60 protein-coding genes (2 of these 60 only partly in view) are annotated in these 57,671 nt (G+C 30.6%); 20 read left to right on the top strand and 40 right to left on the bottom strand.

Going from position 1 to position 57,671, the window contains the following annotated elements:
* The 9 genes in view from AC5SLT_RS01520 to AC5SLT_RS01480 are tightly spaced (at most 60 nt apart) and all read left to right on the top strand, a layout consistent with a single transcriptional unit that may run on beyond the window.
* Positions 1-356, top strand: the end of a protein-coding gene (locus AC5SLT_RS01520; protein WP_494592209.1) for an ammonium transporter. It extends 1,045 nt beyond the left edge of the window; only the last 356 of its 1,401 coding nucleotides appear in the window; the start codon falls outside the window, past its left edge; it ends in the stop codon at positions 354-356.
* A gap of 11 nt (positions 357-367) precedes the next feature.
* Positions 368-592 (top strand): hypothetical protein, encoded by a 225-nt coding sequence (locus tag AC5SLT_RS01515; protein ID WP_006997976.1) that lies wholly within the window; start codon positions 368-370, stop codon positions 590-592.
* 60 nt (positions 593-652) lie between these two features.
* Positions 653-805: a hypothetical protein gene (locus tag AC5SLT_RS01510; RefSeq protein ID WP_271499107.1), complete on the top strand. Its 153-nt coding sequence runs from the start codon at positions 653-655 to the stop codon at positions 803-805.
* 12 nt (positions 806-817) lie between these two features.
* Positions 818-1,696: a class II glutamine amidotransferase gene (locus tag AC5SLT_RS01505; RefSeq protein ID WP_271499110.1), complete on the top strand. Its 879-nt coding sequence runs from the start codon at positions 818-820 to the stop codon at positions 1,694-1,696.
* Between the two features lie 3 nt (positions 1,697-1,699).
* Complete coding sequence (locus tag AC5SLT_RS01500; RefSeq protein WP_011282299.1) at positions 1,700-2,380, top strand: GltB/FmdC/FwdC-like GXGXG domain-containing protein; 681 nt, start codon at positions 1,700-1,702, stop codon at positions 2,378-2,380.
* A gap of 2 nt (positions 2,381-2,382) precedes the next feature.
* Positions 2,383-3,699: an FMN-binding glutamate synthase family protein gene (locus tag AC5SLT_RS01495; RefSeq protein WP_006997972.1), complete on the top strand. Its 1,317-nt coding sequence runs from the start codon at positions 2,383-2,385 to the stop codon at positions 3,697-3,699.
* Between the two features lie 43 nt (positions 3,700-3,742).
* Entirely contained in the window at positions 3,743-5,068 is a 1,326-nt protein-coding gene (gene glnT, locus AC5SLT_RS01490) for a type III glutamate--ammonia ligase (RefSeq protein WP_494592207.1), read from the top strand.
* A gap of 3 nt (positions 5,069-5,071) precedes the next feature.
* Positions 5,072-6,214: a diaminopropionate ammonia-lyase gene (locus tag AC5SLT_RS01485; protein WP_006997970.1), complete on the top strand. Its 1,143-nt coding sequence runs from the start codon at positions 5,072-5,074 to the stop codon at positions 6,212-6,214.
* A 6-nt stretch (positions 6,215-6,220) separates the two neighbouring features.
* On the top strand, positions 6,221-7,642 hold the full coding sequence (locus AC5SLT_RS01480; RefSeq protein WP_494592205.1) for a cryptochrome/photolyase family protein: 1,422 nt from the start codon (positions 6,221-6,223) through the stop codon (positions 7,640-7,642).
* Here AC5SLT_RS01480 and AC5SLT_RS01475 read toward each other — a convergent pair.
* From AC5SLT_RS01475 to AC5SLT_RS01440, 8 genes are read right to left on the bottom strand one after another with little or no spacing between them, the layout of a single operon-like run.
* Complete coding sequence (locus AC5SLT_RS01475; protein WP_494592203.1) at positions 7,639-8,058, bottom strand: secondary thiamine-phosphate synthase enzyme YjbQ; 420 nt, start codon at positions 8,056-8,058, stop codon at positions 7,639-7,641. The two genes, AC5SLT_RS01480 and AC5SLT_RS01475, sit on opposite strands and share 4 nt — an antisense overlap.
* Positions 8,055-9,113: a cell division protein ZapE gene (gene zapE, locus AC5SLT_RS01470; RefSeq protein ID WP_494592202.1), complete on the bottom strand. Its 1,059-nt coding sequence runs from the start codon at positions 9,111-9,113 to the stop codon at positions 8,055-8,057. Before zapE ends, AC5SLT_RS01475 begins: the two co-directional genes overlap by 4 nt.
* A complete protein-coding gene (locus tag AC5SLT_RS01465; protein WP_494592200.1) occupies positions 9,110-9,538 on the bottom strand; it encodes a hypothetical protein in 429 nt (142 codons plus the stop codon). The genes zapE and AC5SLT_RS01465 overlap by 4 nt, the downstream gene beginning before the upstream one ends.
* A gap of 2 nt (positions 9,539-9,540) precedes the next feature.
* The gene (locus tag AC5SLT_RS01460) at positions 9,541-10,842 is read right to left on the bottom strand and encodes a PQQ-binding-like beta-propeller repeat protein (protein WP_494592198.1); all 1,302 of its coding nucleotides are present in this window, start codon (positions 10,840-10,842) and stop codon (positions 9,541-9,543) included.
* Positions 10,835-11,479, bottom strand: coding sequence for a hypothetical protein (locus AC5SLT_RS01455; protein WP_494592196.1), 645 nt, complete (start codon positions 11,477-11,479; stop codon positions 10,835-10,837). The genes AC5SLT_RS01460 and AC5SLT_RS01455 overlap by 8 nt, the downstream gene beginning before the upstream one ends.
* 2 nt (positions 11,480-11,481) lie before the next feature.
* On the bottom strand, positions 11,482-14,151 hold the full coding sequence (gene acnA / locus AC5SLT_RS01450; RefSeq protein ID WP_494592194.1) for an aconitate hydratase AcnA: 2,670 nt from the start codon (positions 14,149-14,151) through the stop codon (positions 11,482-11,484).
* 5 nt (positions 14,152-14,156) lie between these two features.
* Entirely contained in the window at positions 14,157-14,744 is a 588-nt protein-coding gene (locus AC5SLT_RS01445) for a LysE family translocator (protein WP_494577105.1), read from the bottom strand.
* Between the two features lie 5 nt (positions 14,745-14,749).
* A complete protein-coding gene (locus AC5SLT_RS01440; protein WP_494577104.1) occupies positions 14,750-15,091 on the bottom strand; it encodes a tRNA-binding protein in 342 nt (113 codons plus the stop codon).
* A gap of 27 nt (positions 15,092-15,118) precedes the next feature.
* Here AC5SLT_RS01440 and argE point away from each other — a divergent pair, with 27 nt between their 5' ends.
* The 4 genes from argE to AC5SLT_RS01420 are packed head-to-tail and all read left to right on the top strand — an operon-like array spanning position 15,119 to position 18,736.
* Positions 15,119-16,309 carry an acetylornithine deacetylase gene (gene argE, locus AC5SLT_RS01435; protein WP_494578413.1) on the top strand — a complete coding sequence of 397 codons (1,191 nt, stop codon included), beginning with the start codon at positions 15,119-15,121 and terminating at the stop codon, positions 16,307-16,309.
* A 38-nt stretch (positions 16,310-16,347) separates the two neighbouring features.
* Positions 16,348-17,247: an allantoinase PuuE gene (gene puuE / locus AC5SLT_RS01430; protein WP_494592193.1), complete on the top strand. Its 900-nt coding sequence runs from the start codon at positions 16,348-16,350 to the stop codon at positions 17,245-17,247.
* 2 nt (positions 17,248-17,249) lie between these two features.
* Positions 17,250-18,236, top strand: a complete 987-nt coding sequence (alc, locus tag AC5SLT_RS01425; RefSeq protein ID WP_494578411.1) for an allantoicase — start codon at positions 17,250-17,252, stop codon at positions 18,234-18,236.
* Positions 18,233-18,736, top strand: a complete 504-nt coding sequence (locus AC5SLT_RS01420) for an ureidoglycolate lyase (RefSeq protein ID WP_494577100.1) — start codon at positions 18,233-18,235, stop codon at positions 18,734-18,736. Before alc ends, AC5SLT_RS01420 begins: the two co-directional genes overlap by 4 nt.
* Before the next feature lie 45 nt (positions 18,737-18,781).
* On the opposite strand, the gene AC5SLT_RS01415 is transcribed toward AC5SLT_RS01420, so the two are convergent.
* The 3 genes from AC5SLT_RS01415 to speB all read right to left on the bottom strand — a co-directional run bounded on the left by AC5SLT_RS01415 (position 18,782) and on the right by speB (position 22,836).
* Positions 18,782-20,230 (bottom strand): NCS1 family nucleobase:cation symporter-1, encoded by a 1,449-nt coding sequence (locus tag AC5SLT_RS01415; protein ID WP_494592191.1) that lies wholly within the window; start codon positions 20,228-20,230, stop codon positions 18,782-18,784.
* 189 nt (positions 20,231-20,419) lie between these two features.
* Positions 20,420-21,856, bottom strand: a complete 1,437-nt coding sequence (locus AC5SLT_RS01410; protein ID WP_494592189.1) for an aldehyde dehydrogenase family protein — start codon at positions 21,854-21,856, stop codon at positions 20,420-20,422.
* 14 nt (positions 21,857-21,870) lie between these two features.
* Positions 21,871-22,836 (bottom strand): agmatinase, encoded by a 966-nt coding sequence (speB, locus tag AC5SLT_RS01405; protein ID WP_271563969.1) that lies wholly within the window; start codon positions 22,834-22,836, stop codon positions 21,871-21,873.
* Positions 22,837-22,894: 58 nt separating this feature from the next.
* On the opposite strand from speB, the gene AC5SLT_RS01400 reads away from it, so the two are divergent.
* Entirely contained in the window at positions 22,895-23,632 is a 738-nt protein-coding gene (locus AC5SLT_RS01400; protein WP_494592187.1) for a putative zinc-binding metallopeptidase, read from the top strand.
* Positions 23,632-24,276 carry a peptidylprolyl isomerase gene (locus tag AC5SLT_RS01395; protein WP_494592186.1) on the top strand — a complete coding sequence of 215 codons (645 nt, stop codon included), beginning with the start codon at positions 23,632-23,634 and terminating at the stop codon, positions 24,274-24,276. Before AC5SLT_RS01400 ends, AC5SLT_RS01395 begins: the two co-directional genes overlap by 1 nt.
* On the opposite strand, the gene AC5SLT_RS01390 is transcribed toward AC5SLT_RS01395, so the two are convergent.
* From AC5SLT_RS01390 to AC5SLT_RS01320, 15 genes are all read right to left on the bottom strand, one after another.
* A complete protein-coding gene (locus tag AC5SLT_RS01390) occupies positions 24,269-26,491 on the bottom strand; it encodes a 3-hydroxyacyl-CoA dehydrogenase/enoyl-CoA hydratase family protein (RefSeq protein WP_494592184.1) in 2,223 nt (740 codons plus the stop codon). The genes AC5SLT_RS01395 and AC5SLT_RS01390 overlap by 8 nt on opposite strands.
* A gap of 56 nt (positions 26,492-26,547) precedes the next feature.
* Positions 26,548-27,402, bottom strand: coding sequence for an ABC transporter permease (locus AC5SLT_RS01385; protein ID WP_271486547.1), 855 nt, complete (start codon positions 27,400-27,402; stop codon positions 26,548-26,550).
* A gap of 3 nt (positions 27,403-27,405) precedes the next feature.
* Positions 27,406-28,653, bottom strand: coding sequence for an ABC transporter permease (locus AC5SLT_RS01380; protein WP_494592182.1), 1,248 nt, complete (start codon positions 28,651-28,653; stop codon positions 27,406-27,408).
* An 82-nt stretch (positions 28,654-28,735) separates the two neighbouring features.
* Positions 28,736-29,851: an extracellular solute-binding protein gene (locus AC5SLT_RS01375; RefSeq protein ID WP_494592180.1), complete on the bottom strand. Its 1,116-nt coding sequence runs from the start codon at positions 29,849-29,851 to the stop codon at positions 28,736-28,738.
* Positions 29,852-29,985: 134 nt separating this feature from the next.
* A complete protein-coding gene (locus AC5SLT_RS01370; protein ID WP_494578395.1) occupies positions 29,986-31,074 on the bottom strand; it encodes an ABC transporter ATP-binding protein in 1,089 nt (362 codons plus the stop codon).
* 58 nt (positions 31,075-31,132) lie between these two features.
* Complete coding sequence (locus AC5SLT_RS01365) at positions 31,133-32,299, bottom strand: M24 family metallopeptidase (RefSeq protein ID WP_271766612.1); 1,167 nt, start codon at positions 32,297-32,299, stop codon at positions 31,133-31,135.
* Positions 32,300-32,302: 3 nt separating this feature from the next.
* Positions 32,303-33,076 (bottom strand): 3-methyl-2-oxobutanoate hydroxymethyltransferase, encoded by a 774-nt coding sequence (gene panB, locus AC5SLT_RS01360; protein ID WP_494577089.1) that lies wholly within the window; start codon positions 33,074-33,076, stop codon positions 32,303-32,305.
* Between the two features lie 2 nt (positions 33,077-33,078).
* The gene (locus tag AC5SLT_RS01355; protein WP_278386540.1) at positions 33,079-33,498 is read right to left on the bottom strand and encodes a VOC family protein; all 420 of its coding nucleotides are present in this window, start codon (positions 33,496-33,498) and stop codon (positions 33,079-33,081) included.
* Positions 33,499-33,524: 26 nt separating this feature from the next.
* Positions 33,525-35,090 (bottom strand): glutamine-hydrolyzing GMP synthase, encoded by a 1,566-nt coding sequence (gene guaA, locus AC5SLT_RS01350; RefSeq protein WP_494592178.1) that lies wholly within the window; start codon positions 35,088-35,090, stop codon positions 33,525-33,527.
* On the bottom strand, positions 35,080-35,517 hold the full coding sequence (locus tag AC5SLT_RS01345) for a tetratricopeptide repeat protein (protein WP_494577087.1): 438 nt from the start codon (positions 35,515-35,517) through the stop codon (positions 35,080-35,082). The genes guaA and AC5SLT_RS01345 overlap by 11 nt, the downstream gene beginning before the upstream one ends.
* The gene (gene guaB / locus AC5SLT_RS01340; RefSeq protein ID WP_494592176.1) at positions 35,517-36,593 is read right to left on the bottom strand and encodes an IMP dehydrogenase; all 1,077 of its coding nucleotides are present in this window, start codon (positions 36,591-36,593) and stop codon (positions 35,517-35,519) included. Before guaB ends, AC5SLT_RS01345 begins: the two co-directional genes overlap by 1 nt.
* Positions 36,594-36,630: 37 nt before the next feature.
* Positions 36,631-37,242: an RlmE family RNA methyltransferase gene (locus AC5SLT_RS01335; protein WP_006997257.1), complete on the bottom strand. Its 612-nt coding sequence runs from the start codon at positions 37,240-37,242 to the stop codon at positions 36,631-36,633.
* On the bottom strand, positions 37,243-38,154 hold the full coding sequence (locus tag AC5SLT_RS01330; protein WP_494592175.1) for a glycosyltransferase: 912 nt from the start codon (positions 38,152-38,154) through the stop codon (positions 37,243-37,245).
* On the bottom strand, positions 38,155-38,958 hold the full coding sequence (pssA, locus tag AC5SLT_RS01325) for a CDP-diacylglycerol--serine O-phosphatidyltransferase (protein WP_494592173.1): 804 nt from the start codon (positions 38,956-38,958) through the stop codon (positions 38,155-38,157).
* 3 nt (positions 38,959-38,961) lie between these two features.
* Entirely contained in the window at positions 38,962-39,609 is a 648-nt protein-coding gene (locus AC5SLT_RS01320; protein WP_494592171.1) for a phosphatidylserine decarboxylase, read from the bottom strand.
* Between the two features lie 77 nt (positions 39,610-39,686).
* Between AC5SLT_RS01320 and AC5SLT_RS01315 the strand changes: the two genes are divergently transcribed.
* Entirely contained in the window at positions 39,687-40,901 is a 1,215-nt protein-coding gene (locus tag AC5SLT_RS01315) for an NADP-dependent isocitrate dehydrogenase (RefSeq protein WP_006997261.1), read from the top strand.
* Here AC5SLT_RS01315 and alaS read toward each other — a convergent pair.
* The 6 genes from alaS to AC5SLT_RS01285 form a co-directional block, all read right to left on the bottom strand.
* The gene (gene alaS / locus AC5SLT_RS01310) at positions 40,894-43,563 is read right to left on the bottom strand and encodes an alanine--tRNA ligase (RefSeq protein WP_494592170.1); all 2,670 of its coding nucleotides are present in this window, start codon (positions 43,561-43,563) and stop codon (positions 40,894-40,896) included. The genes AC5SLT_RS01315 and alaS overlap by 8 nt on opposite strands.
* A 97-nt stretch (positions 43,564-43,660) precedes the next feature.
* On the bottom strand, positions 43,661-44,812 hold the full coding sequence (gene recA / locus AC5SLT_RS01305; RefSeq protein WP_494592168.1) for a recombinase RecA: 1,152 nt from the start codon (positions 44,810-44,812) through the stop codon (positions 43,661-43,663).
* Positions 44,813-44,916: 104 nt separating this feature from the next.
* Positions 44,917-46,215: a TolC family outer membrane protein gene (locus AC5SLT_RS01300; protein ID WP_494592166.1), complete on the bottom strand. Its 1,299-nt coding sequence runs from the start codon at positions 46,213-46,215 to the stop codon at positions 44,917-44,919.
* The gene (locus AC5SLT_RS01295) at positions 46,215-47,141 is read right to left on the bottom strand and encodes a uridine kinase (RefSeq protein WP_494577079.1); all 927 of its coding nucleotides are present in this window, start codon (positions 47,139-47,141) and stop codon (positions 46,215-46,217) included. The genes AC5SLT_RS01300 and AC5SLT_RS01295 overlap by 1 nt, the downstream gene beginning before the upstream one ends.
* A gap of 6 nt (positions 47,142-47,147) precedes the next feature.
* On the bottom strand, positions 47,148-47,510 hold the full coding sequence (locus AC5SLT_RS01290) for a GFA family protein (protein WP_494592165.1): 363 nt from the start codon (positions 47,508-47,510) through the stop codon (positions 47,148-47,150).
* Positions 47,511-48,080: an SOUL family heme-binding protein gene (locus AC5SLT_RS01285; RefSeq protein ID WP_494592163.1), complete on the bottom strand. Its 570-nt coding sequence runs from the start codon at positions 48,078-48,080 to the stop codon at positions 47,511-47,513.
* Positions 48,081-48,245: 165 nt separating this feature from the next.
* Between AC5SLT_RS01285 and AC5SLT_RS01280 the strand changes: the two genes are divergently transcribed.
* Together AC5SLT_RS01280 and AC5SLT_RS01275 are read left to right on the top strand one after the other, a co-directional pair.
* Positions 48,246-48,641 carry a LexA family protein gene (locus AC5SLT_RS01280; RefSeq protein ID WP_006997268.1) on the top strand — a complete coding sequence of 132 codons (396 nt, stop codon included), beginning with the start codon at positions 48,246-48,248 and terminating at the stop codon, positions 48,639-48,641.
* Positions 48,619-49,899 carry a Y-family DNA polymerase gene (locus tag AC5SLT_RS01275; RefSeq protein ID WP_494592161.1) on the top strand — a complete coding sequence of 427 codons (1,281 nt, stop codon included), beginning with the start codon at positions 48,619-48,621 and terminating at the stop codon, positions 49,897-49,899. Before AC5SLT_RS01280 ends, AC5SLT_RS01275 begins: the two co-directional genes overlap by 23 nt.
* Here the strand turns inward: AC5SLT_RS01275 and AC5SLT_RS01270 are convergent.
* A complete protein-coding gene (locus tag AC5SLT_RS01270; RefSeq protein ID WP_494592159.1) occupies positions 49,892-50,764 on the bottom strand; it encodes a glycosyltransferase family 2 protein in 873 nt (290 codons plus the stop codon). The genes AC5SLT_RS01275 and AC5SLT_RS01270 overlap by 8 nt on opposite strands.
* Complete coding sequence (locus AC5SLT_RS01265) at positions 50,761-52,083, bottom strand: glycosyltransferase family 39 protein (RefSeq protein WP_494592565.1); 1,323 nt, start codon at positions 52,081-52,083, stop codon at positions 50,761-50,763. Before AC5SLT_RS01265 ends, AC5SLT_RS01270 begins: the two co-directional genes overlap by 4 nt.
* Before the next feature lie 78 nt (positions 52,084-52,161).
* Between AC5SLT_RS01265 and AC5SLT_RS01260 the strand changes: the two genes are divergently transcribed.
* On the top strand, positions 52,162-52,704 hold the full coding sequence (locus AC5SLT_RS01260) for a TraR/DksA family transcriptional regulator (protein ID WP_278386568.1): 543 nt from the start codon (positions 52,162-52,164) through the stop codon (positions 52,702-52,704).
* A gap of 16 nt (positions 52,705-52,720) precedes the next feature.
* On the opposite strand, the gene ehuA is transcribed toward AC5SLT_RS01260, so the two are convergent.
* From ehuA to AC5SLT_RS01235, 5 genes are all read right to left on the bottom strand, one after another.
* Positions 52,721-53,515 (bottom strand): ectoine/hydroxyectoine ABC transporter ATP-binding protein EhuA, encoded by a 795-nt coding sequence (gene ehuA, locus AC5SLT_RS01255; protein WP_271626803.1) that lies wholly within the window; start codon positions 53,513-53,515, stop codon positions 52,721-52,723.
* Entirely contained in the window at positions 53,516-54,193 is a 678-nt protein-coding gene (ehuD, locus tag AC5SLT_RS01250; protein ID WP_271626802.1) for an ectoine/hydroxyectoine ABC transporter permease subunit EhuD, read from the bottom strand.
* Entirely contained in the window at positions 54,193-54,864 is a 672-nt protein-coding gene (gene ehuC / locus AC5SLT_RS01245) for an ectoine/hydroxyectoine ABC transporter permease subunit EhuC (RefSeq protein ID WP_494592157.1), read from the bottom strand. Before ehuC ends, ehuD begins: the two co-directional genes overlap by 1 nt.
* 82 nt (positions 54,865-54,946) lie before the next feature.
* A complete protein-coding gene (locus AC5SLT_RS01240; RefSeq protein ID WP_271511512.1) occupies positions 54,947-55,792 on the bottom strand; it encodes a transporter substrate-binding domain-containing protein in 846 nt (281 codons plus the stop codon).
* Positions 55,793-55,894: 102 nt separating this feature from the next.
* Positions 55,895-56,686, bottom strand: coding sequence for an MOSC domain-containing protein (locus AC5SLT_RS01235; RefSeq protein WP_494592156.1), 792 nt, complete (start codon positions 56,684-56,686; stop codon positions 55,895-55,897).
* A gap of 18 nt (positions 56,687-56,704) precedes the next feature.
* Here AC5SLT_RS01235 and AC5SLT_RS01230 point away from each other — a divergent pair, with 18 nt between their 5' ends.
* Positions 56,705-57,532, top strand: a complete 828-nt coding sequence (locus AC5SLT_RS01230; RefSeq protein WP_494592155.1) for a phytanoyl-CoA dioxygenase family protein — start codon at positions 56,705-56,707, stop codon at positions 57,530-57,532.
* Here the strand turns inward: AC5SLT_RS01230 and AC5SLT_RS01225 are convergent, their stop codons facing one another.
* Positions 57,533-57,671: the end of a glutathione S-transferase family protein gene (locus tag AC5SLT_RS01225; protein WP_494592153.1), read on the bottom strand. It continues 488 nt past the right edge of the window; the window shows 139 of its 627 coding nt (coding positions 489-627); its start codon lies beyond the right edge, outside the window; the stop codon is at positions 57,533-57,535.

Genomic DNA, 57,671 nt, shown 5'->3' with positions numbered 1-57,671 from the left:
AACGTAAGTTCAAAATCGATGATGCAGTTGGTGCAGTAGCAGTGCATGGTTATGCAGGGTTTGTTGGTCTTGTAATTTGTGGATTTGTTTTAAATGGCTATCCTTCATCTGGATACAGTGTTGGAGCTATGTGGGACGGATCAACTTATGCATCAATCAATCCACTGGGACAATTCCTTGGAGCAATTATAATGTTCGGAGTTCTTGGAATGTTACCAGGTTATGTTTTGGCTAGAATACTAAGCGCATTTGGTAAATTAAGAATACCACGTGAAGTTGAAATAGCTGGACTAGACTATGAAATAATGGAGGACGATAGAGAAGCTGAAAAAGCGGTCGCCTCTTCAACTAGGTAAAGGAGAAAAATATGGCTACAGTTACAAACTGGATAGATCATTTAAGTGCAGAAGAGGTTGTCGGAGCCATTTATCCGGGAGCTGGATCCACTGAAACTTTGCTAGTTATTCTTGGTGTAGTTTTTTGGATTGGATGGCATGTCATCACAGCTAAATCTGAGAGTGAAAAACTTTCAAGATTAGCTAAGAAAAGACATGGTGCAAATGATCATAAAAGCAATATTACCGACTGGTAATATTAAATAAACTTTGGGCGCTACTTAATTGTGGCGCCCTTTTTTTTATAAAAATTCAATATGAATGAGAATAATCAAGAAAATCAAAGACCAAGTAAGATGAGAGGTGTTGTTTTTCCAAAAGCAAAGTACGGAGTAATAGCAGCTATTATCATCATTGTAGTAGGAAATATTTTCTACTATAAAGAGTTCTTAATATCCTTAATTAAATAAACTTAAAAATCTATGTGTGGAATAGTAGGAATTTATCTTAAAACAAAAAAATACGAAAAAGATCTTGGTAAATTTTTATCTGGAATGCTTGATGGTATGGCGACTAGAGGCCCTGATAGTGCTGGATTTGCAATATACACAAAACAAAATAAAAACAAATTTAAATACTCTATTTGTTTAAATCAATTAACAGATAAAGAATTTAAAAAAAAAATATCTAAATTTTTAAAAAAAATAACACTTAAAACTTTTTCGGATCATGTAATTCTTGAAACAGAGGAAAAACCCGAAAAGGTATTAGAAATCCTAGATTCTAAATTAAAAGAAGTTTCTTTGGTGGGTTATGGTAAAAGTATTAATATCTTCAAACAAACAGGAAATCCTAAAGACGTGGTTAGAAAATTTAAATTATCTTCTTTTTCAGGAACTCATGCTATAGGACACACTAGGATGGCAACAGAAAGTGCAATTACAACTCAAGGTTCTCACCCCTACTCTACATCAGAGGATGAGTGCTTGGTTCATAATGGATCTCTTTCAAATCATAACAACATACGAAGGTCTTTAAAAAAAGAAGGTCAGAAATTTAATTCAGAAAATGATACTGAGGTTGCGGCTGGTTACATCTCTAATCAAATTTCAAAAGGAGAAAATCTAGAAGAAACCCTAAAAAATAGCCTAAAAGATTTAGATGGTTTCTACACCTTTATAGCTGGTACTAAAGATGGTTTTGCATTGTTGAGAGATGAAATAGCTTGCAAGCCAGCAGTTGTTGCAGAAACAAAAGATTATGTAGCGGTTGCTTCAGAATTTCAATGTATGGCGCACTTGCCAAATGTAAACACAGCTAAAATTTTTGAACCAAAACCTGGTATTGTTTATCACTGGTAAATTATGAATTTAGATCTAAATAAAAAAAAACTAAGAGAAATTAATCAACTACTACAAAACGTTGGTAGAGAAAAAAATAACAGAAGTTTCCAAATTTTAAATCCCCAAGGTCAACACGCTATTTGTGCAGGTTTAAAAGATGATATTGAAGTTTCAATAAAAGGACACACTGGCTATTATTGTGCTGGGATGAATAAAAATGCTTCTATTACCGTACACGGAAATGTTGGAACGGGTGTAGCTGAAAACATGATGTCTGGTAAAGTAATTATCAAAGGCAATGCCTCTCAATCTGCTGGAGCAACTGGTCATGGCGGTTCTTTAATTATTGAAGGAGACGCTAGCTCAAGATGTGGCATATCAATGAAGGGGATTAACATTATAGTAAAGGGGTCTGTTGGTCATATGTCAGCATTTATGGCACAAAAAGGTAATTTAATTATTTTGGGAGACGCTGATGCTGATTTAGGAGACTCAATTTATGAGGCAAAAATATTTGTTAAAGGTAAGGTTAAAAGTTTAGGTTCTGATTGTATAGAAAAACAAATGGATGATAAAAATATAAAAGAATTAAATAAAATTTTTAAAGATTTGAATATATCTGAAGATGCAAAAAAATTTAAAAGATATGGATCTGCAAGAAATTTATATAATTTTAAAATTGATAATGTGAGCTCATATTAGTTATGAAAAAAGATTTAAAAGAATTTAAAACGTTTCCATCTTCAACAATTAAAGAAATTCAAAGAGCTGCTAAGGAAGGAATTTACCAAATTAGAGGATTGGGTGCTAAAAGAAAAGTTCCAGACTTTGATGACTTGGTATTTTTAGGAGCTTCCATGTCTAGATATCCATTAGAAGGTTATAGAGAGAAATGTAATACCTCTGTAATACTTGGAGACCGTTTTGCAAAAAATCCTATTAAATTAGATATACCAATTACTATTGCTGGAATGAGTTTTGGAGCTTTAGGTGCCAATGCAAAGGAAGCTTTAGGCAGAGGTGCTTCTGCTATGGGAACTTCGACAACCACTGGAGATGGAGGCATGACAAAAGAAGAAAGAGGATCTTCTAAATATCTAGTATATCAATTATTACCTTCTCGATACGGTATGAATCCAGATGATTTAAGAAAAGCAGATGCTATAGAAATAGTTGTGGGACAAGGTGCAAAACCTGGAGGGGGTGGAATGCTTCTTGGACAAAAAATTAATAAAAGAGTTGCTGGTATGAGAACTTTACCTGAGGGCATAGATCAAAGAAGTGCTTGTCGACATCCAGATTGGACAGGACCTGACGATTTAGAAATAAAAATTCAAGAATTGAGAGAAATTACAAATTGGGAAAAACCAATTTATATAAAAGTTGGAGCAGCAAGACCATACTATGATACGACTTTAGCAGTAAAAGCTGGCGCTGATGTTGTTGTGTTAGATGGAATGCAAGGTGGAACAGCTGCAACACAAGATGTTTTTATAGAACATGTGGGTATACCAACTCTTGGTGCCTTAAGAGAATCTGTAGATGCTTTAAAAGAATTGAACATGCATAGAAAAGTTCAATTAATTGTTTCTGGTGGAATTAGAACTGGTGCTGATGTTGCAAAAGCAATTGCAATGGGAGCAGATGCTGTATCAATAGGATCTGCTGCTATGATGGCTTTAAATTGTAATGCAGATCTTTATAGAAAAGATTACGAAAAACTTGGAACAGAGCCAGGTTACTGTCATCACTGTCATACAGGAAAATGTCCTGTAGGTGTTGCTACACAAGATCCTATACTAGAAAAAAGACTCAATCCTATAGAGGGGGGTAAAAGATTAAAAAATTATTTATCCACATTAACCCTAGAGTTGCAAACATTAGCAAGAGCAAATGGAAAATCAGATGTAAGAAATTTAGAACCTGAAGATTTAGCAGCTTTAACAGTAGAAGCTGCAGCAATGGCAAGAGTTCCGCTGGCTGGAACAGATTGGATACCAGGACTAAAAAATAAAAAATAGTATTGTGAAGACTAATTAACAGTTGTAAATTAAGAAATAAAATATGCCTATTAATTTATCTAAAATTGCTAAAGCTAAAAAAATAAAATATTTTTTGATTAGTTTTGTAGATTTTTTTGGTGTCTTGAGATCAAAATTAGTACCAGCACAAGCGATTGCAGACATGCAAAAGAATGGGGCGGGTTTTGCGGGTTTTGCAACTTGGCTAGATATGTCTCCTGCAGATGGGGATATGTTTGCTCTACCAGATCCTAAAAGTTTAATTCAATTGCCTTGGAACAAAGAAATTGGCTGGTTAGCTTCTGATTTATATATGTATGGTAAACCAGTTAAGGCTTCACCTAGAGTAATGCTCAAAGAGCAAATTAATAAATTACATAAAAAAGATTTAGTCATGAAGTCAGGTGTAGAGTGTGAATATTTTTTGATCTCAGAAGATGGGAGTAAAATTGCTGATACAAGAGACACTCAATCAAAACCTTGTTACGATCAGTCTGCTTTAATGAGGAGATATGATTTAATCAAAGAAATATGCGATAGCATGATTACTATGGGTTGGAACCCATACCAAAATGATCATGAGGACGCTAATGGCCAGTTTGAAATGAATTGGGATTATACAGATTGTTTAACTACAGCTGATAGGCATGTATTCTTTAAATATATGGTGAAATCATTAGCTGAAAAACATGGTTTGAGAGCAACATTTATGCCAAAACCTTTTAGCAATCTAACAGGAAATGGCTGTCATGCTCACATCTCTTTATGGAATGGAAAAATTAATAAATTTCTAGATAATGGAGACAAATTAGGTTTGAGCAAATTAGCATATAATTTTCTAGGTGGAATTATGAAACTTACTCAGCCTTTGACAGCATTTTTTAATCCGACAATTAATAGTTATAGAAGAATAAATGCACCACCAACAAAATCGGGAGCTACATGGTCACCTAGTAGTATTTCTTATACAGGAAATAATAGAACTCATATGATAAGAATTCCAGATAAAGGTAGATTTGAACTAAGGTTAATGGACGGAGCAGTAAATCCTTATTTGCTTCAAGCTGGAGTAATAGCTGCTGGTTTACATGGAATAAATAATAAAATAGATCCTGGTGAACCTTTATCTTGTAATATGTACACTGATCATAAAAGTTACCCTCACCTAAAAAAATTACCTGACATAATTGAAGATGCATTAGATCAACTAGAAAATAGTAAAGAAATTAAGGAAGCATTTGGCGGTGATACTATTAAAAGCTATCTAAAGTTAAAAAGGTCTGAAATTAATGATTTTAATCAAGAAGAAAAATTTGATAAAAAAAGCTCGGTAACTCACTGGGAAAAAAATAGCACTCTTGATTGTTAATAAATGAAATCAATCATGCAGAAAGACCTTTGGTCTATTACATCATTTTTAGAGAATAAAAATTATAAATTTAATAAAGAAAATATACTTACGCAACTTCCAGAAAAATTTATAGATGAAGCAATTAAGGCTATATCTAGTTGGGATAATTATGCCCCCACTCCATTGGTTAAATTAAATAAACTAAATGATGAATTAAAATTTAAAAATATTTACTACAAAGATGAGGATAAACGGTTTGATCTAAAATCTTTTAAAGCTTTAGGTGGAGCTTTTGCTGTTTACAAGATTGCCAGTGAAAAAGAGAATATAACTGTATCAACAGCAACAGCTGGAAATCATGGTCGATCTGTAGCCTGGGGGGCTCAAAGACTTGGATTAAAATGTAAAATATTTATAAGTGAATTTGTTAGTGAATCTAGAGCTGAAGCAATGCGTAAATTGGATGCTGAAGTGATTAGAGTTAAAGGTAATTATGATAATTCATTAAAAGAATGCATAAAACAATCTAAAGAAAATAATTGGGAAATTGTACAAGATGTGTCTTGGGAAGGTTACAAGGAAGTACCAAAATTAATTATGGCTGGATACACCATAATGATTAAAGAAATTTTAGATGAAGTAAAATCTAATTCAATATCACACGTATTTCTTCAAGCTGGAGTTGGCGGAATGGCTGCAGCAATGATTGCTGGCTTTGCAAAATTATCACAAAATATTCCAAAATTTATTATTGTTGAACCAGAAAATGCAGACTGTGTATTTCAAAGTATTAAGAATAATAAACCCACAAGTGTTGATATTAAAAAGGAAACAGTAATGGGTGGAATGTCTTGTGGTGATGTATCAAGTATTGCCTGGGAAATTTTAAAAAATTCTTCAAATTATTGTTTAACTATATCTGATGAAGCAATCTCAACTACTGTAGCATTGCTAGCAGAAAAGCGTTTATCCGATCTAAAAATAATAGCTGGTGAATGTGCTGTCCCAGGTATAATCGCGTTAATAAGCTCATTTAACAATAAAGAATACTTAGATAAGCTAGAGTTAAATGAACAATCAAATGTACTTTTATTTGGTTGTGAAGGTTTAACTGATAGTGCAATGTATCAAAAACTACTAAGTGATGGATTGCAAAAAATCTGAGTAAATATGACAAAAAAAGCCATTGTTTGGATTAGAGAAGATTTTAGAATTGATTATAACGAAGCCTTAGCGACAGCAACTCAAAATCATGAGTATGTAAGTGCTCTTTATATATATAACCCAAAAAACTTTGATAAAAAAAGAGAGGCTCAAAAATGGTGGCTGTCTAAATCATTAGAAAATTTAAGTATAGATCTAAAGAAATTAAATATCACATTGGAAGTTCAGTTAGGTGATGAACTAGAGGTATTATCAATTTTAAAAAAGAAAGATGATGTTACTGTTTATTGGAGTAAAGTTTATGAGCCAGATGTAATTAATAAAGGTAAAAAAATAAGAGATTTATTTATTAAGAATGAAGTTCAATATAAATATTTTAAAGGAAATATTCTTGTAGAATTTCAAGAAATGACTAAAGACGATGGCACTCCCTATAAAGTATTCACTCCATTTTGGAAAAAAACTGAACAGCATTATATTTCAAAAGCTCCTTCAAAATTAATACGAGTTAAATCAAAAATTAAAAAGATAAACATATTTAAAAATTCAATTTCTATAAAAGAAATTTTACCTAAAAAAAATTGGTATAAAAAATTTGAGAAATACTGGGACCCATCTGAAAAAGAAGCTAAAAAATATTTACAAGAATTAATAAATAATAGAATTGAGGACTATGGTGATGCACGAGATATTCCAGGTGTTAACGGAACCTCCAAGTTATCTCCTTTCTTAAAATTTGGTCAAATACATGTAGAAACAATTTGGAAGAAATGCCAAGACATTAAAGTTAAAAAAATTGGATATAGAAAGTATATTAATGAATTAGGATGGAGAGAATTTTCTCATAGTTTAATTAATTACTTTCCACAAATGTTAAAAGGTAATCTTAGAAAAGATTTTGACAATTTTCCTTGGGTTAAAAATGATAAATTTCTTAAAGCTTGGAAAGCAGGCATGACAGGATACCCTATTGTAGATGCTGGAATGAGAGAACTATATGAAACAGGATGGATGCACAATAGAGTTCGAATGATTGTTGCTTCTTTTCTTGTTAAACATTTAAGAATTCATTGGATGGAAGGTGAAAAACATTTTAAAAATTGTTTAGTTGATTATAATGAAGCCAGTAACGTTGCTCAATGGCAATGGGTTGCAGGATGTGGTGCAGATGCAGCTCCCTACTTTAGAATCTTCAATCCTATCCTTCAGGGGGAAAAATTTGACAAAGATGGGATTTATACAAAAAAGTGGGTTCCAGAACTTAAAAACATGCCTAATAAGTTTCTATACAAACCATGGGAGCTTGAAACCAAATACCAAGAACAGATTAAAGTAGTTGTTGGTATCAACTATCCAAAACCAATTGTAGATCACGTTGAAGCCAGAAATGCTGCTCTAGATGCTTTTAAAACAATTAAGAAAAACTAATCTCCTAAATAATGAAGAATAATCAATCTTTTTTGCTTCTCAATTCTGTGCTCAAAAAGATATAAACCCTGCCAGGTACCAAGTAATAACTCATTGTTTTTAACGCTTAAAGAGATTTGATTATTAGTTAACGCAGATTTTATATGTGCAGGCATGTCATCTTTTCCCTCAGCTGTATGGATGTAAAGGGAATTGTCCATAGGTACGAGCTTATTAAAAAAATTTACTAAATCACTTTGAACATCTGGATCAGCATTCTCTTGAATTATTAAAGAAGCACTGGTGTGTTCAATGCTTATATTGATAATTCCATTATTAAATTCATTATCCATGATCCATTTGTTAGTTTGGCTTGTAAATTCATAGAGATTCTGGCCATTAGTACTCAATTCTAAGTTAAAAAACTCTTGTCTCATAACTTCGTATATTTAATAGATGTTAATTCATACAACCTACTAATAGTTCTTTTAAATATTTTTTTTAAATCTTCAGAAGAGCTTAATAAATCTAATTGTAATTGAGAAGTTATCATAAGTGGTATTTTTTTTTCATAAAGAATATCAATTAAAGTAATAAATCTTTGTTGTTGATTAGAATTATCACTGTTAAAAATTGGAATATTTTCTATAACAATAAAATTACATACTTCAGTTATTTTAATGTAATCTTCAGCTCCAATATTTTTAGAACATAACTCTTTAAAATCAAAACGTGCTATTCCATTAAAGTAATTCTTAATAGTAAGCTTTCTACCTTTAATACTTAAGATCATTTCTTGATTAGTAAGATTTTTAGTTATTTTTCTAAAAAATTTATTAAGTTTAAAATTAGTTGATTCATTTAATGGATAAAAATATCTTTCATTTCTGTTTTTTACAGACTTTCTATAATCATCTTGGATAATCAATTGTGTCTCGTAAGTTTTTTCCTTCATTATTTTAATAAAGGGAAGAAATTGATCTCTTTGTAATCCGTCTTTATAGAGATCATTTATTTTAGTATTTGATGAAAATAAAACTTTTATATTCTCATCAAATATTTTTTTAAATAAGCTACCTAAAATCATAGCATCTACAATATTTGTAACCTGAAACTCATCAAGATAAATTAATTTAGATTTATTTTTTAGTTTTTGAACAAATTTATCTATAATATTTTCTTGTGTATTTTCTTTGTTTTTAAATACAAAGTCGTGAAAACTAATCATAAACTCATTAAAGTGAAATCTTTGTTTAGTTTTATCAAAATTATTATAAAAAAAATTTAGTATCATGGTTTTACCTACACCCACATCCCCTTGTAAATAAAACCCTGTTTTATAATTTTGTTTAGTAAATATTTTTTTTAAAAGTGATTTATTAAAGTTTTGAGTATAGAATAAACTCAATTCTTCTATTAAGCCTAATTGACTGGGATTAATTTCTAAATTATTAATTTTACAATAACTAAGAAATAATTTATTTAAATTCATTTTTTCGTTTTAAAATCTATACCATATTCAGATCTAGGGCCTTTTCTTAATCCAAAGGGCCCAGATATAAACAAAGTAAGCGGTCTTGTTCCTGGTTTAAGATCAACTCTGTGTAAATTATTAGCTGACCTGAAACCTATATATCCAGGCGCTCTCCAAAATCTTCCAGTATTTAGTGTTTCCCAGTAACCCCCTCTTAATATCACTGTTATGTAAGGAAATGTATGATTGTGAACTCCCTCTCCATGATCGTCAGCTAACATTTCATGTAATAAAATATTAAATGGAAACCATTTTGGCCTATGCCTTAATAAGACATAATATCTGTTCATCCAAGGTTTAGCTTCATTAAATTTGGGGTGAGAGAGTCCTCGATCTAAAACAATTTTTTTTCTTCCTAGCTTATCAAGTAACTTAAGAAACATTACTAATTTAATTTAATAATAGAATTATCAGTAATTAGATATAAATTTTTATTAAATATAGCTGGCCTAGAAATTTTTTTATTGTCAATTTTTAGGATAGTCCTGGCTTTGCCGGTAGCAATATCAATAACTAGAAAACGTCCAATATTAGTTGATAGGTAAATATTTTTGTTCCCAACAATAAAGCCAGCTGGTCTTATCTTAAGTCTATTTTTAGCTTTAAATTTATTAAGTAAATAATTTGATCTTATAATATTTCCAGTATTTTTTTCCATAATAATTAGATAACCTTCCATTGATATAGTGAATATTAAGTCATTAATTATTACTGGTCTTAAGTTGGAGTTAATCTCTTGTTTCCAGTTTAAGTTACCAGTTTGTATATCTAGTGAAAAAAATTGATTTTGGTTATTAGAAAAAAACAATGCCTCTTTGTCAGCTACAACATCAGATGTCTTTAAAAAAAAACCCGTATCAAAGGCTAAACTACTTTGTGTAGGGGTTTGCCATAATAAATTACCGTTATTAATATCGACAGCACTTATATCGCCCAAAGAATTATTAAAGTAAATTTTTTCATTTAAAATTACTAATGAAAGTCTTTTTTGAGATCTTATAAGTGAACCTTGCGTTTTTCGAGCCCAAATTTCTTTTCCATCGTTTATTGAATAAGCTCTTAAAGTATTTTCAAAATCTATTACATAAATTCTATCTTTATAAATCTTTACTTGTGAATTAAATGGCGCATTATTATTTTTAGACCATAATAATTTTCCTGTATTAATATTGATAGCATATAATTTTGCTATATTATCAGCAATTATTAAAATTTTATCATTGTAACCAAAAAATAAAAATGGGTTTTGTTTTTTTTCATATTTTGAATAAAAGTTTTTTTTCCATATTAAATTCGATTTATTGTCAAAGTTTAAAATAGACCCTTCATTATCAAAAAAAATAATATTATTTTGATTAAATGTGATTTCTGGTTCGTATTGATAAAAATCTTTTATCTTTTTAAATTTATATCTAGATAAACTCTCAAGTTTACCGTTGTAGTTAATTTTGCCGCTATTATTGCTAAGATTTTTAAAAAAACTATTACTTACAGCTCTTGAATCGAGCTCTATTTTTAAATTAGGATTAAATTCAAAATTTAATTTTTCTTCTTTTTTGAAGATTTCTGTTATGTTTTTATTTTTTTCTTCTTCAATATTTTCTTTATTCCAAAACTTTGAGCTTTTGTGAAATGAACAATTTGTAATAAAAATAAAAATTAATAATAATTTAAAAATTTTACTCACCTATATCTCTGTTAAGTCTTTTTTGTGATGCTAGTTTAATTTCATTATTTGCATTGGACAGTAATAAAATTTGATTAAAAAATTCTTTTGCTTTTTGTTTTTCATCGTTTGAATAAAAAAATTCTGCAAGCAAGTATAATGCATGGGACTTCCAGATACTTTCAGAATTAATTACTGGATTAAGTATTTTCAATAATTCATTTTCACTAACAAAGTCTGAATTGAATAATGCTTTTTTATATATAATCAAATTCTTAATTTCATTATCGAGTTTTGTTTTTTCAATTAACTCATTAAATAATATATTTATCTCATCATTGTTCTCTAATAAATTATTGTCTATTAGATGGTATAAAGCTAATGGAGAATAAGCTGCATCATTACTTTTTACAACATTAACCATTTCATCAATTGTTTTTTGTTTATTTTCAGGATTAAGATCTATTAATGCTAAGTTGTATTGATTGGCTAATTTAATTCTATTTTTTTCTTTAGAATTTTCAAATGATAGATAGCCAATTATAATTACTAATATTATTGAAATAATTATTATAAGTTTTTTTTTATTATTTATAAAAAAATTCTTTATTCTCTCATTTCTTGTGTTTGTATCTATGATTGTAATTTCTTCGTCCATTTCTATATCATGTTCCTTAATACATACTGAAGTATTCCACCATTTTTATAATACTCTAATTCGTTTTTTGTGTCTATTCTGCATAACGTTTTGATCTTTTTAATATCTCCCGAGGCATATTTTATTTCAACTTGAACATGATCTGATGCATTTATACCCTCTTCAATTTGAAGAACGGTTATCAACTCTGAACCAATTAATTTTAAGTTTACCCTATCGTGCCCTTCGGTAAATTGTAGAGGTAAAACACCCATTCCAATTAAATTAGATCTATGAATTCTTTCAAAACTTTCTGCTATTACAGCTTTAACACCTAATAGTTTTGTTCCTTTGGCAGCCCAATCTCTTGACGATCCTGTTCCATATTCTTTTCCACCTATAACAACAAGGTCTGTGCCTCTTTTTTTATATTCCTCAACAGCATTATAAACTGGCATTACTTTTTCTTCTGGATATAATTTTGTAAATCCACCTTCTGTTCCTGGTGCCATTTCATTTCTTATTCTAATATTTGCAAAAGTTCCTCTCATCATTACCTCATGGTTTCCTCTTCTTGATCCATAAGAGTTATAATCTGTTGGAAGTATTTGATGTTCCATAAAATACTTACCTGTTGGGCTTTCTTTTTGAATATTTCCTGCTGGAGAAATATGATCAGTTGTAACCATATCCCCTAAAATCAAAAGTGGTCTTGCATCTTTAATAGGTTTAAAGCCCTCAGGTTGATCAGATAAATTTTCAAAAAATGGTGGTTTCTTCACATAAGTTGAACTTGAATCCCAATTGTAAATACTGGTATTTTCAGTTTTAATTTCTTGCCACTGTTTAGGGCCTTCTGAAACATTTGAATATCTTTTAACAAACATCTCTGCATTTAAAGATTCTCTTAATGTGTCTTCAATTTCCTTATTAGATGGCCAAATATCTTTTAAAAATACATCTTTACCATCTTTACTTTTTCCTAAAGGCTCTTTGTATAAATCAAATTCCATGTGACCAGCAAGTGCATAAGCTACTACAAGTGGTGGTGATGCTAAGTAATTAGCTTTTATATGTGGAGAAATTCTTCCTTCAAAATTTCTATTTCCAGATAAAACTGACACAGCGTAGATGTTTTCCTTGTCTATTGCTTTAACAATTTCCTCTGGTAAAGGGCCTGAATTTCCTATGCAAGTCGTGCAACCATATCCAACCAAATTAAAACCAAGTTTATCTAAAAATACATTTAGTCCTGCTTTTGCTAAATAATCAGTAACTACTTGTGATCCTGGAGCTAATGATGTTTTTACCCAAGGTTTAGTTTCTAAACCAAGTTCAACAGCTTTTTTTGCTAATAACCCAGCTCCAATTAATACATTTGGATTGGATGTATTTGTACATGAAGTAATAGCTGCAATTAATATTGAGCCATCTTTAATTTCATAATCTGTTCCTGATACTTTTGAAACATGTTGTTTTTTTCTATTAGTTGCTTCTTCAAAAACTTTTTTAAATCCAGTAGATGCCTCTGTTAATAAAACTTTATCCTGAGGTCTTTTAGGTCCTGAAATAGTTGGAACAACTGTAGACATATCTAACGATAAGGTATCAGTAAATTCAACTTGGTCATTAGCCCATAAACCTTGCTCTTTTGCATATTTCTCAACTATATTTACTATGTTCTCATCTCTTCCTGAGAATCTTAAATATTTTAATGTCTCTTCATCAATTGGGAAAAAACCACATGTTGCTCCATATTCTGGTGCCATATTTGCAATTGTTGCTCTATCAGCAAGAGTTAAATTCTTTAAACCTTCTCCATAAAATTCAACAAATTTTCCAACAACTCCTTTATCTCTTAACATTTTTACGACTGTTAAAACTAAATCTGTTGCAGTAGTACCTTCTGGCATTTTATTTTTAACTTCAAATCCTATTACTTCTGGAATTAACATTGAAATTGGCTGACCTAACATTCCAGCTTCAGCTTCTATTCCACCAACACCCCAACCAAGAACTGATAAACCATTAACCATAGTAGTGTGACTATCAGTACCAACTAACGTGTCAGGAAATAAATAGTCCTCGTTTTGAAATTTTTCAGACCAGACTACTTTTGATAAATATTCTAAATTAACCTGGTGACAAATCCCAGTTCCAGGAGGAACAATTCTAAAGTTATTAAAAGCTTGTTGACCCCATTTTAAAAATGAATATCTCTCACCATTTCTTTTAAATTCAATATCAACATTTTTTTCAAATGAATCTTTATTTGCTGATTTATCTACTTGAACTGAATGATCAATTACAAGGTCAACTGCAGACAGTGGATTAATGGTATTTGGATCTCTATTTTTTTCTTTAACGGCTTCTCTCATTGCTGCAAGATCAGCAACAGCTGGTATTCCCGTGTAGTCCTGTAACAAAACTCTAGCTGGTCTATAAGCTATTTCAGTTAATGATTTTTTTGTTTTTAACCATTCTTTAATTGCTTCTATTTGGTTTTTAGTAACTGACAGATCGTCCTCGTATCTTAAAAGGTTTTCTAACAAAACTTTTAATGACTTTGGAAGTTTTGAAATTCCATCTAAACCGTTCTTTTCTGCTTCTACTAAAGAATAATATTTGTAGTCCCTATCATTAATACTGATAGTTTTTAGGGAGTTATAAGAATTTTGATTTCCTGGTTTCATTTAATTTAGATATAGAACCCTATTATACAAACAATAAGTAGCAAGGACATAGCATAATTAAATCGTTTAATAAAATTATTATTTGTCGCAAAATTCCTTAAAAACTTACCTAAAAAAGCCCATGCTGTAATACTTGTTAGAGCTGTCAAAGAGCAAACGATAATAACTGTTAAAGAACTATTTAAGTAATCGTTTTCTAATACAAATTTTGAGATCAATGTAATAGCTGCCATTACTCCTTTAGGATTTAAAAACTGGAATGTAAAAGTATCAATAAATTTTACTGGATTAATTTTTTTACCCTCTTTGGATGTTTCAGAAAATGAAATTTTATAAGCTAAATATAAGAGGAATAAAGTTCCTAATATTCTGATCACTTCCTGGATTAGTGGATATTTAATAAAAGTTGATATCAATACAAAATTGATCAAAATTACTAACACAGTATAACCCAACCAAACTCCCATTATTAATGGAATTGTTTTTTTTATACCAAAATTAAAACCTGAGTAAGAAGCAACAGCATTATTAGGTCCTGGTGTAAAACCTAATGAACAAGAAATTCCAATCAATAAAAATAATTCAGGATGCATAAAGTTTAAGCTATTGGAAGCCCATTCTCTGATTGTTGAGATGGGTGAACTAGTATAACTTTGCCTTCATCATCAATCGAACCTAAAATAAGAACTTGTGAAACTACACCTGCAATATTTTTTTCTGGAAAGTTGCAAACACCAATAACTTGTTTACCTTTTAAATTTTCTTCATTGTAATAATGGGTAATTTGTGCGGATGATTGCTTAACACCTATATCTTTTCCAAAATCCACTTCAATTACTAGTGAAGGTTTTCTAGCTTTTTCATTTTTTTTAACTGATATTACAGTTCCAACTCTAATATCTATTTTATCAAAGTCATTATAGGTGATTTGTTCTTTCATATATTTAATATATAATGGTTGTTAAATATGAGTACAGAAAATAATTTAAAGCTATTGTATAATAATTCAGTTCAAATTTTAACTGACTTAATAGCTTTTAAAACTATTTCAGGAGAAGATAATAGCTCATTAATTGATTATTGTGATGGTATCTTAAAAAAATTAGGTGCTACTTCTTTTAGAACTTATGACAGTGAAAAAAAAAGAGTAAATTTATTTGCAACACTAAAAGCTAAAAATTCAAATAGTAAAAAACCAATCATTTTATCAGGCCACACTGATGTTGTTCCTGTGTCAAAGGGCTGGAGCTCTGATCCTTTTACTGCAACTATTAAAGGTGATAAATTATATGGAAGAGGTTCGTGTGATATGAAGGGTTTTATTGCTTGTGCTTTAGCTTATGCACCTGTTTATTCTAAATCGAACTTAGATAGAGACATTCATTTCTCATTTACATTCGATGAAGAAACTGCATGTCAGGGTGCTCCTATACTAATAGAGGAATTAAAAAAAAGAGATATTAAAGATGGTATTTGTATTATTGGTGAACCGACTAATATGAAAATTATCGATGCTCATAAGGGGTGTTATGAATACACAACTTATTTTAAAGGTTTAGCAGGACATAGTTCAGCACCTCACAAAGGTGTGAGTGCTGTTGAATATGCATCAAAATACGTAAATAAATTAATTGAACTTAGGGAGAAACTTAAAAGTAGAACACCAAAAGACTCCATTTTTGAACCACCTCATTCCACTCTTTCTATTGGTGGTGTGTTTGGTGGTATTGCGCATAATGTAATAGCAGACAAATGTCATGTTAATTGGGAAACACGACCAGTTATTAAGGAAGATGGTGTATTTTTAAATCAAGAAATCGACAAGTATGCAAATGAGGTGTTATTACCTGAAATGAAAAAAGTTTTTCCTAATGCTTCAATTGAAAAAGATATTATTGGTGAAATAGTTGGGTTTGATAGAGAAGATAAGTCAGATGCTTGTGAATTAATTTCAAGTTTAACGGGTGATAATTCTAGACAAGTTGTTTCATTTGGAACTGAAGCAGGTTTATTTCAAGAAATTGGGATTAGTACTGTCGTGTGTGGTCCAGGATCAATTGATCAAGCTCATAAAATTGATGAGTTCATTGTTTTGGATGAGCTTAAAAAATGTTTAAACTTACTTGATGGTATCAAAGCAGAATCTATTTCAAATTAATAAATTGTTAAACAATACAAAGTAAATTATAATTTTTTATGTCTAAAAAAGATCCAAGAGATATGATTGGGTATGGTTCTAAGGATCAAAAGATTATTTGGCCTAATAATGCACGTATTGCTGTTCAAATAGTTTTAAATTATGAAGAAGGTGCTGAAAATTGTGTTTTAAATGGTGACAATAACTCAGAAATTTTCTTATCAGAAATCATTGGCGCTCAACCTATCAAAGGTAGACATATAAATATGGAGTCTCTTTATGAGTACGGTTCAAGAGCAGGATTTTGGAGATTGCATAAACTATTTCAAGAAAAGAAAATTCCTATTACGGTTTTTGGAGTCGGTATGGCTTTAGAAAAAAATCCTGAAGTTTGTAATGCTATAATAAAAGCTGATTATGAGGTTGCATCTCACGGGTGGAGATGGATTGATTATCAAAATATTAAAAAAGCAGAAGAAAAAAAACATATGAAACTTGCTATTCAAGCTCATACAAAAATTTTTGGGGAGAGACCTAATGGTTGGTATACCGGTAGATGTAGCCCCAATACTAGAGACTTAGTTATGGAAGATGGTGGTTTTTTATATGACAGTGACTCTTATAGTGACGACTTACCATACTGGGAAACTAGAAATAAGAAAAAACAATTAATCATTCCTTATACTCTAGATAACAACGATATGCGATTTGCTACCAATCAAGGGTTTAATACAGGTGATCATTTTTTTTCTTATCTAAAAGATAGCTTTGATGTTTTATACGAGGAAGGAAAAACAAACCCTAAAATGATGTCAGTAGGATTACACTGTAGATTAATTGGAAAGCCTGGAAGAGTTCAATCTTTAAAGAAATTTCTAGATTATATTCTTAAACATGAAGATGTATGGATATGTAAAAGAATTGATATAGCCAAACATTGGATTAAAAACTATTCTTAATAATGTCAAAAAAAATTATTTTTACAAATGGTCTTATAGATTTAGCTCAACCTAGATTGGGAACTAAGGTTATATTTAAAACTGATGATTTTTTTGCTTCAGCAAATAGAATTATTAGTCCTTTACCAGCAATTTTTAAAGATGGATTGTTTGATAAAAATGGTAAATGGATGGATGGATGGGAATCTAGAAGAAAAAGAACTAAAGGGCATGATTATATAATTTTAAAATTAGGAAAACCTGGTTCTATTAAAAAAGTTGATGTTGATACATCACATTTTAATGGAAATCAGCCAGCTATGATTTCTATTGAAGGAACAAACTCAAGTTCAAATAAAATAAGTCAATTAAAGTGGGAACCATTACTTTCTAAGAAAAAAACTAAAGCTAATAGCCATCACTTCTTTACTACAAATAGTAAAAAAAAATTTACACATATAAAATTTAATATTTTTCCTGATGGTGGGGTTGCTCGACTGAGGTTATTTGGCTCAATTGCTAAATCTAATAAATTGAAAAATAAAAAAACAAATCTTGCATCACTATTAGATGGTGCCTCTGTTATTGCTTGTAACAATGAACACTTTGGTAAAGCTGAAAATATTTTAGCCCCTGGTAAAGCTAAAAATATGGGAGATGGATGGGAAACAAGGAGAAGACGTGGCCCAGGATTTGATTGGCTAATATTAAATTCTTTAGATGGAAAAGAAATTGATAAAATTGAAATTTCTACTCATCACTTTAAAGGTAACTTTCCAAGCTATTGCTCTTTACAAGCTGCTTATTTACCAACAATAAAAGGCTCTAAACAAATTGTAAATTCTTCGGTCAAATGGAAGTATTTATTAAAAGATGCAAAATTATCCTCTAATAAATTACATATTTTTAAAAATAATCTAATGAAAAAAGATAAAATTAATTTTATAAAAATTAATATTTTTCCAGATGGTGGGATATCTCGATTTAGAATATATGGAAAAAATGTATGACCAACTTAGCAATCAAACCCAAACCTATTAATAAAGAAAATTTTAAAAAGTTTGGAGATATGATCACAACAGACGATATCAAGCCTTTAGAAATAAATGATGGCTATGCAAAACGATATGATGGGATAGCTAACCTGGATGCAAAGAAAGATGGTGGAGAGTCTATAATTAGTATTTTTTCAGCTTTAAAAAGATCTTTTCCTATGAAGATTGATATGATGGAAAAACATCCACTTGGTAGCCAAGCCTTTATCCCAATGAAAGAAACAACATTTTTAGCTTTTGTTGCTCCTGAGGGTGATAAGCCTGATTTAAATAAAGTGGAGGCTTTTATTATTCCAAACGGAATTGGAGTAAATTATAATGCTGGTATTTGGCATTTTCCTTTAATTGCAACTGAGGATATGAATTTTTTGGTTGTTGATAGAAAAGGTGAAGGTGACAATCTAGTTCTTCATGATTTAAATAAAGAAAATATCACTTTAGAATTTAAAATATAAAAAAAGCCCACCAATGAATTGATGGGCTTTTAGTTATAACTTTAATTATCTTTTAGATATAGCTAGATGAACTACAGCACCTAGTGATGCACCAATTATCCAAGCATATCCTCCGCCACCACCTAGGTTTGCAAAGAAATCATCTAAACCAAAAACTAAAATGTTTGGCCAAACGGTTCCAACTGCGATGTAACCTGATAGTATCCAAGCTAACATTCCTTTATAATTGAAGCCACCATTGTAATGATACTTCCCACTAGGGCTAGCATCAAACAATGCATCTACATCTAGTTTTTCTTTTTTGATGATATAATAATCAACAATCATGATACCAAATACAGGTGCAAGAATTGCTCCTAGTGTATTAACAAATGGAAATAAACCCATTTGAGTAATAACAGCAACCCACATACCACCAATAATAAAACCAAAACCAGCAGTAATTAATCCACCTGTTTTGAAATTTATCTTATCTGGCATTAAATTGGCCAAGTCATAAGCTGGAGGTATAAAGTTTGCAACCATATTAATACCAACTGTTGCAGCAAAAAAAGCAAATGCAGCAATAATTGTTAAACCTAGGTTATCTACTTTAGCTACCATCTCTGTAGGACTTGCAACATACTCACCAAAAATTGCGATTGTTCCGCCTGTGATCATTAAAGTAATAAAAGAGAATAAGATCACGTTACCTACTAATCCCCATAGGTTACCTTTTCTCATTTCATCTTCATTTTTAACAAATCTAGCGAAGTCACCAAAATTGATAACTACTGCAGCAAAATATCCAACCATGATAGAAAATACTGCTAAGAAAGCTCCAAATGATCCTAAGCCTTCAAAGCCACCTGTTCTTTCACCACCAGAGAATATATTTCCAACTTCCGAAAATAATCCTCCACCAGCTTTAGCCCAGATAATAATCATCAATAGTATCATTACCGCATAGACAGCAGGACCAGCAAAGTTTAAGAATTTTTTAACAAGATCTACACCCTGCCAAAATAAATAAACTTGAAATGCTGAAACAAATATAAATGAAACCCACATTACACCTGTCATGCCAAGAAACATAACTTCACCTTCCATTCCTGTTATTCCAGTAATTAAAAGTGCTACAGCAGTTGATGCTGCATAAGTTTGTGCTCCATACCAAAACATTGCAACAAGACCTCTGGCCATTGCTGGAAAGTTTGCTCCAAAGACACCCATACTAACACGAGCAAATACTGGATATGGAATTCCATGTTTTACACTTGGTTTACCTGATAAGTTTACTAGCCACATTATAAAAAATCCTGCTAGAATTAATGCAGCAAATACAGCCCAACCATTTAGTCCTGACGCTAAAAACAAAGATGCAGCCAAAGTATAACCAAATAAACTTTGAACATCATTAGCCCAAACATTAAAGATTTCAAACCATCCCCAATTTTTTTTATTGCTTGGAGTTGGAGCTAAATCTGAGTTGTAGAGTTTTGACGATCTGCCCATATTATTTCTCCTTTTTATTTTTGTTACTCTTATTAACTATAAAGCTATGGTAACACTATCTGCGACATTATGGATTATTTATGTTATGTAAAGTATAAAGCGATACAACTTCTAGTTTAGAAAATTAACTAATAAATATAGGGTTTATTGAATTGCAGAAAACCTATTATGAACAGCAATTTAGTTAAATTAATCGTTCCAACCGCTAACTACTTTAACTTCTAAATATTCTTCTAGACCTAATTTACCTGCTTCACGTCCAATACCTGAATGTTTGTATCCACCAAAAGGAGCATCAGGAGCTAAGCCTGCACCATTAATATCGACCATTCCTGATCTTAATTTTCTAGCAACTCTATTCGCTTTTTCTTGATCTTGAGTTTGAATAAAATTTAATAATCCATACGGAGTGTCATTAGCTATAGCAATAGCTTCTTCTTCAGTTTCGAAAGGTATAATTGACAAAACAGGACCAAATATTTCTGTTCTTGCAATCTGCATTTGGTTATTAACATCCGCGAATGCTGTAGGTTTAACAAAATAACCTTTATCAAGGCCATCTGGTTTGCCTGTTCCACCAGCAACTAATTTTGCACCTTCATCAATTCCAACTTGTATTAATGTTTGAATTTTTTCAAATTGAGTTTTTGAAACAACAGGACCAATATGATCACCATTTTTTGTTGCAACATCAACTTTCATTGAGTTAGCAAAATTTTTAACTCTTTCCACTGCATCTGCATAGATTGATTTTTCTACCAACATTCTTGTTGGAGCATTACAGGATTGCCCTGTATTTCTAAAACATCTAAGCGCTCCTCTTTCAACTGCTTCAGCATCAGCATCTTTAAATATAATGTTAGCACCTTTTCCTCCAAGCTCTAAACTAACTCTTTTAAAGTCTTTTGCCGCATTTTCAGAAATTAAAGCACCTGCTCTAGTTGATCCTGTGAATGAAACCATGTTTACATCGGGGTGACTTGTTAATGCATTTCCAGTAACTGCACCATCTCCATTTACTAAATTAAATACACCTTTTGGTAATTTAATTTCATCAATCATTTCTGCTAAAATCATCGATGATAAGGGGGCTATCTCAGATGGTTTAAGGACCATTGTACATCCAGCTGCTATAGCAGGAATCACTTTCAAGCAAACCTGATTCATTGGCCAGTTCCATGGAGTTATTAACGCGCAAACTCCTTTTGGTTCATGCAAAATATTATTATTAAGAGCATGTTCTCCTAATTTTGCTTCAAATGTGTATTCTTTTAAAACTTTTATATAAGATTTTATGTGACTAGCACCAGTTCCAGCTTGTAATTGAGTTGAAAAATCAATTGGGGCTCCCATTTCAAGGGAGATTGCTTCAGCCATATCAGCCCATCTTTTTTTATAAACATCATATAAGGCTTCTAAATATTTTAATCTTTCTTCTTTTGTTGAGAATGCCCAAGTTTCAAAAGCTTTAGTTGCAGCACTTACTGCATCATTTACATCTTCTACTCCACTTAAAGATATAACTGCGCATTCCTCTTCAGTTGAAGGGTCAATTACTTTGAAATCATTTGATTTTTTTGGAGAAACCCATTCTCCATTTATATAAAAATTTTTTTTATCTAGCATTCCTAAAAATTATATTATCTTTTAACTTTTGCAAACAAATTAGTTAATTCATAAACAATTGTAGCTGCTGCTAAAGATGTAACTTCTGCATGGTCATATGCTGGAGACACTTCAACTACATCCGCAGAAATTAAATTTAAACCTGAAAGGCCTCTTATGACATTAACCATTTCTCTTGTAGTCATTCCTGCAATTTCAGGTGTACCCGTTCCTGGTGCAAAAGCAGGATCCAAAACATCTATATCAATAGATAAATAAAGTGGATTGTTCCCAACTCTTTTTCTTATTCTTTCAGCAATTTTATCTGTACCTTGTGTTTGAAATTCATCACAGTGAATGATTTTAAAACCAAACTCTTCATCATTTTTTATATCATCTCTACTGTAAAGAGGACCTCTAATCCCAACATGCATTGAAGCATCATCTAAAAATAAATTTTCTTCTCTTGCTCTTCTAAAAGGAGTTCCATGAGTATAGGGTGCTCCAAAATATGTGTCCCATGTATCTAAGTGAGCATCAAAATGTACTAAAGCAACTGGACCATTATTCATTTTATTAATAGCTCTTAGCAAAGGAAGAGCAATTGTGTGATCACCTCCTAAACTAATAATGCCACCTACTTTACTTAAAAGTTCTGTAGCGCCCTCTTCAATTTGTTTAATGGCTTCATCAATATTAAATGGATTACATGTAATGTCGCCTGCATCAGCAACTTGCTGAACTTTAAATGGTTCAACATCATAACTTGGATGATAATTAGTCCTTAAATGTCTTGATGCCTGCCTAATACTCATGGGTCCAAATCTCGCACCAGGTCTATAACTAGTGCCTGCATCAAATGGAATTCCAACAATTGCTACGTCACAACTCTCAACATCTCTTAATTCTGGTAATCTTGCAAATGTAGATGGCCCAGCAAATCGTGGAACTTTAGTTCCACTTATTGGTTGTACTGGATTTTTGTTTCTTTCTTTTTTCATTTTATAAATAAAATGTACCACATTCTTTAAGAATGGAATATCTTCTATCTTTAAAATTATGAACTTAATAAGAGCTATTTTACTATTAATTTTTTTAATTACACCTCTAAAGGCAAATACTATTTATAACTTAATTAAGATACCTAACTTAGAGATTTATGAAATAAATACTAAAAATAAACTTAGATATTTTTATGCAGCAAGACCCTTCCGACTAGGCACTCAAAAAAACATTGTTTGTTCAAATCCTAATAAGAAAGATTTAGAATTAAAATATAAGATTATTCATAAAAATCTTAATAGATACTCTTATGACTATCTAAAAAAAATTAATCTCAAATATATTGTAATGTGCGAAAATTTATCAATCTCAGAACTATATACAGCTGGTATTCCAGATAATGTAATGAAAACATTAATACTAGATATCAAATTTAATCAGAAATATTTTGAAAGAGTAATTCATCATGAAGTTTTTCATGTAATGCATCTTCAGCACAAAAATATTTTTAATGAAGAAGAGTGGGCTAAATTTAATAATTTTGAATTTAAATACGCTGAATGCTCTACTTGCACAAAGAATATATCTTTAGAAAAATATCAAGAGACTAATGGGTTTTTTACAGAATACTCTAAATCAACAGCTTCAGAAGATATGGCAGAAGTTTATTCACACATGATTTTTTTAAAGAAAAAAGAAATTAATCAAATTCGTAAATTTGATCCTATTTTAAATAATAAAATTTCATATATTGAAAATAAAATAAAAGAAATAGATAATTCTTTTACTTTCTAATGATAAAAAAAATTAAAGCTTCTAAATCAGAAAAACTTATTTTTATTTTTTTAATCCTACTAGCTATCACAACTTTCTTCACATATTTTATAATTAAAAATAAATGTTTATTTGTTAAAAATATTGATCCAAAGAATATTACTTTTAAGAATCCAAATAATATTGCAATTTTAAATGTACCTTGCGGAAATGTAATTATAGAACTTTATCCTAACATTTCACCTAATGCAGTTCAAAGATTTGTAACTTTAATTAGATCTAACGCTTATGAGAATATTGCTTTTCATAGAGTAATCGAAAATAAACTTATCCAGGCTGGTGACCTAGAATTTGGAAAAAAAGGAAATTTAGATTATGGAAAAATTGGAACTGGAAAATCAGGCTTAGGTACAATTAAATCTGAAATTGACAATAATTTTAATTATACCAAAGGTAGTGTCGGATTAGCTCGAACATTTAAGAATGACACTGAAGACAGTCAATTTTTTATAATTCTACAGGATGAACCATTATTTGAAGGCGAATATACACCCGTTGGTAAAGTTCTATACGGTCTAGAGGTATTGAAAAAGATAAAATCTGATAAACGCTCAGAGTATATATTAAGACCAGATTTTATTAATTCCTTTAAAATGCTTAATTAATTAAAGGTTTGCCTGTTGCTAGTGTGTATTTAATACGGTCTTGAGTTTCTTTTGTCTCTATTAATCTCATGAAAGCATCTAATTCTAATTTAAATAAATCATCTTCTGATAAAATTTTATCTATAGTTGTATCTCCTCCACTCAAAACATGAGCCAGTTCTTTTGCAACAGTAACACCGTGATCACGAATTATTTTTTCATTATAAAGATTTTCTATAATTTTATTCATTTCTATTAAAATTTCTTTTCCTGGTAGTTTAAATTCAGTCTCTGTTGGGGTTTTAAATTCTTTATTGTCGTCTAAGATCTTTTTTGAAACTTCAAGTAAGCTATTTCTATTCATTATTTTTTTATCTTCTGGTCTTAAGTATTTTAATGGTTCTGCCTCAATTGGTGAAGTTGCCGTTTTTCCATAACCAATAATATCAAATACTTTAAGTGGTGCATAATGAGGATCTTTTTTAGCCTCATCTGTATCAAGCCATCTTGCCAACATTTCCTTACATCCACCCCCAGCTGGTATCAGTCCAACTATTGTTTCCACTAATCCAACTACAATATTTGTATGTGAAGCAACAAAATTACTTTGGACCATTACTTCAAATCCACCTCCAAGAGTTAAACCTGATGGTGCAGATATCACCGGGTGATTAGAATATTTAAGATGCTTGCAGGTTTCTTGAAAATATCTAATAAATTTTTCTATGGATTTAAAATTATTTTTGTTTGCAAAATCCATTGTATAACTCAAGTTTACTCCAGCAGAAAATTGCATGCTTTCATTTATTATAATCAAAGGTTTGTCTGTGGCTTTTTTTAAAGCATCCATTGAATCGTAATCTAGAGCATTTGCTTTAGTGGTAAACTCAACAATATTATAATCATTAAATCTATATATCTGTGCTGAACTGTTTCCATCAACACTTAATGCTTTCTTTTTAGCTTTTCCAAACGTTTCAATGTCAGTATATTTTTGTCTAGATCCGTAAAAATCTTGATTTCTATTTTGAGATAAATTTGCTAAAAAAGCATTTCCTTTAATGTCGTCTATTTTACCAAAAAAAGTTTCAACTCCGATTTCTTCTAACATTTCAAATGGACCTTTAGTCCAATTAAAACCTAATCTCATTGCTTCATCAATATCATTGAAATTTTTTGTAATTGATGGAACTAAAGAAGAAGCATATTTGATAATCTTAGAAATAACAGACCAAGCATACTCACCATACTTGTCCTCTCTAGATATTAATTCTTTAAGGTCTATTTTGTCTGATTTAATATTAATTTTTTTACTTGCAGAGTATTCTCCAGTTTCAAGATTAATTGCTTCCATAACCTTAACTTCACCAGTTTTGTTAACTCTATAAAATCCACCCTTGCCTTTTCGGCCGGTATATCCTGTTTCAATTAATTTTTTTACTAAAGGAATTTCTTTTGCAACTACTTGAAAAGGGTCATTTTTTGGTAATTCTTTAATAAAACTTTTTAAAACATCAGCCATTAAATCAATACCAATTAAATCATAAAGACCAAACACACCTGTTTTTGGTATACCCATTGGTCTTCCAAAAATAGCATCGGCTTCTTCTATACTAAGTTTCATTTTAAAAGCTTCAGTCATTGCAACTTGCATTGCATAAACACCTATTCTATTTCCTAAAAAGCCTGGCGTGTCATTACAAATAATTGCACCTTTTCCAAGTTCTGTTTCACAAAAAGCTTTTAGAGAGTTTATTTTATCTAAATCATTATTTTCATTTTTAACTATCTCTAATAATCCCATGTATCTGACTGGATTAAAAAAGTGAGTAATGCAAAAATCTTTTTTTTCTTCCTCTGATAAGTGTTGAGATAATATTTTGATAGGAATAGATGATGTGTTTGAAGATACTATCGCACCTTTTTTTCTTTCTTTGAATATTTTTTTATAGATATCATGTTTGATGTCTATTCTTTCAACAACAGCTTCTACTACCCAGTCAGCTTTTTTTACTTCATCAAAATTATCTAAAATGTTTCCTACTTTAATGTTTTTTATTTTGGACTTATCTAACAAAAGTGGTGGTTTCGATTTGTAAATTTTATCTCGTGCTTGCTCACTTATTTCAGTTTTTAAATCTAATAAAGTTACTGGAATATTTGCATTACATAAATGTGCAGCAATTCCACTACCCATAGTTCCTGAACCTATAACTACTACTTTTTTAATTTCCATAAGATTTTAAAATCGAAGAATTGTTTATAATAAAAAAAATGATCTTAGTAAATCAATTACCTGTTAATTCCTCTTAGTCTTTCAGATCTTCTTCTTAAAAGTTCTGCGCTAACAAGAATTAATGTGGACATTATAATTAAACAAGTTGCCACTGCCATTATTGTTGGGCTTAGCTGTTCCCTTAGACCAACCCACATTTGAATTGGAATAGTAGTGTTTTCAAGTCCTGCCAAGAATAACACAACGACAACTTCATCAAATGAAGTTACAAAGGCAAATAATGCACCTGAAATAACACCTGGTAAAATTAATGGTAATGTTATTTTCATAAAAGTATTAACTGGATTGCTTCCTAAACTTGCTGCAGCTCTTGTAACACTATGGTCAAACCCTGTTAATGTTGCTGTTACTGTAATAACTACAAATGGTGTACCTAAAATAATATGTGCTAAAATTATTCCTGTATGCGTTGCAGCTAAACCTACTTTTGCCATAAAGAAGAATATTGCTGTTCCTGAGATAATTAACGGCACAATCATTGGAGATATTAATAAAGCCATGAACGCTGCTTTATATGGCATATGTCTACTACTTAAACCTAGCGCTGCAACCGTTCCTAAAATTGTAGAACCAATGGTTGCAAAGAAAGCTATAAAAATACTATTCTTTGCAGCAAGTCCCCATGGATTTTTAGTTCCATAAATCATATCCTCATACCATCTTAATGAAAATGCGTCAGGGTCAAGTGCTAACATTCCTTTAGAAAAGTGAATATATTGCTCTGCATTAAATGAAAGTGGTAAGATTATAAACAGCGGCGCAATTAAAAAGAAAAATACTAATGCACAAATTGTTAAATAAGTGTAGTGCCAAACTCTATAATTCCATGATGTATAATTTGGTAATGACATAATTTATCCTAATTTAATATTATCTATTCCTACTAATTTATTATAGATCCAGTAAATAGTTAGGACACCAACCAACAGCATTGTTCCTAATGCAGCAGCAAATGACCAATCTAGGGAACTTTTCATATGATAGGCAATTGTATTACTAATCAAAGACCCACTTGCCCCTCCAACTAATGCAGGAGTTATATAATAACCTATTGCTAAAATAAAAACTAACAAGGATCCGGCACCAATTCCAGGAATTGTTAATGGAAAATATATTTTTCTAAATGCTACAAATGGTGTTCCACCCAAAGATTTTCCAGCTCTCATTAAGCTTGGAGATATTGTTTTCATCACACTGTAAAGCGGTAAAACCATAAATGGTAATAAGATTTGAGTCATTGCAACAAAAGTTCCAATTACATTATACATCAATTCTGGTCTGGCATCGTTTGCTGCAAGTCCGAGCCATACAATCAAATCATTAATTGGGCCTTGTTGTTGAAGTAAAACCATCCAACTTGAGGTTCTGACCAATAGTGATGTCCAGAATGGAAGAAGCACACATATCATCAGTAAATTACTATATTTCATGGGTAATGTAGCTAATAAGTATGAAATTGGATAAGCAAGCATGAAGCAAAATATAGTTACCCAAAAAGCAACTTTAAGAGTTCTTAGCCAAAGTATTTTATGAATTTTTCTATCTTCATCTTGTTGAACGATGTTTCTGTCTGGGTCAAGTTTTAAATCCACACCTTTTAAGTATTTAGCATATGACCATTTTGGTGCAGTATTCTTTAGAGCAACCCAGTAATCTACATCTCTCCAGATTTTATGAGTTTCCATAAACTGCTCTTTGTAGTTACTCTTTTTAAATTTCTTAATTTTTCTATTTGTTTTTTTTAATCCACTACTAAAACCAGATTTTTCATAGTTTAATCTCTGATATAATTTTCCAGCTTCTTTATTAATAGCCAATGGATAGAAATCCTTGTAAAAAGCTTCATATACATCCTCTTCTGGTAACTCTTTACCATCCCATTTCTTAAGTGCTGCAAAAGTATTTGGTAACTTACTTGTAATCATACGATCATCAACACTTCTAAATAACATATCACCTATCGGAAATACGTATGTAATTATAAGAAATAAAAATAAAGGACCTACAAGCATTAAAGCCTTTAGCTTATTTTTTTTCTCAGCTTTTTTTAAGCTTATCTCTAAAGGTATTCCGTCTGATGATAATATCTTTTCTGTACTCATATATAAAATTTTAAAAAAAAAGGGCGGTTATTATGTAACCGCCCTAGTATTTTATAACAAAAACTTAATCTATAAAACTAAATTATAGTCCAGCTTTCATTGCTTCCCATTTTTCACCAATTTCATCCTGGTTATCTGCCCAGAATTCAGGGTTCATAAGAATGTATGATTTAGTGTTCGCAGGGGCTGTTGGCATATGTGGTACCATGTTAGTCTTACCATCTTTAAACCAAGGTTCTCCTGCTTCCATGATAGCGATTGAAGATTTTCTCCAAGGAGCGTAAGCAATATACTTAGCACTTCCTGCTAAACCTTCAGTACTTGTCATTTCTCTAAGAACTTTCATAGCTTTTCCGTTAGCATCGTTAGGTCCACCTTTAACCATAGCGAAATACTCATAGTCAAGAATTTGAGAGTCCCATACTTGTACAATTGGAGTTCCTTCCATTTGTGCATTGAAGAATCTACCATTCCAACCAGTAGCCATAACAACCTCACCGTTAGCTAATAATTCTGGTGGCTGAGCTCCAGCATTCCAGAATACACATCCACCTTTTGGATCTGCACATAGTGCTTTGATTTTAGCAATTGCTTTATCAACTCCACCATCAGCTTCAAGTTTGCTGTAAATCTTATCACCACCTTTACCAGCTTTTGTACCTGCTGCCATAGCTAATTCTAAGTTAGACATTGCACCTTTGTAGATAGCTCTTTTACCAGGAAACTTTTTAGTATTAAAAAAGTCTTTTGCTGATTTTGGAGTACCTTTTACATTGTTTTTATTGTAAGCAAAGTTCCAAGAGTACAAGATGTTTCCAACTGCACATTTTGAAGGCATGCCTGTAAAGAAGTCATCAGAAGCTTTTGTTCCATCTGGAGCAGGTGCAAAGTCTTTATCGAAATCGAATTCAACAAAAATTCCTTCATCACATCCAATGATAGTATCTTTTGCATATACATCAATGATGTCCCAAGTGATTTTTCCAGCTTCTTTTTGAGCTTTAATTTCTGATAATCCACCAGTGTAGTCTACCCAATTAACAGGTATTCCTAATTTTGCTGCTGTAGGATCACCATACCCTAATTTTTGACTTTCAGTGTAAGCACCACCCCAAGACACTACAGTAACTGCAAATGCTGAAGTTGTGATAGAAAGTACAAAAGATAGAGCAAGTAATAATTTACTTATTTTTTTCATTTTCTCTCCTATTTAACGTTAACGTTTGTTATTTTATAAAGTGAAAGTAAAACAAGATAGACAAGTTTAGTCAACAGCCAATTATGGCTAATTTGCCTTTATTTTATTTAAGTTTTTTAAGGATTCTTTTAAGATTATTTTGGATCTAAAGCTCTGCAATCAATACTGTTCCAACCAATATTAAGCACATTACCTTTTTTTAAATCTAATCTTGCAGTGCTATTTGGTACTTTAAGAATGAATCCTCTATTTCCCAACAAATCAACTCTTAGTCTAGTGTGATCACCGTGATAAATTATTTCTTCAATTTTACCTTTATGGTTATTATCCATTTTATCTGTAGGATCTATAATTGCTCTTTCAGGTCTTAGTGAAACTTTAGTCTTATCCCCTTTTGCTTTAACAGCAACTGGATTTGCTAAAATTTCTGTGCCATTTTCTAATTTAACTTTACATTTGTCTCCTGAAATATCTAAAACTTGACCTGAAAATTTATTATTTTCTCCAATGAACTCAGCAACAAATGAATTAACCGGTTTTTCATACAATTCATCTGGACTTGATAGTTGCTGAACTTTACCATCATTGAAAACTGCAATACGGTTTGACATTGTTAATGCTTCAGTTTGATCGTGTGTAACATACACAACTGTTACACCAATACTTTCGTGAATATGTTTAATTTCATATTGCATACTCTCTCTTAAATTTTTATCTAAAGCTCCAAGTGGTTCATCCATAAGTACTACTTGTGGATCAAAAACTAAAGATCTCGCCACAGCAACACGCTGTTGTTGTCCACCAGATAATTGCATAGGCATTCTTGCTTCAAAACCTTGAAGGGATACCATTGATAAAGCTTTATCAATTTTTTTATCTGCTTCGTCTTTTGGAATTTTTCTCACTCTTAATGGAAAAGCTAAATTTTCATAAACTGTCATATGTGGAAATAAAGCGTAGTTTTGAAATACCATTCCAATCCCTCTTTTGTGAGGTGGAATATTTGAAATAATCTTACCATCTAAATAAATTTCTCCATGAGTTGGAGTTTCAAAACCAGCAAGCATCATTAAACAAGTTGTTTTACCAGAGCCAGAGGGTCCCAACATAGTTACAAACTCACCTTCTTCGATGTCTAGATTTAGTCCTTTAACGACAAGTACTTTGCCATCGTAGCTTTTGTCTACATTGTCAAATTTTACAAATTCTTTATTTTTAATCATATTTTTTAAATGAATTTAAAACATTTGTTTACTTGTTTATCAAGTTTTTTTATTTCAATTATTTAATGTGCAGATCTTTTGAAAAATTACAAAATAATTCACATCCTTTGTCAGTTATTCGTATTGCTTCTGATGCTTCAACTCCCCACCCCCCAAATTGCATTACAGCAATCATATGAAAAGTAACATTTGGTTCTAGAATAGTCATATCACCTTTAGATATATTAAGAGTATGCTCACCCCAATCAGGTGGATAACCAATTCCTATTGAATAACCAGTTCTAGAGGTTTTTTCTATTCCATATTTATCTAAAATTTTCCAAAAAGCTTGTGCAACATCATCTGCAGTTTGTCCAGGTTTTGCAGCATCTATTCCAGCTTGAAGTGCCTCATTAGTTTTATTCATAGTATCAATTTTCAATTGATCTGGTTTTCCAAGTAAAACTGTTCTAGCCATGGGACAATGGTACCTTTGATATACCCCTGAAAGCTCTATTATTGTAGCCTCACCCTCTACAAACTTATCTTGAGTTGCTGTTAAATGTGATGCTGAAGTACCTTTCCCTGTTGGAAGTAGCGTTGCAATACTTGAATATTCACCACCAAATTCTGGCGTTCCATAAAATAATGCTTTTTGAATTTCACCCACCGCATCACACTGCCTGACACCAGGATTTATAACGTCAATTGCTGTTTGCATTCCTTTTTGAGAAATTATTGCTGCAGATTTCATAAGTTCTATCTCTGCATTAGATTTAACAACACGAGCCCAATTAACTAATCTTTCAGAATCTTTTAACTTAACGTTTGGTAGCCCTTGTTTCATTTTTTCATAACAATAAGCTGTAAAATAGTGACTATCCATTTCTAAACCTATTGTAAGTTTATCCCATTTTCTTTCTTTTATAATTTCTACTAAATTATCAAATGGATGAAGTGGCCATGTATGAATATATTTTTCGTCATAGACTAAAATATTTTCATTTTTTAAATAAGTTTTTATATAAGCTCCACCTGAATCTTGCTTTCTTACCCAGCATAATGGCTCATCAGCATTCACATGTACAATTACAGCTTGAGCATAATAAAACGACCAAGCATCATAACCAGTTAAATAGTTCATATTGGCTGTATCACTAGAGATTAATAGTTCAATGTTTTTTTCTTGCATTGCGCTTTGAACTTTTTTTAATCTTGCTTTGTATTCTTCTTTGCTAAAATTCATATCTTAATAACTATTAGTTTTCTTTGGAAATTTTTTATTTTTAACTTCATTTTTAAATTTAATTATAGCAGTATTAATCTGTTTTGTAATATTAGAAAATTTTTTAACAAATCTAACTTTTATTGGGTTTAAACCTATTAGATCGTCAGTAACCAGAACTTGTCCGTCGCAGTGTACTGATGCACCAATACCAATTGTTGGAACTTTAACAGTTTTTGTAATTTCTTTTGCTAATGAACTTTCAACACACTCTAAAACAATTGAAAATACACCAGCTTCTTCTAAAAGTTTAGAGTCCTTTAAAATTTTATTTCTTTCTGTTAACTTTTTTCCTTTAAATTTAAAATTTGTTGCAGATTGTGGAAGAACACCAAGATGTCCCATTACTGGAATTTTATTCTTAATTAAAGTTTTAATTATTTGAACAACTTTTTTACCCCCCTCAAGCTTAATTGCATCACACTTCGTTTTAGACATTATTTTTTTTGCATTATTTAAGGCTTCTTTTGGGTTTCGGTAAGTATTATGAGGCATATCTACTACCATTAAGCTTTTTTTAACACCCATTCTTACACTTTTAGAATGTTCAATCATCATATCTAATGTCACTTTTTTTGTGGAAGAAAAACTATAAAGTACAGATCCAAGGGAGTCGCCTACTAAAACAAGATCACAGTGTCTATCTACTATTGATGCAATATTCTTAGAGTAAGCAGTAAGACTTATAATTTTGGATTTATTTTTTTTTTTAATAAAGTTTAAGATTTTTTTGTTCATTTTTACCAAACACCTTCATTTTTCATTGAGGCCCAAGGTTCTTTAATTTCTAAATTACCCTCTTGTAAAATTTCTATAGAAATATTATCAGGAGATCTGACAAATGCCATATGACCATCTCTAGGCGGTCTATTAATTGTATATCCCATATCTTGAAGTCTCTCACAAGTTTGATAAATATTTTCAACACGGTATGCTAAGTGACCAAAATTACGAGATCCATCACCTAACTTATCACCATCCCAATTGTAGGTTAGCTCTAGTTCAGCTTTTTCATCGCCAGGTGCTGCTAGAAAAATTAAGGTAAATCTGCCTTGCTCATTTTCCATTCTTCTAGTTTCAATTAAACCTAATCCCTTACAGTAGAAATCTAATGATTTTTCCACGTTTGAGATTCTGATCATGGTGTGTAAATATTTCATAATATTATGTACTCTATAGTAAAGTATTACTCTAATTCAATGGTACTAGGTGGTTTTGAAGTAACATCATAAACAACTCTGTTTATACCTCTAATATTATTAATAATTTGATTAGAAATTGATTGCATAAAACCTTTAGGAAAATCAAAAAAATCAGCAGTCATTCCATCTTCAGAGGTAATTGCTCTTAACAAACAAATATGTTCGTAAGTTCGATTATCTCCCATAACACCCACAGTTTTTACTGGTAGGAGTGCAGCATATGCTTGCCAAATTTTATCATATAACCCATGTTCTCTTAAAGCTTTTATAAAATAGAAATCAGCCTCTTTTAAAATTTTAATTTTTTCATTAGTTATAATACCAGGCATTCTAATAGCTAGACCAGGACCAGGAAATGGATGTCTAGAGATTATGTCATTAGATAAATTAAGTTCTAATCCTAATTTTCTAACTTCATCTTTAAATAAAAATTTAAGAGGTTCTACTAATTTTAATTTCATTCTTTTAGGAAGGCCCCCCACATTATGATGTGATTTTATTTTTGAAGTTTGACTACCAGTCACAGATTTACTTTCAATTAAGTCGGGATAAAGAGTGCCCTGAGCAAGAAATTTAACATTCTTAATTCTATTTGCATATCTTTCAAATATTTTAATAAATAGATTACCAATGATTTTTCGTTTTTTTTCAGGATCAGATACATTTGTTAATTTTGTAATAAATTCTTTTTCTGCATTAACATAAATCAAATTAATTTTTAATTTTTTCTTAAAAGTATTAACTACTTGTATTTCTTCATTTTTTCTTAAGAGACCGTTATTAACAAAAATACAAGTTAAATTTTTTCCAATTGCTTTGCTTAATAATTGTGCAACCACACTACTATCCACACCACCCGACAATCCACAAATTACTTTGTTGTCACCTACTTGCTCTTTAATTTCATTAATTAATTTTAATTTTTGATCTTTTGATGACCAGTTTTTTTTAATTTTACAAATAAGAAAAACAAAATTCCTTAATAAAATTTTACCTTTATTAGTGTGTGTTACTTCAGGGTGAAATTGTACACCATAAAAATTTTCTTTAATATTTTCAATAATTGTTAATTTAGAGTTTTTTGTAGAAGCTATAATTTTAAAATTTTTTGGCATTTTTGATACTTGATCAGCATGGCTCATCCAAACATCACTTCTATTATTTTTATTAAAAAAATTCTTAGTTAAAATACTATTGGAGACTTTACTTATAGTAGCCAAACCAAACTCTCTATGTTTTGATTTTTTAACTTTGCCACCTAATAGTTTTGACAATATCTGATGTCCAAAACATATGCCTAGGATTGGAATTCCAAGTTTCAATATCCTCTTATCAAATTTAAATTTATCATTTTCGTAAACATTAAGAGGACCACCAGACAGTATTATTCCAGCAATATTATCTTTTGCAATTTGAGCTATTTTTATTTTTTTATGACTTACAATTTCTGAAAAAACTCCTAATTCCCTTACTCTTCTTGCAATTAATTGTGTAAATTGAGAACCAAAATCGATTATTAAGATTTTACTTAAATTATTACTAAGACTCATTTTTAGGTTCCAAATTCTTTAAGGATTCTAAAATAGAATTTTTCTTATCACACAATTTATTGCAAATTTTTGAAAAATTATCTGCTAGTTCTTTTACTTTGGAATAATTAGATCTTTTTAACTCTATTTCTATAAGCATGTAGTTTGCTTCTTCATTTTTTGGATCAAGTAATAACACTGTATCTATATTTTTCTGTTCTTCTCTTTTGTTCTCTTCAAAATTATAAATTTTTGCTAAATACAAATATGAATCTTTGTCCTTAGGGTTAAAAACAATACTTCTCTGAAACAAGAATTTAGATTCTTCATATTTTTGTTCATCGTATTTATTTTTTCCTTCTTCAAAAAAGTTATTTTCTGCAAAAGAAGAGCTTCCAAAATTTAAAATTAAAAATAGGACAATTATTAATTTATTTATTGTTCTCATTAATACTTGCTCTCATTTTTAACTTGATCAACATTATGAACCATACTTTCATAAAAACCAGCCTTAGTTATTTTTACAAAATTCGGTTTATTTTTAAGGTTTGGTACTTTTTTAGCACCAAGATATCCCATAGATGATTTTAATCCTCCAATTAATTTATAAATTATACTTTTAACATCACCTTTATATTTCACAAAACCTTCTACTCCTTCTGGAACATATTTAGATATATCTTTTTGTTTGGTTTGAAAATATCTATCAGCTGATCCTTTATTCATCGCCCCAACTGATCCCATTCCTCTAAAACTTTTAAATAACTTACCATTTTTTTTAATTAATTTTCCAGGTGTTTCTAAGCTTCCTGCAAACAAAGAACCAATCATTATAGCATCGGCACCTGCTGACAATGCTTTAGCTAAATCCCCTGAATATTTAATTCCACCATCTGAAATTATTTTTACTTTATTATTTTTAACACCTTTTTTAACTGCAAGGATCGCACTTAATTGCGGTACACCAATACCTGCAACTAGCCTAGTTGTACAAATTGATCCTGGCCCTATTCCAACTTTAATAATATCTACTCCTAATTTTATTAGAAATTTTGCTGCTTCAGTTGTTGCAATATTTCCAGCACATAGAGTTGTTTTGTTTGTTTTTAATTTTTTTATAGCTTTAATGATTTCAGCTACTTTTTTGCTATGTCCATGAGCTGTATCCACAACAATTAAATCAACTTTTTCTTTTAAAATTGCTTTTGCTCTTTTAAGTTCTAATGGACCAGCTCCAACTGCCGCACCAACTAATAAGTTTAATCTTTTAACCTTTTTAATTTCTTCAACTTGTTTTTTAATATCCAAATTTCTGTGAATTACACCAATGCCTCCAGCTTTAGCTATTGCTATTGCCATTTTGCTCTCCGTAACTGTATCCATTGCAGAGGATAATAAAGGTATTTTTAATGTTAAATTAGATGATAATTTAGTGCTGGTATCAACTTCAGAAGGTAAAACTTCTGAGTATTTTGGTGCCATTGTAACATCGTCAAAAGTGAGAGCTTCTTTTATAGGATCCATAATCATTTATATATGATTCCCCTCAAAAAAAAAGTCCCTATCTTAAGATTTTACAAATAATAAAACTTTCCTTAGATTCTTTTCTGCTAGACTTGGGTTTAAACACCTTCACTTCTTTAAATAATTTTTTACCCAAAGCAACAATTTCGTTAAATGATGAGCCTAGAAAAATCTTAGAGACAAATCGTCCTTCTTTAACCAACATTTCTTTGGAAAAATTCATAGCCTCCATTGCAAGTTCGCCAGTATAAATTGCATCTATATCTTTTATACCCGTTGTATTTACAGCCATATCAGAGACAACAACATCAACTTTTGATTTGAATAAAGCTTTTATTTTTTCTTGAGATTCTAAATCAGTAAAATCACCTTTGATTTGGATTGTATTCTCAATTTCTTCCATACCTTTTAAGTCAATTGAAACTAATCTTCCACTTTTTACTGTTCTTGAAATGTATTGAGACCAGCTACCAGGTGATGCCCCTAAATCGATTACAGATATTCCATTTTTAAATATCTTAAATTTTTCATCTATTTCTATTAATTTATATGCTGATCTGGCTCGATACCCGTCTACCTGAGATTGTCTAACATAAATATCTCTTTTTTGTTTATTAATCCAGTTTTTAGAAATTCTATTTTTTTTCAATTAATGACCAAACCTTAAGCTTTTTGATAAAATTTTACCCTCTAAAGTTTTTATGTCTATCTTTACTTCTTTATGTAATCTCATGTCTTTATCTCCATCCCAAATCCCAGATGCAAGATGTATTATACCCAATTTATGATTGGGTAGGTAAGGCTCCACAAAGCTTTTTTCTTTTTCATTAAATTTTGGTAAAAGATTACTAACTAACCAGTTGCAATTATGAGGTAAGAACTCTGTTTCTAAATCGTCAATATAAACTGACATGTTAATAGCCAATTGTTCTGAACCAAAAATATTTCCAGCTTTAAGTGTTTGTTCTAAATTTTTTTGCCAAGTCGTCCAGCCAACTGAATTTTTTTCTAAAGAAAAAACACCAATATTAATATGTGGTGCAAAAGCAAGCTTCCGCGCTTTATCTATTCCAATTTTTGACTTTATTGCATGTTTAAAATTTTGAGATTTAATTATTGCTAATTGTCCAAATATCCATTTAACTTTAGACATTATTTTATATCCTGGTGTAAAGGTTTGAGTAATTCCTAATTTTCCATTTTCACAGGCCTTAAAATAAAGCTCTATTGAATTCCAATCTCCTACCCAAGCGTCACAATCTATCCATAAGAATTTTTCATAACTAGGAAAATATTTTGGTAAGAAAGCCCTAGAAACTTGACTCTTTAGCCATTCTCTTCCTTTTACTTTAAATGCTGGAACATCAATATCCCATTCGGCTGATTTAATTTCGTCTACTTTTTTAGACAATATATCTCTTTGTTGATCGGATAAACCTGCATCTAAAATGCAAATTGCTGTATCTTTGCTTTGTTCAAAACTTTTAATAGAATCGACCAATTCATTAAGTAATTCAAAGTAATTTGAGTCTGCCAGAGATACAATTACATTTTTTTTCATCTATAGAATATCTTCAAGGTCTTCTTTAGTGTCACTTTCACCATTTAAAAATTTCTGTTTATTAATTTTTTGATAACTAAAATATCCAACTGGAATTAAGCAAATATAGATTAATCCACAAATGACCAAAACTTTAAATGTGTATATTAATAAAAGTCCAAAAAATAAAACAACACCAAACAATGCAAAAATTGTCAAATGACGAGGAATAGAAATTTTTTTAAATGCAAATGTAGGTACTTTACTGATCAATAAAAATGATATCAAAATAAACAGTATTGGTACTACTATATCGTAATTAATTTTGATTAAATTTATCTCGCTTAGACTTAATATTAAAGGCATCAATACCAAAATTCCACCTGCAGGTGACGGCACACCCTCAAAGTAATTGTCTTTCCATGATGGTTCAGAGTTTGAACTTACATTAAATCTTGCAAGTCTAAGGGCAACACAAACTACAAAAATCATTGTGAGTAACCAGCCAAATTTACCTAAATTATTTAAAGACCAAAAATACATTATAAAAGCAGGAGCCACTCCAAAGCTAATTAAATCCGCCAATGAGTCTAATTCTTTTCCAACTAAAGAAGTTCCTTTTAACATTCTTGCAACTCTGCCATCTAATGCATCAAAAATTGCGGCAAAAATAATAGCTATAATGGATAATTCAAACTTTTCATCTAATGCAAATTTAATGGAACTTAATCCAATACACACATTTATTAATGTCAGTGCATTAGGCAAAAGCATTCTAGCTTTTTTATCTGATACTATTTTAAAATTATTTTTTGGTTGTTCCATAAGCTACTTTTTAGCTAATAGTGTTTCACCAGCAATTGTTTTTTGTCCAACTTTAACTAACGATTCATAATTCTCAAAATAAACGTCAGCTCTACTTCCAAATCTAATCATACCAATTCTTTCACCTTGTTGTAATTGTTGATCCTTTGAAGATTCGCAAACAATTCTTCTGGCAATTAAACCGGCGATTTGAACAACTATTATTTCTTCGCCATGAGTATTTGTTATCTTGTAATAGTTTCTTTCATTGTCTTCACTTGCTTTATCAAGTGATGCATTTAAAAATTTTCCAGGCTTATAAAGTATTTCTGAAATTTTACCTTCACAAGGAGTTCGATTTACGTGACAGTCAAATACGTTCATAAAGATACTAATCTTAGTAAATTTTTTATCTTCTAAACCTAATTCTTTTGGACCATCTACTTCATGGACCATCAAAACTTCACCGTCAGCAGGACTGGTTAGATAGTTTTCATCATTTATTGAAATTCGCTCTGGATCTCTAAAAAAATAATAAACCCATATCGATAACACTAGACCAATTAATCCTAGAAAAGTGCTCAGGACATATAAAAATATTGTTACAATGATAGCTATCGCTAAAAATTTGTAACCTTCAGAATGAATTTTTGGGAAAATTTTCTCTAACATAAGCTTCTATTTGATAATTTTTTATTAATATGTATATAAAGCACTAAATTACAATTACTAATATATATTATTCATTTATGGCTAAAATAAAGGTTAAAAATCCAGTTGTTGAACTAGACGGTGATGAGATGACTAGAGTCATTTGGGAATTCATCAAAAGTAAACTGATTTTGCCTTATTTAGATTTGGATATTAAATACTACGATCTTGGTATGAAAAGTCGTGACGATACCGATGATCAAATAACAATAGATTCTGCTAACGCAATTAAAGAACATAGTGTTGGTATAAAATGTGCAACAATTACTCCGGATGAAGCACGAGTTGAAGAGTTTAAATTAAAAAAAATGTGGAGATCTCCAAACGGAACGATACGAAATATTCTTGGAGGTACAGTTTTTAGAGAGCCTATAATTTGTAAAAATATTCCAAAACTTGTTCCAACTTGGACAGATCCTTTAATTATTGGAAGACATGCTTTTGGCGATCAATATAGAGCAACAGATTTTAAAGTACCTGGTAAAGGTAAAATGGAAATAAAATGGACTGCAGAAGATGGCAGTGATGAAATTAAATATGAGGTCTTTAACTTTCCTGGACCAGGAATTGCTTTATCGATGTACAATTTAGATAAATCTATAGAAGATTTTGCAAGATCTTGCTTTAACTATGGAATAATTAAAAAATGGCCTGTTTATCTTTCTACAAAAAATACTATTTTAAAAATTTATGATGGTAGGTTCAAAGATATCTTCCAAGATATTTTTGATAAAGAGTTTAAATCTGATTTTGATAAACTTAACATTACTTATGAGCATAGACTAATTGATGACATGGTTGCTTGTGCTATGAAATGGAGTGGTAAATATATTTGGGCTTGTAAGAATTATGATGGAGATGTTCAATCTGATACTGTGGCTCAAGGTTATGGATCATTAGGGCTAATGACAAGTGTTCTTCTTGCACCAGATGGAAAAACTATGGAAGCAGAAGCGGCTCACGGAACTGTAACTAGACACTACAGAATGCATCAAGAAGGTAAAGAGACTTCTACAAATCCAATTGCTTCAATTTTTGCTTGGACTAGAGGTTTGGCACATAGAGGAAAATTAGATGGTAATGAAGATTTGATTAAATTTTCAACTACATTAGAAAAAGTTTGTATTGATTGTGTTGAAAATGGATCAATGACAAAAGATTTGGCAATTTTAATTGGGCCCTCAAGTAATTATCTAACGACTAATCAATTTTTAGATGAGTTAGATGGTCAGCTTAAGAAAAAGCTTAATTAATTAATTTTTTAATATTTTCAAAAGACTCTTCAATTTTATTGGGCAATGTTCCACCAGCTTGTGCGAAATCAGTTCTTCCACCTCCACCTTTTCCACCAATAATCTCTGAGCCTGCCTTAACAATTTTTACAGCATCAAACTTGCCTACTAATGTTTTAGTAACACCTACAGCTAATCCAACTTTATTATCATTGATTGCATAAATTATAACTAATCCTTCACCAATTTCTTTTTTGCCTTCATCAATTAGTTTACGTAAATCTTTAAATGGTAAATCTATAATATTTTGAAATCTAACTTTAAATCCATTAATAGTTTGATCATTGATTTTATTTTTTTCTTTATCTTTTAATATTGAGATAACTGAAAGTTGATCAAATTGTTTATTAAGGTCTTTTATTAAAGTTACTTGATCCTTGTTTTGAAGATTAGGTTTTCCTCCTAATTTAATAATCTTTGTCTCTAATTCTTTTATAACTGCCTCATTTTTTTGATCCGACAAATTGGATTGGTTTTCTTTTTCTTTTAAAAAATCAGTTAACTGCACATCTCTTAATGCTTCAACTCTTCTTACGCCTGCAGCAATAGATGATTGGCTAATAATCTTAAATTTTCCAATATCAGCGGTGTTTACAACGTGAGTTCCTCCACATAATTCAGTTGAGAAAAATTTACCTTCTTCATCTCCCATAGACAAAACTCTAACTTCATCACCATATTTTTCTCCAAATAAAGCTAAGGCACCATTTTCAACAGCTTCTTTTGGTGTCATTATTCTTGTTTTCACCTCTGACTTTTTTTCAATTATTGAGTTTACATAATGTTCAATTTTTCTAATCTCTTCGTCTGAAATAGGTTTCATATGACTAAAATCAAATCTTAATCGATCAGATTGAACTAAAGATCCTTTTTGGGTTACATGCTCACCCAAAACTCTTCTTAATGCTTCGTGCAACAAATGAGTGGCAGAATGGTAAGCTCTAATATTGTTTCTTCTCTGTGTATCTATTTTTAATTCAACACTGTCTTTTAGTTTAACTGAACCTTTTTTAACTTTTCCATAATGAACAAATAAATCCCCTAATTTTTTTTGAACATCAGACACTTCAAATTCAAAAGCCTCTTTAGAGATTATTCCAATATCTGCAACTTGTCCTCCTGACTCTCCATAAAAAGGTGTTTGATTTGTTATTATAATGCCTTCATCGTTTTCTTGTAGATCTTGAACCTCTTTATTATTTTTAAGAATTAAAGTGACTACACCTTCTGCTTTATCTGTAGAATATCCTAAAAAATCAGTTGCCCCTAAACGATCTTTTATATCAAACCAAATTTGATCTACCGAACTATCCCCTGATCCTTTCCAATTTTTTTTTGCTAATTCTTTGCTTTCTTTCATTAATAAATCAAACTTCTCCCCATCGACAGTCATTGATTTATTTTTCAAAATATCTTCTGTTAAATCTAATGGAAAACCAAATGTATCATAAAGCTTAAATGCCACTTCACCAGGTAATGTCTTTTCTACTTTCTCTAGCTCTTCATTTAATATTTTTATCCCTCTATCTAATAAAACCAAAAACTTTTCTTCTTCTGTTTTTAATGTTTCTTTTATTAAAGATTGTGCTCTTTCAAGTTCTGGATAATTGTTAGACATTTCTTCTAGAAGCGTTTTAAAAATATTATAGAAGACTGGTTTTTTAGAGCCTAGTAAATGTGAGTGTCTCATTCCACGTCTCATAATCCTTCTAAGCACATAACCTCTACCTTCATTAGAAGGTAGAACTCCTTCTGCTAATAAAAATGAACTTGCTCGTAAATGATCTGCTATTACTCTAAAACTTGATTGATTATCATCAGTTACCTTAACGTTTAATGTGTCAGATGCAGATAGTATTAGTTTTTTAAAATGATCTGTTTCGTAGTTATCGTGTGTTCCCTGTAATAGTGCTGCTATTCTCTCAAGACCCATACCCGTATCCACAGATGGTTTTGGTAAATTTATTCTCTTATCTTTTGAAATTTGCTCATATTGCATGAATACTAAATTCCATATTTCTATAAACCTATTGCCATCTTCGTTTTTAGTGCCAGGTAAACCACCCTCTAGATGGTCACCGTGATCATAAAATATTTCAGAACATGGTCCACAAGGCCCTGTGTCACCCATAGACCAAAAGTTATCTGACGTTGCTATCTTGATTATTCTATCATCACTAAAACCAGCTATTTTCTTCCAAAAGTTAAATGCTTCTTCATCGTCATGATAAACTGTTACATAGAGGCGATTTTTATCAATTCCGAACTCTTTATTTATTAAATTCCATGCGTAACTAATTGCTTCTTCTTTAAAATAATCTCCAAATGAAAAATTTCCAAGCATTTCAAAAAATGTATGGTGTCTTGGTGTATAGCCTACATTTTCAAGGTCGTTATGCTTACCACCTGCCCTTACACATTTTTGGGAAGTTGTTGCTCTTACATAGTCTCTTTTTTCTAATCCGGTGAATACATTTTTAAATTGTACCATTCCTGAATTTGCAAACATTAATGTTGGATCATTATTTGGAACTAAATTACTAGACTCAACAATCTTGTGATCATTTTTTTCAAAATAATCTAAAAAAGTTGTTCTGATTTGATTTAGCGTTATGTCGGCCATATAATTAAAATACAGCTTTTTTATTTGATGTCTAGATAAGTGTAGGGAAAAAAGGCGCTTAAATTAAGCGCCTTTTAATAATTAAAGATGACTTTAACTAATTCTTTTTAGATGGAGGTGTTACTTCTTCTTTCATTTCCACTTTAGGATCTTCTATTTGATCTTTTGCTGCTTTTTCAGGATCAAGTGGATTACCTTCAATTTTTTTTGCTATCACTCCAGCTTTTTCTCTAATTGCCATTTCAATTTCTGCAGCAATTTGAGGATTTTGCTCTAAATAAGTTTTAGCATTTTCTCTTCCTTGGCCAATTTTTTCACCTTTATAAGCATACCAGGCTCCAGCTTTTTCAACAATGTCAGCTTTTGCACCAAGGTCAACTAATTCACCTACTTTACTAATACCTTTGCCGTACATTAGGTCAAATTCAACAACTTTAAATGGTGGTGCTACTTTATTTTTAACCACTTTAACTCTTGTTGAGTTACCAATAATTTCATCTCCATTTTTAATGGCACCAATTCTTCTAATGTCCATTCTAACAGATGAATAAAACTTAAGTGCATTTCCACCAGATGTAGTCTCTGGACTTCCAAACATAACTCCAATTTTCATTCTAATTTGGTTAATAAAAATCATCATTGTGTTCGTGCTTGAGATTGAACCTGTTAGTTTTCTTAAAGCTTGACTCATTAATCTTGATTGAAGTCCTACATGGTGATCTCCCATTTCTCCTTCAATTTCAGCTCTAGGTGTTAGTGCTGCAACAGAGTCAATTACGATAACAGAAATCGATCCTGATTTAACTAAAGTATCAGCTATTTCTAAAGCTTGTTCGCCAGTATCAGGTTGTGAAATTAATAATTCTTCAGTATCTACACCAAGTTTTTTTGCATAAATTGGATCTAAGGCATGCTCTGCATCTATAAACGCACAAATTCCTCCAGCTTTTTGGGCTTCTGCTAATACTTGCAATGCTAAAGTTGTTTTACCAGATGATTCTGGTCCATAGACTTCAATAACTCTTCCTTTTGGTAAGCCTCCTATTCCAAGCGCTACATCTAAACTTAATGATCCTGTTGAAATAGACTCGACGTCCATTGCTCTTCTTTGGCCAAGTTTCATTACCGATCCTTTTCCAAAATTATCGATAATTTGGCTCATTGCCGCGTCCAAAGCTTTGTTTTTTTCGTTGCCTTCTGATTGTTGCGCTTTTGTAGATTTAACTACTTTTAGGTTGTTTTTAGTCATTTTATGCCTTTTTTATTAAATAATTAGTGTTCGAATCGTCTCTTAAATGTACACATTTTGTTCTTATTTTCAATAGTTATTTTTTTTATAATAAAATGGCTTAATTACTGTATTTTTAAGTAATTACTATTCAACAAACCAATGGCTTGAAGAAGTTTAAATTGTGAAAGTAAATAATTTCTTTCAGAGTTTGCTAGGCTTATTTTTGAGTTTAATAAAATTGAGTTTGATTGAATAACATCAAGTGTAGATCTTCCAAGACCTGTTTCATATTCAACTGTTATTCCTTCGTTTGCCGTTTCTGCAGCTTTAACTTGCGCAGTAACTGAATTCAATAAACTTTTTGATACTTGAAAGCTTGACCATGCACTTGCAATATTTGCATCATTTGTTTTTAAGGTATTATCTAATAATAATTTTTTTCTATTTTTCAAATTTTTACTTTTATTTAATGAGGCAGTATTTTTTCCACCATTAAAAATTGGCCATGAAATAGTTGCTTTTAATATTTCTTTATCACGCTCTCCAATACTTGAGCTTACGTTGTCTGATTTTGAACTATTAAAGGATAAAGATGCAGACGGTGATAGATCAGATCTGGCTATAGTTACATCTTGTTCAGATTGTTCATACTCTAACCTTGAAATAATTAAATTTGGATTAGTTGTTTTTGAAATTTCAATTGCTTCATTTAAATCTTTTGGTAATTCAAAAGTTAAATCTGAATTCTTGCTCAAAGTATTAGTATTTACAATTGGGCCTATAATTTTTTCATAGGTTAGCTTAGCTGTAATTGTTTCATTTTTTGCTTGTAAAAATTGTGCTTGTGCACCTGCAAGTGAAGACTCGGATTGTGCTAAATCAGATATAGTAATTTGACCTCTTTCTAATCTTGCTTGATTGGTCTCAACTTGTCTCTTTAGCAGGTTAACGTTATCTTGATTAATCTTAAGTTTTTCATCAGAAAAAACTAAACCTGAGTAAGCTTCAATAGCTTGGTACAAAATCTCTTGTTCAGTTTTTAAAAGTTTTGCCTCAGCTAAAGTTAATCCAATTTTACTTTTTTCCATGCTGGCTATACCTGCAAATCCTTGGAATAATTTTTGCTCAATATCTATTGATTGAGTTTTTGGATCGACATCAGTAAAAGATGAATTAGCACCTGTTCCATCAGTTAACTTTTCTGTATTTTCTTGGCTCTTAGAACCTGACAGTGTCACACTTGGTAAAAACTCACTTCTTGATATTTTTACATCTTCTCTAGAAACTTGAATATTTTCACGTTCTGCGTTTAATACTGGGTTTTCATTATACGCTTGAAACAATGCTTTTGATAAAGGTACTGAAAAAGCTTTTCCATTAAAAAGAATAATGGCTAAGAATATTAATATTATTTTTTTCATTATTTTTTAAACTTTATTTTTTCAATCTGATGATTGCTATTTAAATTCATTATAACTGATGAGCTTTTTATCGCATCTTTAAACATTTGTTGAGTAATTCTTTGATAAGTCTGCATAAAGTTTATCACATCTCCACTGCTCATAATCTTTAGATTTTTCTTGTTTTTTGTTTGAACCCAGAGCTTTCGCTCCTGTTTTAATCTCCATTCTCTCAATAAGCTAAAGTTTTTAGCCTTTAGATACAGTAATCCATCTAATTGTTTGAATAAGGTTTTGTATTTAGTTTTTAATTGATTGTTAACATGGGTTCTCCATTTAGTTCCTTGATCATAAACTTTTTCAAGTGAGTTAATTGGTTTTTTAAGCTGGCTACTTGATTGGGCTCTTGCTCCAACACACCAACCTTCAAAAATGACCACATCAGGCTTTGTTTTGATTTTATACCATAAGCTCTTTTGGCACCTATCATCTATTGCTTTATTAAATGTTGGAATTTGTAAACTTTTAAAGTTTTTATCTTTAATCTGTTTAAAAAAATTTAACATTAAGTCTACATCGTGAGTTCCTGGTACTCCTCTTGTCATTAATAAAGGGTGTTTATTTTTAGACAATAATGTTCTGTCTTTTCTTGTTTTATAAAAATCATCGATAGAAACTTTAAAAACATTTAACTTAAAATATTTTTTTAAAATTAAAGTTAAAATTGATGAGATAGTTGTTTTGCCTGACCCTTGTCCTCCAGCCAAACCTATCATTAATGGTTTTTTTTTATTAATCTTTTTTGCTATCCAAAAACTAACAGGTATTAAAAAAGATTTGATCATCTTATCTTTATTTTTAAATTTATCCTTCTTAGTTTCTTGAGAAGAGATAAATTTAAAACAATCTTTTTTTACTTTTTTAAAACAATCATTAACTGCTTGCATAAAAAATTACTTATTGTCTAGAGGATGATTTTGCCCATCGTTGACTGCAACATTTTCTAATTCAAACGTATTTATTTCATCTACGCATCCAAGATTAAATCCTGTCATAGCTGGATTGGCTCTTGGATTATGATGTGTATAAATTCCGCAGTTCGAACAAAAATAGTGTTTTGCAATTTTTGAATGAAATTGATAAAGTTTTAATTTATCCTCACCTTTAATTATTTTAAAATCTTCGTTCTCAACCATAGACATTATTGCTCCTTTTCTTTTACAAATAGAACAATTACATTTTAAAACTTTTTCTAAGTTATCAGGCACGTTTATTTCTGCTTCTACTTCTCCACAGTGACATGTTAGTTTTTTCATTTATATTTCTCCTTTATTTTTTATATTTATTTCAAACATTGCTTCATTTCTTCTGTTCATGGGTAGTGTGAAAGGTCCATCGTAAGTTGCTTTAATAGGTGGGCTCAAAATTATCATATTATCTTTTTTTAATTCATTTTCTAAAATGCTTTTATGTTTAATAAAATTTTTATCAGAAGCCCTTCCTGAGTATCTAATAACTGCATAATAACCACCTTTAATATTTAATATTTTAACATCTGAATTAGACGGGCTTGGTATGTTTTCTTTATTAAATCTTGAAGGTAAATAAAATTGCATGGTCATATTTCCTTTTTTTTCCATTTGGGTGACTGGTGTTGTCATCTTAATCTCTTCATTTTTAACATTGTTGCCTGATATGTAGTTAAATAGTTTTCTAAAACTGTTGCCTTCATTTGATATATCTGTTTCAATTGCTAAACGATCAGAATATTTTCTGATTTCATAAACTTCATTTTTTTTCACTACTTCATAATTTGCTTCTTCATAAGACATGCTGTTAGAAGTTATAATTAAGCCAAGAAACACAATTGATAGAAATTTTTTCATTTTAATATGAAGCTTAAACTATCTCTGGTTGAAGTTATCCACAAGAGCACAAAATGTAGTTTCAATGTTCACGTTTTGATTCACTTTTGATTCAGTTACAGACTCAAAATACAACCTATTGCGTGTACTGTATAACTAGTCTATATATTAGAACAAAACAAGAACATGAAATTAACTATTCCCTTTTACTTACATAAAGCTGGAGCTGGCTTTCCCTCTCCTGCAACAGATTATATTGAAGAAGATGTAGATCTTAATGTTCACTTAATCAAAAATGTTCCTGCAACTTTTATCATTAGAGTTCAGGGAAAATCGATGACTGATGTTGGTATTTATGATGGTGACTTATTAGTTATTGATAGAAGCTTAAAACCTAAAAATTTTTCAACAGTGGTTGCAAATGTTCACGATGAGTTAGTTGTTAAAAGTTTTGTTAGATCTAAAGATGGACAATTTTTAACATCTGGTTCAAAAAATATTGAAGATAAAATAATTATTGGAGATGAGTCTGAAGTGTTTATTTGGGGGGTTGTGACTTATGTCATCCATTCAACGTACTAAGAAAATAGCATTGGTAGATTGTAATTCATTTTATGTTTCCTGTGAAAGATTATTCAATCCTAAGATTAGAAATAAGCCAGTTGTTGTATTGTCGAATAATGATGGCTGCATTATTGCAAGATCAAATGAGGCAAAGTTTCTTGGTATTAAAATGGGTGAGCCTTACTTTAAAGCTAAAGAAATAATACTTAAAAATAGAGTTTATGTATTTTCTTCAAATTATTCTTTGTATGGAGATTTATCTAGAAGAGTGATGAGAACTTTAAAAAGATTTAATCCTGAGTTAGAAATATATTCAGTAGATGAGGCTTTTTTAGATTTGAGTAATTATCCAGATGATGAAGTAGAAGATGTGGGAAAAGAAATTAGAAGCATTGTTTTACAATGGACAGGAATTCCAACTAGCATTGGTATTGCTAAAACAAAAACACTAAGCAAAATTGCAAATCATATAGCAAAGAAAAAACAATCTGGTGTTACAAACTTGATAGGAATTGAAAATATTGATCCACTATTAGAAAAAATAGATATCAATGATGTGTGGGGAGTTGGTAAACAGATGACAAAATTTTATCATCAAAATGGAATTTATAATGCCAAACAATTAAAAAATATGTCAAATACTTGGATTAAAAAAAGTTCTAATGTTTTAAGTTCCAGAACTGCATTAGAGCTTAGAGGTATTCCTTGTATCCCACTAGAAACTAAAACTTCCAAAAGAAAAAGTTGTGTAGTGTCAAGATCATTTGGTACAAGAGTTGAAAAGTTTCAAGAGTTAGAAGAGGCAGTTGCAAGTTATTGCTTAAATGCTTCAGAAAAAATTAGATCAGAATCTTTAATAGCAAAATCAATAACTGTGTCTGTTAGAACAAGCCCTTTTCAAAATAGAGGGGTATATTATTCAAATGCTAAAACTATAGATTTTCCAATAGCTACCCATAATAGTATTGAAATAGTTAAAACTGCTATGATTGCTTTAAATGAAATCTTTATTAATGGATACAGATATCAAAAAGCAGGCATAACACTGACTGGTTTAGTTAATTCAAGTGGCAGTAAAAATCTATTTTCCACTGAAAAAGATGAGAAAATTAAAGGCTTAATGAGATCTATTGATAGCACAAATTATAAGTATGGACGATCAACATTAAGTTTAGCTAGCGCTGGAGTAAATAAAAAATGGAATATGAGAAGAGATCACTCTTCAAAGATAGATACAGCTGATTTTCATTCGCTACCAATAATAAAAGCTATTTAAGTTGATCTATGCTGCTAATATTTTCTAAAGAATTTTCAAATTCTAAAATACTTTCTCTCTGAGAAAGTATAATTACTGAAATCACCATAATAATAACTCCTATAACAGGCAATAATGTAATCCATGATAGATTACCGGCAACTAAAAATAAGTAAGCAATTAAAAAAAATATAGATCTAATCAATAGTGTCATTTTAAAAACAGCTATAATTGATAGTGAGTGTTTTAATAAGTTAATAAAACTCATTTTCGATGGACCAAAAAATCTTTTACCTCTTATTGATGGGATAGATTTTCTATCTTTAAATAGTTTAGCAACAGCTCCTGAAAAACTACTCCATGTTGCTTTATCTTTTATCATTTTGTTAACTGCAAATTTAGGTAAGCAAATAAAATTACCAAACTTAATAGACTGTCCGGTGAAAACAAAAGTTAAATATTTGTGTAAAAGGTAACAAAGTTTAAAGAAAGAACCTTCAGATCTTTTTACTCTATTAGCTGTAATAACTTTATCAGGATAGTTATTTATCTTATTAATAAGAAGAGTTATTTCTTCCGGTCTATCTTCACCATCTCCATCCATTGGAATTATATAATCGTAATCTTCATGCTCAGCAATATATCTTAAGCCAGACGCATTACATCTAGCATGTCCCTTATTTGTTTTCATGTTGATTATTTTGATAGACGTAAGGTTATTAAAATTAAAATCATTGGTAGGTTTTTCTTCCGTAGAGCAATCGTTGACCATTATAATTGAGAATTCATGCTTTAAATCTCTAACTTGTAAGTCTATATCTTCTAAAAGTTTAAAAGCTGACTGCCAATCATTATATATAGGGATTAAAATTTTTATCTTGCTCATCTATTTCCTACACAAATATTATCGATGCAAATATATTTCGACAATGAATTAAGCTTATCTTTTGTAATCACCCCTTCCCAAACGGGTCTAGAATTTAGGTGATATGATAAATTTCCAGCATGCCATTCATCGCCAAGGACAACATTAATTGGCAATGTATAATTTTGCTTCCATAAGTATTCAGTTTTAATTGCTATTTCTTTACCTAAATAATCTGTTCTTTTGTCAGTTTCAGTAATTGAAATATAAGCATAAGCAAAGGGTGAAAAAATAAACAAGATCAAAAATATTGATATAAACCCATTTAACTTTTTAAGATTTATTTGTGCTTGAAAAATATAGATAATGAATACGCCAAAAAATAAATAAAATGGGGTCATCCACATTGTTCTTATTTTAGACCCTGTTAACATGGAAGTTAAGAACATTAATCCAATTGGAATTAGATTAATAAATATTAAGAACAATAGCTTCTTATCTTTTAAAGTTATTTTTAACTTAATTTTTTTTATTAAAAAAAACGACATTAAAAAAAATGGAATTAGTGTTCCTATTTGTTTGCCTAAAAATATTAAAGGGTAAGTTATATGATCTAATAAACTTGAATTCTCAAGCCCTGTTCTGGCTAGCCCATATGTAATCGTAATGTAATCATTATTAGTTAACCAAATTAAATGAGGAATTAATAAAACAATAAAGACCTCAAAAGATATTAGATATTTAAAATCAAATTTTTGATATTTTTTTACAAAAATTATATAAAAAAATAATAGGACTATTGATATTAGAAGGTAAACAAAAAGATATTTTGATAAAAAACCTACGGCTGCAAAAACTCCAAGCAAAAAACAATGTTTAAAGTTTATTACTTTTTTATCAAATATTTTCCAAGAATAATAAACACACAACGACCAAAAAGGTAATTGGCAAACATTCACATTAAATTCGGGTGTTGTAAAATTATAGAAATAAATACCCTCTAAAAGAAGTACCGATATTAAGCTTAAAGTTTTATTCTTAAAAAGTTCTTCAGCAAACTTAAAAACAATAATAAATGCAGTTACTACAAACAATTGACTTAACAAGTAATAAACCCAGTCTCGCGAACCAAATGCTTGATAAATAACTTCTGGAAAAAATGCACTCGCTGGCGGATGTTTATTAAATCCCCAATCTAAATTACTTCCCCAAGCCAAGGCTTCAATTGTATCAAGTGGTAAATTGTTATTTGTTAATGTTGGAATCAATGTCCATAAAATTAAATGAATTATAAGAAAACTATAAAACAATTTATTTATATTGTTTTTATTGATTAACATTTCATTGATTTTATATGAATTAAGCTTGCTTGACACGTATTAATTGCTGAATATACTCCGGCCACTAAATTTATACATATGCCTAAAATCTCAAAACCGTCTACTAAAAAACCAACAGCTAAAACAAAAAAAGTTGCTGCTGTAGTCAAAAAAGCTACTAAAGTAATAAAAAAAAATAGTACACCTGAAATCAAAGTAAAGGCACCAATTAAAATTTCAAAAACATATATCCCAAAAGAAACAGAAAAATATATGTGTGATAAGCATTTATCTTTTTTTAAGATAAAACTTACTGAATGGAAAAAAGAATTGGTAAAAGCAAATAATGAAGCTCTTTACAATGGGTCAATGGATGACAACAGTGTTTCAGCAGATATTGTTGATCAAGCAAGTTCTTACACGGATAAAACTGTAGAAATGAAAGCAATTAATAGACAAATCAAATTAATTTCTAAAATTGACCAAGCTTTAATGAGAATAAAAGATAAAACTTTTGGATTTTGTGCAGAAACTGCTGAGCCAATTGGATTAAAAAGATTGATGGCAAGACCAGTTGCCCATCTTTGTATTGCAGCACAAGAAAAGCATGAAAAAGATGAAAAAGTATACGCTGACGATTAAAGTCTAAATTTATTTTCTAGTTAGCATCAAGAACGGCATGTAAAAATTGTTTAGTTCTTTCATTTTGAGGATTATCAAACAATTGTTCAGGGGACCCTTGTTCAAAAATTTTACCCTCATTAAAAAAACACACTCGGTCTGATATTTCTTTAGCAAAACCCATTTGGTGTGTGACCATAATCATAGTAAGATCATGCTCTTTATTCAAAGATCTAATTACATTTAAAACTTCACCAACAACCTCTGGATCTAACGCAGATGTAATTTCGTCTAAAAGCATAACCTTTGGTCTCATTGCTAGGGCTCTGGCTATCGCAACTCGTTGCTGCTGACCACCTGATAATCTTGAAGGATGTTCATCTTTTTTATCTGACAATCCTACTAGATCTAATAAATCTAAAGCTCTTTCTTCTGCTTCTTCTTTTTTCATACCCAATACTTCAATTGGTGCCTCAATACAGTTTTGAAGGGCAGTCATGTGAGGGAAAAGATTAAATTGCTGGAATACCATTCCAATTTTTGAACGTCTTTCTCTTAAGTATTTTTCATTAGCAAAAACAAGTTTTTCTTTCTCCATCATATGGGTTAAAGGCTCACCATCTAAATGGATTATACCTTGATTAATTTTTTCTAAAGTCATTAAAACTCTTAAGACAGTAGTTTTTCCAGATCCAGATGGACCAATAATTGAAACCATTTCATTTTTTTTGATTTCTAAATTAAGCTTATCTAAAACAACAAGGTCTCCATATTGTTTGGTAACATCAGAGAATTTTACCAAGACATCGCTAGTTTCTTTTTTATGTTCCATTTAATTTTTTACCTTTCCTTGAGCTTTATTTACTGATCTTTCTAATTTTCTAATACCCATAGCAGCTGGAATAGAAAGAGCTAAGAAAATAATTCCAACTATAGTGTATGGTTCTAAATAACGATAGTGATAACCTCCTACAGCTGTTGCTGCATGAAATAATTCTGCAACACCAATTGTCGAAAGTAGTGGCGTGTCTTTAAATATTCCTACTAAATAATTTCCCATTCCCGGGATTGCTATTGGAAAAGCTTGGGGCAAAACTATTCTTCTATATGTATATAAAGTTGTGAAATTTAAAGCTCTACAAGCTTCCCATTGTGTTTTTGGAACACCCTCTAATGCACCTCTATAAACCTCTGAAAGATAAGTCCCAAAATGCAGACCTATAGTTATCATTGCACAAACCCAAGCTGACAATGTAATTCCAAATTGTGGTCCTACAAAATAAACAAAAAATAATTGAATAAGCAGAGGTGTTGAACGAATAAATTCGATAATTTCTCTAACAATTATATTTATAAATTTATAAGGTGTTCTTTGACCTAATAAAAACAATAAACCCACAACAGCTGCAATAGCATAACCTATGCCTGCCGCCATTATAGTATTTAGTGTTGCCCATAACATTTGGGGTAGAATTTGAAAAGCAAAATCCCATTTCCACTCTGCGTTCATTATACTTTGCCTCTTCCAACTTTTCTTGCAGCTACAACTTCTAACCAACGTAAAAAAGGGACAAGAAAAAATCTAGATATTATATAATATATTATAAGTGCAGTTCCAAAACATTGTGCAGATAACCAGGTGATTGCATTAATTTGTTTTGCTTCAAATGTTAAATCAACAACAGTTACTAATGCAACTAGAGCTGTTGCCTTTAAAAGCTCTACAGTTAAGTTTGCTGCAGGAGGTAATATGATTGGAAAAATTTGAGGAATAATAATATTTTTCATTCTTTTAAAAGGACTAAAATTTAAAGCATGAGCCCCTTCCCACTGCCCTTTAGGTACTGCTAATATTCCACCTCTGACAATTTCTGCTCCATAAGCTCCAAAGTTCATTCCTATTGCAACAACTCCAGCAGTAAATGCCTCTAGTGAAATGCCAAAAAAAGGCAGGACATAATAAAACCAGAACAGCTGAACTAGTAAAGAAGTTCCTCTAAAAAATTCTATATATACTGTTGCAACGCCTTGGATAACTGAATTATTAGATACACGCATCAACCCAAAAATTATAGAGATAATTACATATAAAATGGTAGCACAAACTAGCACTTTAAGTGTAGTGACCGTCCCTAATAGCATTGTAGATCCATGCTCAGCTAAAAATGAAAAATAATTCAAAGTTAAAACCTTTACAGTAAATTTAAAAAAAAATCAGGCGACTTTTTTTCATCGCCTGATTAAATTTTTATTATTATTTATATTATTTAGTTGTACAAGCCCACTCAGTACTCATTTCAGGAGGTGGTAGTTGAGCTTTATCATACCCATACTTACCAGCTCTTTCTAACATAGTTGCTGGGTTAGCCATAACTTTTGCTAATGCTTTATTAAAGTTATCTCTAAATTCAACATCAGTTTTTCTAAAACCAATACCAACTACATTTAAAGTTTCTTTAGGCATTAATTTAGGATCAGTTACTTCAAATGCACCACCTGTTTTTTCTTCATGCTCTTTTGCACCAAAGAAAGTTTGTACAGCAACATCTGCTCTTCCAGCTTTCATTGCAGCTAGAATTCCAACTTCACCTTCAACTAACATCATTTGACTTTCAGGAACACCATACTTTTTAGCAGCTTCAACTGTGTTGAAACCAGCACCAGTTACAAGTTTTGCACCAGTACTAATAACATCTGCATAGTTATTAATGTTTTTTGGGTTTCCTTTTGGCACTAACATTGCATCACCAAACACACCTATTGGGTCTGAGAAATTCATATTCGCACATCTACTTTTAAGAATGTACATACCGCCAGTTACCATATCTGAACGATTTGCATTTATTCCAGGAATTAATCCAGACCATTCAAACACTTTAGTTTCATGTTCTGTAATTCCCATTTCTTCAAGAACTGTTAAAGCAATCATGTTAACAAATCCTAAAGCTTCACCATTATCTCCAGCATAAGCCCACGGTACAGCGGTACCAAAACCAAGTCTTAACTTGTGACCACCTTCTAGTTTGCTGGTTAACGTTTCAGCGCTAACTGCAGAAATACTAAAAAGAAGTACAAGAGAAACTCCAATCGATTTTAAAAATCTATTCATTTTTTTTCCTCTATTTAAGTTTATTTTATTAATTAAAACAAAATTAAAGTTGAATGTACACAGAAAAGAATGCAACTTAAAGTTGCTTAATAAAATATTATATCAAATAATTATTTCAACTTTATTATCTAAATTAATTTCACCATCATCAAGTGCCGTTAAATAAATTCCCATTTCAAAATGATTATAATTTTTTTTTAATGATTGAAGTAAATTTAAAGAATTGTCATCTGTTGCTGGTTTTAAATTAATTGCAACACATCTTGGAATATTTTTCTCAACCTTAAAGGAAATGTTATTAATCTTTATAGTTTTCCCTATCCATTCTCGCTCCTCCCAAGGCTTAATTCCATCAATGCATATATTTCCTCTAAATCTAGATATTTCCACTTTTTTATCTATTTTTTTTTGAAAATCATTGATGCTTTGTATGTTTAAAAGAGAAACTGAATTAACAAAATCAACTTTGTTTGAAATTGATGTGTCAAAAAAAGGGAGTTCTTCATTTTTCATTAAAACTATTGGTTTCTTTAAAGAATTTTCTAATTCTAGAATTTTATTTGAAAGTAATTGACGTTCGCTTAATTCACTTGCATTAATAGTCAGAATTTCTTTATCTTTAAAAGTTAGTGTTAATTTGTTTTCCTTAAACAAAAAGTTGTATTTATTCAAAACTGGGGAATTTTTAAGAGTTAAAACTTTATTCCATTTACCTTTTCTCTCCTCTGGGCTTTTTTCAAATAGTTGTGCTTTATCTAAGTCAAGATCTTTGGCAAATGCAAAAATTCTATCTCCAATAATTCCAACATCTTTTTTAATTTCACACTTTTCAATTGTCTGAAATGAAACAGATTTGACTGGACAATAATTTATTGAAGAAATAGTTGCGCTCATATAATATTTTTAAATAATATGCCTAAATTGTCCTCAAATCAACTTCAAGAGTATCACGATAATGGCTATGTGGCTCCAATAGAAGTCTTAACTAAAGATGAAGCGTTTGAGATAAGAAAAGAAATAGAAAATATTGAAACCAAATGGCCTGATGAACTGAAAGGTGCTGGAAGAAATTATGTACATATGATTTCTCCTATACTCGATGAAGTTTGTCATAATTCTAAAATGTTAGATGCTGTTGAGAGTATAATTGGAAAAAATATTCTTATTTGTGGAACAACTTTGTTTATTAAAAACCCTTATGAAAAAGGATTTGTAAGTTTTCATCAAGATGCAACATATATTGGATTGGAACCACATAATTGGGTGACCGCATGGTTAGCAATAACTGATGCTAATGAAGAAAATGGTTGTATGAGAATGTGGTCTGGCTCACATAAAGATAATATCAAACATCATGAGCAAAAATATGATGAGGGTAATTTATTAACTAGAGGTCAAACAGTTGAAAATGTTCCTTTAGATGAAACAACTCCTTTAGTTTTAAAAGCAGGACAAATGTCCTTACATCATCCAACTATAGTTCATGGTTCGGGACTAAATAAAACTAATGATAGAAGAATTGGCTTTGTAGTTCAAAGCTATATTGGCAGTAACGTAAATCAAGTTCTAGGTAAAATGTATGTTCAGCAAGCAAGAGGAGATGATACTTTTAATTACCATCAGCATACAAAAAGACCAAGTAGCCTTATGAATTCAGAGGATATTGAAATGAGGAAGAAAGCAAATGATGATCTTCAAAGAATTTTTTATCCTGGATCTACTAAAAAGGGGGATTTCTAGTTAAGGTTTTGGTATCTTCGAGCCATCTTTTGAAAGATCGTACCCTTTTACAACAGCTTCTCTTTTTGCAATATCTAAATACCATCTAGTTAAGTTGTTATAATTTTTAAGACCAATATCATGCCATTCATGTCTTGCA

It is taken from the genome of Candidatus Pelagibacter sp. PS_11 (genome assembly GCF_059417975.1).
This window is presented reverse-complemented; position numbering and strand designations above follow the sequence as displayed.

What these genes read in the sequence shown, in the direction of transcription:
- AC5SLT_RS01515 (WP_006997976.1), top strand. Translation starts at nt 368, where the DNA reads ATGGCTACAGTTACAAACTGGATAGATCATTTAAGTGCAGAAGAGGTT.
- AC5SLT_RS01510 (WP_271499107.1), top strand. Translation starts at nt 653, where the DNA reads ATGAATGAGAATAATCAAGAAAATCAAAGACCAAGTAAGATGAGAGGT.
- AC5SLT_RS01505 (WP_271499110.1), top strand. Translation starts at nt 818, where the DNA reads ATGTGTGGAATAGTAGGAATTTATCTTAAAACAAAAAAATACGAAAAA.
- AC5SLT_RS01500 (WP_011282299.1), top strand. Translation starts at nt 1,700, where the DNA reads ATGAATTTAGATCTAAATAAAAAAAAACTAAGAGAAATTAATCAACTA.
- AC5SLT_RS01495 (WP_006997972.1), top strand. Translation starts at nt 2,383, where the DNA reads ATGAAAAAAGATTTAAAAGAATTTAAAACGTTTCCATCTTCAACAATT.
- glnT (WP_494592207.1), top strand. Translation starts at nt 3,743, where the DNA reads ATGCCTATTAATTTATCTAAAATTGCTAAAGCTAAAAAAATAAAATAT.
- AC5SLT_RS01485 (WP_006997970.1), top strand. Translation starts at nt 5,072, where the DNA reads ATGAAATCAATCATGCAGAAAGACCTTTGGTCTATTACATCATTTTTA.
- AC5SLT_RS01480 (WP_494592205.1), top strand. Translation starts at nt 6,221, where the DNA reads ATGACAAAAAAAGCCATTGTTTGGATTAGAGAAGATTTTAGAATTGAT.
- AC5SLT_RS01475 (WP_494592203.1), bottom strand. Translation starts at nt 8,058, where the DNA reads ATGAGACAAGAGTTTTTTAACTTAGAATTGAGTACTAATGGCCAGAAT.
- zapE (WP_494592202.1), bottom strand. Translation starts at nt 9,113, where the DNA reads ATGAATTTAAATAAATTATTTCTTAGTTATTGTAAAATTAATAATTTA.
- AC5SLT_RS01465 (WP_494592200.1), bottom strand. Translation starts at nt 9,538, where the DNA reads ATGTTTCTTAAGTTACTTGATAAGCTAGGAAGAAAAAAAATTGTTTTA.
- AC5SLT_RS01455 (WP_494592196.1), bottom strand. Translation starts at nt 11,479, where the DNA reads ATGGACGAAGAAATTACAATCATAGATACAAACACAAGAAATGAGAGA.
- acnA (WP_494592194.1), bottom strand. Translation starts at nt 14,151, where the DNA reads ATGAAACCAGGAAATCAAAATTCTTATAACTCCCTAAAAACTATCAGT.
- AC5SLT_RS01445 (WP_494577105.1), bottom strand. Translation starts at nt 14,744, where the DNA reads ATGCATCCTGAATTATTTTTATTGATTGGAATTTCTTGTTCATTAGGT.
- AC5SLT_RS01440 (WP_494577104.1), bottom strand. Translation starts at nt 15,091, where the DNA reads ATGAAAGAACAAATCACCTATAATGACTTTGATAAAATAGATATTAGA.
- argE (WP_494578413.1), top strand. Translation starts at nt 15,119, where the DNA reads ATGAGTACAGAAAATAATTTAAAGCTATTGTATAATAATTCAGTTCAA.
- puuE (WP_494592193.1), top strand. Translation starts at nt 16,348, where the DNA reads ATGTCTAAAAAAGATCCAAGAGATATGATTGGGTATGGTTCTAAGGAT.
- alc (WP_494578411.1), top strand. Translation starts at nt 17,250, where the DNA reads ATGTCAAAAAAAATTATTTTTACAAATGGTCTTATAGATTTAGCTCAA.
- AC5SLT_RS01420 (WP_494577100.1), top strand. Translation starts at nt 18,233, where the DNA reads ATGACCAACTTAGCAATCAAACCCAAACCTATTAATAAAGAAAATTTT.
- AC5SLT_RS01415 (WP_494592191.1), bottom strand. Translation starts at nt 20,230, where the DNA reads ATGGGCAGATCGTCAAAACTCTACAACTCAGATTTAGCTCCAACTCCA.
- AC5SLT_RS01410 (WP_494592189.1), bottom strand. Translation starts at nt 21,856, where the DNA reads ATGCTAGATAAAAAAAATTTTTATATAAATGGAGAATGGGTTTCTCCA.
- speB (WP_271563969.1), bottom strand. Translation starts at nt 22,836, where the DNA reads ATGAAAAAAGAAAGAAACAAAAATCCAGTACAACCAATAAGTGGAACT.
- AC5SLT_RS01400 (WP_494592187.1), top strand. Translation starts at nt 22,895, where the DNA reads ATGAACTTAATAAGAGCTATTTTACTATTAATTTTTTTAATTACACCT.
- AC5SLT_RS01395 (WP_494592186.1), top strand. Translation starts at nt 23,632, where the DNA reads ATGATAAAAAAAATTAAAGCTTCTAAATCAGAAAAACTTATTTTTATT.
- AC5SLT_RS01390 (WP_494592184.1), bottom strand. Translation starts at nt 26,491, where the DNA reads ATGGAAATTAAAAAAGTAGTAGTTATAGGTTCAGGAACTATGGGTAGT.
- AC5SLT_RS01385 (WP_271486547.1), bottom strand. Translation starts at nt 27,402, where the DNA reads ATGTCATTACCAAATTATACATCATGGAATTATAGAGTTTGGCACTAC.
- AC5SLT_RS01380 (WP_494592182.1), bottom strand. Translation starts at nt 28,653, where the DNA reads ATGAGTACAGAAAAGATATTATCATCAGACGGAATACCTTTAGAGATA.
- AC5SLT_RS01375 (WP_494592180.1), bottom strand. Translation starts at nt 29,851, where the DNA reads ATGAAAAAAATAAGTAAATTATTACTTGCTCTATCTTTTGTACTTTCT.
- AC5SLT_RS01370 (WP_494578395.1), bottom strand. Translation starts at nt 31,074, where the DNA reads ATGATTAAAAATAAAGAATTTGTAAAATTTGACAATGTAGACAAAAGC.
- AC5SLT_RS01365 (WP_271766612.1), bottom strand. Translation starts at nt 32,299, where the DNA reads ATGAATTTTAGCAAAGAAGAATACAAAGCAAGATTAAAAAAAGTTCAA.
- panB (WP_494577089.1), bottom strand. Translation starts at nt 33,076, where the DNA reads ATGAACAAAAAAATCTTAAACTTTATTAAAAAAAAAAATAAATCCAAA.
- AC5SLT_RS01355 (WP_278386540.1), bottom strand. Translation starts at nt 33,498, where the DNA reads ATGAAATATTTACACACCATGATCAGAATCTCAAACGTGGAAAAATCA.
- guaA (WP_494592178.1), bottom strand. Translation starts at nt 35,090, where the DNA reads ATGAGTCTTAGTAATAATTTAAGTAAAATCTTAATAATCGATTTTGGT.
- AC5SLT_RS01345 (WP_494577087.1), bottom strand. Translation starts at nt 35,517, where the DNA reads ATGAGAACAATAAATAAATTAATAATTGTCCTATTTTTAATTTTAAAT.
- guaB (WP_494592176.1), bottom strand. Translation starts at nt 36,593, where the DNA reads ATGGATCCTATAAAAGAAGCTCTCACTTTTGACGATGTTACAATGGCA.
- AC5SLT_RS01330 (WP_494592175.1), bottom strand. Translation starts at nt 38,154, where the DNA reads ATGAAAAAAAATGTAATTGTATCTCTGGCAGACTCAAATTACTTTGAA.
- pssA (WP_494592173.1), bottom strand. Translation starts at nt 38,958, where the DNA reads ATGGAACAACCAAAAAATAATTTTAAAATAGTATCAGATAAAAAAGCT.
- AC5SLT_RS01320 (WP_494592171.1), bottom strand. Translation starts at nt 39,609, where the DNA reads ATGTTAGAGAAAATTTTCCCAAAAATTCATTCTGAAGGTTACAAATTT.
- AC5SLT_RS01315 (WP_006997261.1), top strand. Translation starts at nt 39,687, where the DNA reads ATGGCTAAAATAAAGGTTAAAAATCCAGTTGTTGAACTAGACGGTGAT.
- alaS (WP_494592170.1), bottom strand. Translation starts at nt 43,563, where the DNA reads ATGGCCGACATAACGCTAAATCAAATCAGAACAACTTTTTTAGATTAT.
- recA (WP_494592168.1), bottom strand. Translation starts at nt 44,812, where the DNA reads ATGACTAAAAACAACCTAAAAGTAGTTAAATCTACAAAAGCGCAACAA.
- AC5SLT_RS01300 (WP_494592166.1), bottom strand. Translation starts at nt 46,215, where the DNA reads ATGAAAAAAATAATATTAATATTCTTAGCCATTATTCTTTTTAATGGA.
- AC5SLT_RS01295 (WP_494577079.1), bottom strand. Translation starts at nt 47,141, where the DNA reads ATGCAAGCAGTTAATGATTGTTTTAAAAAAGTAAAAAAAGATTGTTTT.
- AC5SLT_RS01290 (WP_494592165.1), bottom strand. Translation starts at nt 47,510, where the DNA reads ATGAAAAAACTAACATGTCACTGTGGAGAAGTAGAAGCAGAAATAAAC.
- AC5SLT_RS01285 (WP_494592163.1), bottom strand. Translation starts at nt 48,080, where the DNA reads ATGAAAAAATTTCTATCAATTGTGTTTCTTGGCTTAATTATAACTTCT.
- AC5SLT_RS01280 (WP_006997268.1), top strand. Translation starts at nt 48,246, where the DNA reads ATGAAATTAACTATTCCCTTTTACTTACATAAAGCTGGAGCTGGCTTT.
- AC5SLT_RS01275 (WP_494592161.1), top strand. Translation starts at nt 48,619, where the DNA reads ATGTCATCCATTCAACGTACTAAGAAAATAGCATTGGTAGATTGTAAT.
- AC5SLT_RS01270 (WP_494592159.1), bottom strand. Translation starts at nt 50,764, where the DNA reads ATGAGCAAGATAAAAATTTTAATCCCTATATATAATGATTGGCAGTCA.
- AC5SLT_RS01265 (WP_494592565.1), bottom strand. Translation starts at nt 52,083, where the DNA reads ATGTTAATCAATAAAAACAATATAAATAAATTGTTTTATAGTTTTCTT.
- AC5SLT_RS01260 (WP_278386568.1), top strand. Translation starts at nt 52,162, where the DNA reads ATGCCTAAAATCTCAAAACCGTCTACTAAAAAACCAACAGCTAAAACA.
- ehuA (WP_271626803.1), bottom strand. Translation starts at nt 53,515, where the DNA reads ATGGAACATAAAAAAGAAACTAGCGATGTCTTGGTAAAATTCTCTGAT.
- ehuD (WP_271626802.1), bottom strand. Translation starts at nt 54,193, where the DNA reads ATGAACGCAGAGTGGAAATGGGATTTTGCTTTTCAAATTCTACCCCAA.
- AC5SLT_RS01240 (WP_271511512.1), bottom strand. Translation starts at nt 55,792, where the DNA reads ATGAATAGATTTTTAAAATCGATTGGAGTTTCTCTTGTACTTCTTTTT.
- AC5SLT_RS01235 (WP_494592156.1), bottom strand. Translation starts at nt 56,686, where the DNA reads ATGAGCGCAACTATTTCTTCAATAAATTATTGTCCAGTCAAATCTGTT.
- AC5SLT_RS01230 (WP_494592155.1), top strand. Translation starts at nt 56,705, where the DNA reads ATGCCTAAATTGTCCTCAAATCAACTTCAAGAGTATCACGATAATGGC.